This window comes from Fulvivirga ulvae (assembly GCF_021389975.1).
Classification (GTDB): Bacteria; Bacteroidota; Bacteroidia; order Cytophagales; family Cyclobacteriaceae; genus Fulvivirga; species Fulvivirga ulvae.
In genome coordinates this window covers 798,529-856,199 of record NZ_CP089981.1, presented here as the reverse complement: position 1 = coordinate 856,199, position 57,671 = coordinate 798,529, and the positions used below count along the sequence as shown (strand labels likewise).

Below are 57,671 nucleotides of genomic sequence, written 5' to 3'. Positions count from 1 at the left end.
CCGGCGAGCTCATGCTTCATATGGTATTTCCAGCGATAGCTGCCGGCCGTTCCCTCATTGACTACTGCCTGAAGCATGGTGTTCATGATCATCGCTGTTTCTTTGGTTATAATCCGCTCTCTTGAAAGGTCAGCCTTAAACATGTCGAGCATTTTACCAGAGTTATCAGCTACAGCAGTCAGGTATCTTGGCTTGACTACAAAACCACCATTGGCAAATACGCAATAAGCAGAAACCATTTCCATGAGGGAGATGTTTGCCGTACCTAATGCAATAGAAGGTACTTCGGGCAACTCTGAGTCTATACCCGCTTTTTGTGCAAGGGATATGGTAGCAGGGATACCTACATCTTCCAGCACTCGTATTGTTACGGTATTTACCGACTTTGCCAGGGCACCTTTAAAGGTGTATTTCATATCATATTCTTCTTCATCGGCATTGCCCGGAGACCAGTCTGCCAGGTTGGTATAGGTAACTTTTTCGCCTGAAATATACCTGCAAGGGTTCATCCCTTTTTCGAGCGCCGCGGCATATACAAAAGGCTTAAAGGTAGACCCGACCTGACGTTTTGTATTTCTGTTTACGTGGTCGTATTTAAAATACTCGTAATCGATACCACCAACCCAGGCCTTAATATCTCCATTTTTAGGATCCATGGCCAGTACACCTGTTTGCAGAAAAGTGAGATAATGTTTGACCGAATCGACCGGAGACATTTTTACTTCCTGCTCGCCTTGCCACTGAAATATTTTCATAGGTACTGGCTCTTGTAATGCTTTCATTATCTCTTTTTCCGACAGGCCTTTGTCCTCCAGGTGTTTGTAGCGGGTGGAGTTTTTCAGTGCCTGCGAAATTAATTGTTGGTTATTGCCCCAGGGGTCAGCATTGGCCCAGTGCTTATTAAATACAGCCTGTAGATCGGCCATATGCTTTTTCATGGCCTCTTCAGCATATTTTTGTAGTCGGGAATCAATGGTAGTATATATTTTCAGGCCATCAGTGTAGAGGTTGTACTGGCTGCCATCTGGTTTGGAGTGGCTTTCGCACCACTTTTCCAGCTCTTTACGAAGATGCTCCCTGAAATAGGTGGCAATGCCGGTGTTGTGGGTTATTTTGGTGTAGTCGAGTTGCAGGGGCAGCTTGCTCAGAGAGTCATAGGCTACATCAGTTATGTAGCCATATTTTGCCATTTGGTTTAGCACCACATTGCGACGTGTATACGAATTTTCAGGGTAGAGTCGTGGGTTATAGCTGTAGTTAGCTTTTAGCATGCCTATAAGTACTGCGGCCTCTTGTATATTAAGGTCCTTGGTTTTCTTATTGAAGAAACGGCGTGCGGCCATTTCAATGCCATAGACATTGTCTCCAAACGGTACTGTATTAAGGTAAAGGGTCAATATCTCCTCCTTTGAATAGAGAGACTCCAGCCTATGGGCGATAATGGCTTCCTTAACCTTGCTTACAGGTATTGACAGCATGCCGTGGTCCTTCCTGGGGAAGAGGTTCTTGGCAAGCTGCTGACTGATAGTACTGCCGCCTCCGGATGATCTGTCGAGCATGAGAAATGTTTTGAAGAATACCCTGGCAAGGCTCCTGTAGTCGATGCCTTCATGTTCAAAAAAACGGGCATCTTCCGTTGCTACAAGTGCATTGACAACATATTTGGAAAGCTCATTGTATCTTGCCCGGGTCCTTTCCTGGATATAAAACTTTCCCAGAAGTACACTGTCAGCGCTGTAGATTTCTGTGGCAGTGTTGTTTTCTATTTTTTTTAACGTGGCAGTATCAGGTAGTTTGCCAAATGCACCAAACTTTACAGAGAAGTAAAAGATCAGAAATGAACCGGCCAGGGTTAGTACGGCCAGCATAGCTACCTTAAATAGCTTTTTTGAAAGTGTATTTTGTTTTTTATTGCCTTTTTTTTGACGCTTCGTCCTTTTCATCACCTAATAATATATCACATTGCAATCAGGGTTAGATTGCTTAAATTCTTCAACTCTTCTTGACGATATCCTGGTATTGTAGCATTTTAATACGCGCAAATCCAGGTGCATTACTTCGTCTAACCGCTTTACATTGGTATTGGAGCAGTCCAGCACATGGAGATTAACCAGGTTGTCTAATGCATTCAGCCGCTTGATCTGGGTACCTGAGCAGTTCAATTCCGTCAGATTTTCTAATCCTGAGATGGCGTCCAGATTGTTCACCGGTGTATTGGAAATATCCAGTGTAGTCAGCTTCGCAAAGTTAGCCAAAGCAGAGATATTATTGACAGGACTCTTACTGATCTGGAGTTTTTCCAATGATTTGAATTCCTTAAGTGGTGTAAGGTCAGAAACTGCCGTCCCCGAAAACATCAGTTCTATAATATTTAAAAAGTTTCTTAAAGGAGACAGGTCACTAACCGGAGCCTCGGCAAACTGTACTACTTCCAGTTCGATAAGTTTGTGTAGCTGTTGCCTTGTAGGAGTACTGTTCAGAGTGGTCTGTGTAGAGAAGATACTTCTCCAGGTTGGGTCAAGATCTTCCCACCAGGCTTTAAGGTATTCAGTTTTGAATATAACCAGGCATTCTGGGTGGTTGTTGATGAACTGCTGAACGTGTACCTCGTTGACCAGTGTATGGTCTGCCTCTACTTCCCTTAGCCTGCTCAGGTTGTTAAGGTCATCGAGATTTGGTAAGTCTGTTTTGTTGGCTTTGAAAGTATGTAGCCTGTTAAGCGAAGCCACCGGGGCAAAGTTGTTTACTTCGGTTCCTGAGACATCCAGATAGCTTACGTTGCGTAAGCCTTCTAACGGAGATAAGTCGAAAACGGCAGTGTTGCTAAGTATAATGGTTTGCAGCTTGCGAAGCTTTGTGAGCGGCTCTATACTTTGTATGTAAAGATTGTCTGATATATTTATGGAATCCAGTGCGGTAATCTTTGCCAGTTCCTCTTTGGTCGGTTTCTGATTTTGAATATTAACAAATGTCTCAAATATGGTTTTCCATGAAACCGGCAGGCTTGTCCACCAATTTTTCAAGTCTTCAGACTCAAATACGACCAGTACACCAGGGTTTTCTGCCATAAACTCACTGGCGGCTTCTTTGGTAATAGCAGTTCTGTCGCAGTAGATACGCTCCAGTTCAGGCAACTCACTTAGGGAAGACAGGTCAGATACGGTTGTATAGTTAACAGAGATAATCTTTAGTGATTTAAGGCTGCTAAGTGCTGCCAGTGAAGCTACCGGTGTACTGTCGGCTTTTATGATTTTCAGTTCTTTTAACTCTGCAGCCGGCGACAGTGTAGTTACATGGGTAGAGCTGATATTGAGCTCTTCAAGAGTTTTTACAGGTTTTAGCACGTCGATGCTCAACAGCGGAGTATATGCTAGTTGCAGGTTCTTTAAATCTGTAAGACCAGCAACGGGGCTAATGTCAGCTACTTCGGTCCCGTTAAGGTTTAACGACTGTAGTTTACCCAGTCTTTTTATTGTACTAATATCCCTGACAGGCGTATTTGTCAGCTCCAGGTATCTCAATGCCCCGGCATATTTAAGGGGCTCCAGGTTATCTACCCGTGTATTTGAGATGTTAAGCTCTTCCAGCTTAGTCAGATTTCTGATGGGTTTCAGGTCGCTGATGCCTGTACCTGAAATATCCAGCCGTGTGAGGTTAGATAGCTGCGAGAGTGGCTCGATGTTGGTGATGTATTGGTTGCCGGAAATGTCCAGCTCACTGATTTGGGATATATTTTTAATATCACTGATCGTAGCGCTGTCAATCAGCTCTACTTTCCTTTTAAAAATAGCCTTCCACTCATAGGACAGGTCTCTCCACCATCGGCTAAGGGCTTCTTTCTGGCTGAACTCATTAGTATAAATACTGGCAATTTTAAGGTCCTGGGATTCAGGTTTCAGATTAATCTCGATAAATCGTTTTTTGGTATTGTTTACGGAGTCTCCTTCGATGCCAATTCCTTTTAAATTCCGAGTTAGTGATACCCTGAAGAACAGCTCGCCTTTGTCATTTACATAATGGCTGATATCTTCAATATTAAAGTCAAACTTTACTCCTTTGAAGAAGAAATCGACATCCTTCAGATATGCCTGTACATTTTTATAGGTGATCACGTCACGCGCTTCGTCCAGATCATCCTCGATCTGCACTTTTTCGTCTCTGAATATTTTGGTATAGCTCTGGTTAACGATCACGTCCTTATCACGGGCAGATGTAGACCTGTTGCCCAGTGTGTTGAGCACATATTCCAGGAAAGCGACAATATCTTTTACTTTTGCCTCATGGTCGGCAATTTCTTCCTGCTGCAGATTGCTGCTTTGAGCGGCTACACTTGTTGAAAAGCCAATAGATACCAGGAAAAGGCATGCAATATACAGGGGTTTACTGATCTTCATAGTAAATATACTTTCTCAAAAGGTCCTTGTCCTTATCAGCAACTTTAATAAGGTCAGATATAAGCCAGCCCGTGTTGTAGCCGGCTCTGTTAAATTCTGATAATTCGAAATACCACCCGTTCACCTGGAAGAAGTGAAACTTCACGTTTTGTATGGTTTTAAATTTCAGGTTACCGTTTTTAATTTCGTAAAGAAACAAAGTAAGGTAATCAGGGCGGTAATCTTTAATGGTAAACTGAGTCGCTGTGGAGGCGTCATCCAGTGCTTTGCGTAAGTTCATGAAATCGAGCTCGTGACTTAAAGGGTGCAAAAACTTACCCAGGGAAGTGTCTTTTTTCATGTAATCGCGAAAAACATCGGAATAGACTTTATAGATCACCCATTTATAACCCAGCTTCTCCTGCTCCAGCTTCATAAAAAGTATAAATGTTCTGTCCCGTCCTTTGTAATTAAATGTAGTAGTTACCTGCGAAAACCAATTATCGCCATGAAAATCCAGTGTGATGGGGTTGGTTTTGTTAGTAACATGCTCAGTAAACTGGGACTTGAGCTCATCCTTAATATTTCGGTTAGAGGCGTCAAATAAAATGCTAATATACTTTTTACGGAGCTTTGGGTCGCGGTATTCTTTATCACGGGCATAGTATCTCTCACCTTTTTCATCCTCTTCTCCGTTGAAACGCCTGAAAAACTGATTAACCTGTTTGGTTTCTGCGTATAAACGGCTTTCATCATCCATATCACCCACAATCTGTGCCTGAGCATAGAGGGTAGGGAATACAATAGTTAAGCATAATACTAAAAAAGAGCGGTTCAGTAATTTCATGTGTGTGTTTTAGTATTGAGATATTGGTACTGAGTATTGAGGCTAAACATAAATACTATACATCGTACTTATCATTTTAGCTCAATACTCACTTGTTAACGACGAGTGCGCTGACTTTACCACATAAAACCAGTTATGAACTTAATACTTTGGCCTGATAAAGCTCATAAAAATTCTATGTAGTAGTTTCAGTTACTCTAATGTCGCCCAATAATACATCCCAAAATTCAATTGTTCTACCTTGAATCTGGGTTTTCTTTCTTTCGACGTAAATTGTGATGTCCTTTTTAGTAGTGTCTTTATAGCTCATGCCATCATCGGAAGTACCTTCAAAGCGCTGGTATATGGTTACAACTCCTACGTAACGGCCATCTGGCTGACGCTCAAGGTCACTGATATAGTGGATGTTATACCACTTAATGTTTACTCTGTCGTAGTTAAGAGCCATGAGTCTTTCAAAGTATTGGCGCACTTTATAGTAGTTTATCTCTTTGCTGTTTAGGGAAGAAACTCCCATCTCACTGCCTTCAGCAAATAACTCCTCTGCCCGGTCCATTACGCGGTTGGCCTCCGAGAAAGGTGTTTGCTTATTACCTATAATACTAATGTATTTGCTAAGGTCCCTTACTTTTTCCAGGGCCAGTGAATCGATAGCCTGTTTTCTTTCGGGGCTGATATTATCCTGGGCGGACACACCACCAATGATAAACAGACAGAAACAGGCTGCTATAATGAATTTTGATTTATGCATAGTTGACATTGATTTTTTCGTTATATCCGTATTATTTTCTCTTAATTAGCTCCAACTCCGTGATCCTGCCTGATGAATCGTATTGAAGATCTCCGATGTCATTGATATTTTTCTTCTGGTCTTTCAGGTAGTTGAGGTACTCCTTTATAGTAACAGGCCTGTCATAATCTTTCTGGCCATCTTCTTCGCTTATTACTATCAGCACCGGTACCTGGGGTGATGCGAATAATGTCAAAGCCTCATTGATAGTCTGGTTTGCAGATGTGGTGCTGCTTGCATTGGCAATAGCACTGAAATATGTTGAGAGCTTATTGGCAGGAGCTTCTGCTTTCTCACGGGCTTTTTCCCGTGCAAGCCTCTCTTCTTCAGCCCTCCGTCTTTCTTCCTCGGCGCGCTGCTTCTCTCTTTCCAATGCCTCCTGCTCCATTTTAGCCTTTTCTGCTGCAGTGTCAGTTACATCGCCTGCCTTCTTTTTACTTTTACAGCCGATTCCACCAATCATCATTATTGCCACAAAGGCAAATAAAAAAACTCGTGATGAGCGGTATATTGTGTTTGAAAATATTAGTGCCATAAGTGTTTCTCTGATTTTGATATGTCTTATTATTAATAAATAATATGCCAACAGGTCAGCATATGTTTATACGTAACAACTGCTGTTTTATTGGATCGATTGTGTATTATAAAAACGAATATCGTAGAAATTTATCTACAAATAAAACTTATAAATGAGGCTGTCTTTAAAAGTTATTGATTTTGGGAGTAAATGCCTCTGCGCCAGGGAAAAGACCAGAGCTCACAAACTCTTGTTTATAACTTTTAAGACAGCCTCGGGATATAGTCAGGGTCAAATATTAGTTAACCACAACTACCAGGTATTTGGATGAATTCCAGAATTTGTCAGGATCAAGAATTACCAGTTTTTCAATTTCTTCTTTGTCATTTACTGATAACTCGTAAGAACCTTCAGGGTGATTGGTAACTAACTCTACCTTTTTAGCGAATACAGGTATGCTATTCACCTTGGTTTTGTCAATTTTACTAAATGCCTTATCATTAAAATCACTTTTTAGCTTTTCGGTACGTCCAATGCCTAAAAGTCCTCCCTCTTTGGTAACCACTTTTTCATCTTCAAGATCTTTAAAAGTACCTATGGCTACGTAAGCGGTGTTAAGGGCCTCAGTCTGGTTTTCAATTTTTTCAGTCTGCGTGGCTATCCTTTCAGATTGCTCACTTTTAATGGTTGAAAGCGTATCTACTGTATAAGTCAGGTTTTCAACATTTTTGGCGAGCTGCTCTTTTTCGATATTCAGGTTTTCCAGATCTTCCTTCAAGGCCACAAGCTCCTCATCTTTTTCTTTTATTCTTCTGTTAAGGTTAGCCACCAGTCTTTTAAACTCAGCGCTATTTGTATTCAGCTTGCTTTGAAGTTCATCCATTTTTTTTCTGTTTTCGGCCATTAGCGTGTTGATCGCCTGAATGTCGTTAACAACGGCAGCTTTAGAGTCACCTTCTTTGTATTCCACATTATCAGAAGTGCTCATATTGATGTTTTCTTCCCTTTCCTTAATTTCTTTAAGATTAGCTTCGATGTCGTTGAATGTTTTCATGTACGCTTCAAGCTCGGTACTCAACTCCTGCTTTTGAGTTGATAACTCCTGGTTTTCAGCCGTGAGTTCGTCTACTTTTTTCTGATTACAAGCCACAAACACTGGGGCTAATAATAATACTGCTATATAGTTTTTCATCTTTTTCATTGTTTTTACATTTAGTTGTTAATTTTCAAAATGATACCTTTTAAGGTGGTATCGGGCCTTTAAAAACGGTTATATATAGTGGTCTAAAATTTTATCTCTGATTGCGCGCCTTAAGGTTGATGACAAACGAATTAGCGCATCCTCGTCCTTTTCAATGTATTCATAGATACCTATTTGGAACAGTTCTATGGCTACATCCTGATCCTTTTGTCCGGATACAATGATCACCTTGCAGTCATTACAAAACCCGTTTATAATTTTCAACAGCTCCTGTCCGCTGTAATGTAAATTGCCAGGATTACTCTCAAGGTTATAATCAAGAATAATGATATCAATGTTTTTTTCTAAACCATTCAGGCATCCTTGTGCCGAAGTGTAATGTTTGATATCAAAAGTCAGGTTAGATTCTGCTTTGACGAGGTGGTGTTGTATGTGTGCTTTCAACGACTCAGCGTAGTACTGATCGTCTTCAACTATAACTATCTTTATATTACTTATTAAGTTCATTCGTTATTATTTAGCATTCCCACTTTCGTTGGTTTGCATAATGCCAAATCCTGTTCCAAATAATGGCAAGATTGTAATTCACTGATTTTCAGATATTTAAAATATTGTTGTTTAAGAAAAACCTTTTCATTTTGACAATTTTTGTAAAATTGAAAAGTAATTTGTGTAGTAATTTCCTCAGATGGCCTCAGGAAAATGCGGAGAGGAATGATAGATTTGATTATACTTTTAAAAGGAAATTATGGGCATGAGTAAAATTCAAAAAGTTGATTTCAAAAATATTGATGATTTCCTGGACTATCTGCCCCGGGAAGAATTAGTTATTGTGGAGCAACTGAGGACTTTGATTATAGAAACGGTGCCGGAAGTGAAGGAGAAGCTGGCGTATAATGTGCCATTTTATTACCGGCATTACCGACTCTTATATATCTGGCCCGCGGGAGTTCCCTGGGGAGGCCTGAAATCTGGTGTTTCGCTTGGGTTTTGCTATGGAGCACAAATTAATGACGGAGGATACCTTAACAAGCAGGATAAAAAGCAAACAGCGAGTAAAAATTTTAAAAGTGTCCATGAGATCGACACTTTTATGCTACGAGATCTGATCTGTCAATCAGTAGAAATTGATAATGAACTTTTCAGTAAGAAACGAGATAAAAACAAATGATCAGTTAGTTTGATAATCATCAAGACGCTCAGGGTTCTGCCTGTAGTGGCTTAAGACCTCTTTTGCTTCCTCGGTGGAAAGTACTTTTAATTTGGCATTCTGAAGGGTTTCTTCGTCGGACATCATAGATCGAAGAAGAATCAGCTTGTAAGCTTCTTTTTTTGCACTAAGCTGGGGCTCATTCGGCTGATTGATTATATAATTTTCATACGCATTGGCCATGTGTGTCCATACAATTATTTCACCATCTACATTAGCTTCTCCTCTGAAATTTTTCATGGTTTCATCCAGTGTGAAATCATATACTTCGGCAAAAGTGGTATGAAACTTCTTTATTTTTTCTATTTGGATCTCTGTTAAGGTATTCCCAACTACAATGGGAGCCTCTGCAGTTTTTTCATTTTCAGAAGATCCGGTTCCTTGTTCTTTGGAGCCACATGCATTGCACAAAGTGATTGTAAGAATGGTGGCTAAAAAGAGTGTATTTTTCATAATGAATTTGATTATTGTCCTTGGTTGAGGCGTGCAAGGTAATGAATACCTTATGAACTTTGTCATTTTGACAAACCTTTATTCATCGTCATCAACTTTCTCATTTCGAAGAACGCGGTAGATGGTAGAATAACCAATATCCAGCTCCTTTGCAGCCTCTTTAATATTGTTTTCGTGCTTTTTAAGGTACAATTTAATGATTCTTGTAGTGTGCTCTTTCAGTGTCATGCCTGAAATCGGGGGGTCATAGAGCTCTTCGTTATTACTGAAGTTAATGTCATCTTCTGTAATCTCATTGTTGTTTGACATAACAGTGGCCAGCTCCACCACAGATTTTAGCTCGCGTACATTGCCGGGGAAGCTATAGTTAAGCAGTTTTTTTTGTGCTTTGTTAGTTAGTACAGGTATCTCCTGTTTGTTTTCTTTGCAAAAGGCCTGTATAAAGTATTTTGCCAGAATTATAATGTCCTTGTCGCGTATGCGCAGTGGAGGCATTTCAATGGTAAGGCCAAATATCCGGTAATAAAGATCTTCACGGAACCTGCCCTCTTTCACCTCCTTCAGTAAATTTTTATGTGTTGCTACTATAATGCGACAGTCGGTTTTTACTACTTTGTTACTCCCGATACGTGTTACTTCCTTTTCCTGTAAAGCCCTTAACAGCTTTGCCTGAAGCGTCAGATCCATTTCGCCAATCTCATCCAGGAACAGAGTGCCTTTATCAGCCTCTTCAAATTTACCTATGCGGCGAAAATTTGCTCCGGTGAAGGCACCTTTTTCATGCCCGAAAAGTTCGCTTTCTATCAATTCTTTGGGTATGGCAGCTACGTTTACTGCTACAAAAGGGAAGTTTTTTCTCGGGGAGTTATAATGAATGGCCTTGGCTGCAAGCTCTTTTCCCGTACCCGTTTCCCCGGTAATTGTAACACTAATATTGTTGCCAATAGCTTTTTCAATAAGAGTGAATACTTTCTTGATACTGTCACTGCTGCCTATGATACTATTGGCAAAACTGTATTTTTTCTGCACCTCTTTTTGAAGTATGGCAACTTTGGCCTGCAGGTGAGATTGCTTCCTGATGTTGTTTACAGTGTTGAGCAGTTTGTCTCTTATATCGCGCGATTTGACGATATAATCATAGGCACCGAGGTTTAGCAGGTTAACCGCTGTTTCTATTTTCTCCTGCTCGGAGATGATAATTACTTCTATGGCAGGGTTGTAGTCTTTTATCCTTTTCAGTACTTCTTCACCTTCCATATCAGGCAGGCGGTAGTCCAGCGTAACTACATCAGGGTTCTTACCCAGCTCTTCCAGGAAAGTTTTGGCGGCATCAAATTTACGGATTTCATAATCCGGGTTAAGGGAAAGGTTATGAGAAAGTAATTCCCGATACCACTCATCGTCTTCAACTACATAGATAGAAAATTTCGCCATACTCGTTTTTAGATCAACAAACGGCTAAAAATAAACCATTTATTGATTGTTAAAAACTTTATTGCTCTGATAGACCGGTTTAATTTTTCAAATGGAAATATGAATGCCGGTTCCGGGTTATTGCAGATCAATATCGCTTTGGCGCATCATCTCTTTCAGATTGTTATAAAGGTCATCATCTTTTTTAAGAAAATCAGAGGCTCCAAACCTCCTGAATTCCTCTTTGAAATTTTCCCATTCATGCATCTGCGAGATCACGATTACTTTTATATCAGGATTGTATTTTTTGATTTTTTCCAGCACATCATATCCTGTTAGCGTAATGTCATTATTTTCATCCAGGTAAAAATCCAGAATGACATAATCCGGGTCTTTTTTTATTTCTTTAAGGCAGTCTGAGCCATTAAGAAAGCCACTGGCTTCCATAGGTTGGTTAATTTCCTTGCCTATTTTACTTACATATGATTGTAGTATATTATTGAAGTACTCATCGTCATCGACAATAAATACTTTCAATGGAGAATTCTTTTTAACTGTATCCAACTTTTCGACTTCTTCTTGTTGTTTAATAATTTCCATAATCTATGCTGCTGATTCGGGGATGCTCTTCTGAATATTGGTAATCTCAGCTTCTATCACCGGTTTTATTTTTCCGTAGTTGTCGCTGACACTCCTTACCAGCTTATCTACTTTATTAAGGTCCTGACCTTCCTGGCTTTCATTTTCGATCTCCTTAAGGTCAGTCATCAAAGTGTTAAACCCAAGGTGGCGGCAAGGTGGAATCATTTTATGCGATTTGCCCCTTAGCTTATTCCAGTCCTTGATTTCTAAGGCGTTTTGAAGATCAACTAAGTCTACGTCAAAATTCTTGATGAAGATATTAAGCATGTTTACCACAAAAGCAGGGTTTCCATTAGATAACTCGTTAAGATCCTCCAGGTTTATAACATCTGCGGGGTTGCCTGCAGGGCTTTCTTCCAGGGGAGCTTCCTCGGTATCGATCCCGAGAGTTTCGGTTATTTTAAGAAAGAGGTTGTTTTGTGTGAAAGGCTTCAGCAAGTAACCGTTCATGCCGTGCCGGATGCAATTTTCTGCTTCTTCTTTGGATGCTGCGGCTGTTAGTGCAACTATGGGGGTGTGCTTGTTGTGTTTGCTTTCAAATTTTCTAATCTGTTTTGTCACCTCCAGACCACTCATTTCAGGCATTTGTACATCCATAAATATCATGTCATAGTCGTGCTCTTTGATATTGGCAATAGCCTGCTTTCCTGAATTTAGCAGGGTACTGTCTATTTTCCATTTGTCAAATATGACTTTTATGAGTTCCAGGTTAAATTCCTGATCATCAATAACCAGTATTTTTCTACCTTCCAGTGGAGTGTAGCATGCCGGCGCACGTTTTTGAGTTTCCTGAAGATTTTCCTTTTTACCCACTTTATACATCAGTTCTACTGTAAAGGATGTTCCTTTATTTTCTTCGCTGTCTACAGTAACTGTTCCGTTATGCAGGTTGGCTATTTTCTTTACAATAGATAAGCCAAGGCCCGTGCCGCCGTATTTTCTGGTAGTACTGGAATCGGCCTGTGCAAAATTCTTGAATATAGAATTGAGCTTGCCTTTAGGGATCCCTATGCCTGTATCGGAAACCACCAGCCGGAGTCTTACTTGTTCATCCACCATTTGCTCTTGACTAACCGTTACGGTAATTTGCCCTGACGGGGTAAACTTTATTGCATTACTTATAAGATTAATCAATATTTGCCTGAACCTAACAGGGTCTCCAAGTAATATCTCGGGGACATCCTCGTCTATCTTGTAGTTGAGTTCGAGATTTTTCTGCACTATCTGGTTACGAAAGGTATCAGCTACATCGCTGATGTTTTGCTCTACTGCGAAACAAATTTCTTCAAGAGAGAGCTGGCCGGATTCTAGCTTGGCATAGTCAAGAATATCGTTAATGATGGTAAGCAGATGGTCACCGGAGTGATGAATGCTCTTGAGATACTTTCTTTGCTCAGGGTTTAGAGCGGTATATTCAAGTTGTTCTGTATAACCTATAATTGAGTTGAGCGGTGTGCGTATCTCATGGCTCATGTTTGATAAAAACTCTTCCTTGACCCTTGCCAGCTTTTCGGCACGTTCTTTCGCTTTTTTCAGACGCTCCTTATTTCTTTGATTTCTGGAAATATCATTGATGATAATAAAAAGCAGTATGGCAAAAATAATGAGGGCAATGATCCAAGTCAGGCTCATGATATAAATGGCTTTATCGGTAGCTTTTTGGGCAGCCTCAGCCCGGTTAACAGATATAGTTTTTTCCCGGTCCTCAATTTTATTGGCCATCTTTCTTATCTCTTTCATAAGATTATTGTCACGTTGGGTGAGCGCCAGCTCCTGTTCCCTTACCGCTTTGATGTTCTCGCTCCGTTCCTGGCCAATCTTTGAAATGATCTGGCCAATGTCGCTGGAGTTCAGATCGTTAGGAGAGTTTGGGAGTGTGTACGGTTTTGACCTGCTTTGTTGAGTTGTGGTATCTGAAATGTCACTGGTTTCGGTCGCTTCTTCTGTCAGAAGTTCCTCCTGCGGCTCTTCCTGTACTTCCTGCGATTCTTCATTGCTGCCAAATATTCTTTGAAATATAGAGACCTTTTTCTCTTCTTGTTTGGGTTCAGGAATCTCTACTTTTTTAATACGGTCATAATTTTCGTCAGGGTCAAAGCTATTGCTTTTAACTATAGGTCGGGGGATCGAATCTTTTTCTCTGAGCCGGGCAATATTTTCAAGTACCCGTTCAAGCACCTCCTCGGCATCCTGATCTTTTTTGATATCAATGAGCTGCTTAAGTATACTGTACTTTTTCTCTATCAGCAGCTGCAGAGAATCTACCATTTTCAGCTGTTCCTTATTTTTGGTTAGTTCATAAAGGCTGTTGATCTTATTGTCTATCGTCGAGATGGACTCATAGAATGGTGTCAGGTTTTCAGATTCCCTGGTAATTGTGTAGGTCCGCACGCTATTTTCTGCATCGGAGAGATCGCTCAGAATCTCTTTAAGCGAGATAAGTTTGGGGTTGGGTTGCGACTCTTTTTTTATGGATACAATAAGCTGTGTAAGTGTGTCCTGACCTACAAATCCTATTACTGTAAGCGCCAAAAGTGCAAGGGCAAAGGTTAAAATGATTTTACCTTTCATAAAAATAGTTTGCTGAGATTGATAACCAAATGTGTAAACCTACCACAATATGCATTCCATCTTAAGGTAAACGCATTTTTTTTAATTTGAGGTCTTTAAAGTCTATTATTTAATTTTCAAATTGACAACGTTTTCTAATTTGAAAATCGTTGTAAGCATCCTGAATTTACGATTTTCAAGAAACTTGTAGCATCTTTTGCTCTTTTAGAACAATACAGGAAAGGAAAGGTTTCAAAGGACACGCAAAGGATATGATGCCCTTTAAAACACTTGAAATAGTATATGAGTAGTTTAAAATGGGTTATACATGCAGCCCACATTCAGTTTTGGCCATATCCGCCCATCGCCCGTTTCTTCCGGCTCCTTTTTTAGTACAGTGAAAGCAGCCGATAGAGCTATATCCCTGGCCGGTCAATGGCTGAATCGGGAGTTCGTGGATAAGCTGATAAAGAGCTACTTCAGATGGAGTCATATCAATTAAAGGGTGGAACTTAATAAGTTTATCTTTAGGTTGAAATATCTGTATGTTTTTACGATTTGCATTTTGATAAGCCATTAAACCTGAAATCCAGAATTTGTAAGATTTTTTTATCTGGTCAAGCGGCTCTACCTTATTGATATAGCAGCACAGATCGGGGTTATATTTCCAGGTTTTGTTATCGTGGGTAAATTTATTCTTGTTGCTTCTGGCTTTGACGTTTATAACATTCAGGTTTAGCTGCCGGATCATTCTGTCCTTAAAATCCAGTGTTTCGTCAAAGTGGAATGTGGTATCAATGAAATAGATGGGATGGCCGGGCTTTATCTTATTGATCATGTGCAATAAAACAGAGGAAGTACTTCCAAAGGAGGAAGTAACCAGGATATCCGAGGGAGGATGGTTCTCAAATAACTTTTTTAACCGTTCTTCCGGAGACATCGACTCATACTCTTCATTAGTTTCTTGTATATTCATCATTGTCATTACTTTGAGACTAACTCTTTGGTTTTATCATTCAATATTCTCACTTTCTCTGAAAAGGAAACTTTGAGGCTGTTTCTTATCTTATTCAGGTTGTTAACCAATTCATTGGTTTCATCAGGGAGTATATCTTCCAGTACTTCCCTGAAACGCTTGGCAAAAGTCGGGGACTGTCCGTTAGTGGAAATCCCAATTTTTAAATTACCTTTTGTCACAGTAGATCCCAGGTAGAAATCACACAGGTCCGGTGTATCAGCTACATTAGTCAATATGCCTTTGGCTCTTGCCATACCGTAAATCACAGCGTTAAGGTCTCTGTTATTTGTAGCCAGTATCAGCATCTGAATGCCGCTGTGAAGATCGCTGGGTAAAAAGGCTCTCTGATGTAGTGATATAGTATCGATTCCATTTACCCGGGCTCTTATCTCTCCACTGATCTCACGCCCAATAAGTACGATGTTTGCTCCCGGGTCATTTTTAAGCAGCGCGTTGAGCTTTTCAAGTGCTACATTTCCACCACCTACAATAAGGGTCTTGATCTGCCTTATCTTTAGGAAAATAGGAAACAGATTGTTTTCAGTATTCATCCTTTCTGGTCTTTACAGGTGCATAAACATTAAGATATTCATTGACAGATTCGCCAATTACGATCAATGCAGGGGCAGGAATGCCGGCGCTCTGCTTTATAATTGAGCTTATTGTGCCTGTAACTACTTGAGCAGTGGGTAGTGAACCCTGCGATATGATGGCAACAGGAGTGTCATGCTTCTCCAGCGACTGATAGATGGAAACGATCTCCGGTAGCTTGCCCAAGCCCATAAAATAAACAACTGTAGCAGAAGACTGGGCGGCAAGTCTTGCATCGGTTGACAGCTTTCCGTGTTTATTAGTAGCAGTTACTACCCAAAAGCTCTCATTTATTCCCCTTGTAGTAAGCGGAATACCATAATAGCCGGGCAAATTCAGACTCGAGATGCCTATAACCACATCAGTATGTATACCAAAAGCCTTTGCATAGTCGATCTCTTCTTTACCCCTGGCAAAAATAAGCGGATCGCCACCCTTAAGACGTACTACATGTTTACCTTGCAGCGCGTGCTCAACTATGAGCTGGTTGATCTCATCTTGAGTTGAGCTATGGCTTCCGGCCCTTTTGCCAACGTAAATCTTCTCGCAGGTGCTTACTGCATATTTTAGCAACTGTTTGTTAATTAATGCATCATATAGCAATACTTCGGCAGATGCTATAGCTTTTACACCTTTTATAGAGATGAGGTCCGGGTCTCCCGGCCCGGCCCCCACTAAAGTTAATTGTCCAGTTTTACTCATGCTTTGTAATAGTTAGAAATTACCTCTTTATCTTTTCCATTCTCTTCATCTTCTTTTCTGAGGGCTACTACCTTTTGAAAGAAGTTCTTTGCCTGTTCGTGATATTCTTTTGCGAATACAGGTTCAGGTATACGCTGGTTGATCTGAAGAACAGTAGCTTCAAAGTCAACTTGCAGCGCAACAGCCTCAAAGTGCTCCGCAAAATCTTTGATTATGCCTATATGCGTGTTGCAATGCACATCTTTGCTCAATAAAAGTGCTTTGGCGGCAATTACGAATGTGCTGTAGCTATGGTAAATAGAGTCCGAATAGTACCCGTCTTCCAGTGCTTCGCCGGAATAGTGCAATCTTTCGCCTGCATCATTAAGTATGGTACTCACTACATCATAGCTTACGCCGGCACACTCGCCGGTTCCTATTTCAGGTACAAAAGCTTCAGTTTCTCCCCAATCCAGGTAGTCATCTTTGCTAAGTGCCTGAACATCCGCAAGAGACTTTAGCAGATTGTAGAAATACATTTTGCCCTGTCTCAGGTAATAGTAGTTGAAATATTCCCCTTCCTCAGAGTTTGCATCATAGTCATTCAATAACCTTCTTACGGCTTCAGGAATTTTTTTTGTAGGTAGTTTGATAACCTTATCCGCAATAAAGCCACGACCATACTCATCAATACCACCACCTAATACTACCTGTAGAGCAGGAATGACTGATGCTCCGTTTTTAATAGAGCTACCATGAAAACCTATGTTGGCAATCATGTGCTGGCCGCATGAGTTCATGCAACCACTTATTTTTATATGAATATCCGCATCAGCGATCAGCGAGTGGTATTCATTGTAGATCAACTTTTCAAGCTCAGCTGCCACACCTGTACTGTTGGTTACGCCAAGGTTACAAGTGTCAGTTCCAGGGCAGGCGGTTACATCTATGATAGTATCAGCGCCAGGTGCAGCAAGGCCCAGGTGATCCAGCACATAGTGCAGGTATGGCAGGTATTCTTTTCGGGCAAACTTAAGCAACAGTCCCTGGCCGACAGTCACCCTGATGTCATCAGCAATATACCCTTTGGTTAGTCTCACAAGCTCCCGGGCTTTTTCAGCATGGATATTGCCCAATGGCAAGCGTACTTTAATGGCGTAGAATCCTTTTTGTTTTTGTTCAAAAACATTGGTGCTAAGCCACTCCTGATACTGTGCCTCATTGGTAATGCTAACCTCCGGGGTTTCCTGTTTTTCAGGTATTTCTACCGGTATGGCTTCCGTTTCCACCGGGTAGGACTGAAAAGCATTTGCCGTTTGCTCCTGCTTCACAAGTTCCAAAAACTTCTCCAGACCTAGACCTCTTTTAGGTTCGATCAGGAATTTCAGCCTTGCTTTATGTCGTTTTTCGCGTTCGCCATAGCGGTCAAAAACTCTCAGGCCGGCTTCCATAAAAGGTATGATCTTGTCTGCCGGCAGAAACTCGAATGCAGTTTCGGCAATGAAAGTCTGTGCACCCAGGCCTCCACCAACCACTACTTTAAATCCCTTTACGCCATCTTTGATCCTGGGTATAAAACCAAAATCATGGATATAAGTAAAGGCCGAATCTTTATCGCTGGAAGAAAAGGCAATCTTTATTTTTCTCCCCATATCCTGGCATATCGGATTTCTCAGGAAGAACTCAAAGGCCGCATGAGCGTAGACTGCCACATCGAAGGGCTCATCAGGATCAATACCAGCCATAGGGGAAGCGGTTATAGTCCTTACCGTGTTGCCACAGGCCTCTTTGGTAGTCACTCCTTTTTCCTCCAGCTTTGCCCACATCTCAGGCGTATCCTCCAGATGCACATAGTGCAGTTGAATATTCTGCCGGGTGGTGGTATGCAAATTCCCGTTGGTGTACTCTTCTGAAAGGTCCGCAATACGGATCAGTTGATCTCCGGTAAGCTTGCCATAGGGCAACTTGAGCCGGAACATCTGCACGCCAAGCTGGCGCTGGCCATACACGCCACGAGCGAGCCGGAAAGCTTTGAAGCGCTCTTCCTGGATCTCACCTTTTTTAAATTGTGATATCTTCTGTTGCAGTTCATGAATGTCTTTTTGAGCTGCTTTGGAGATCTTTTGGTCTAGTACTATGCTCATATCACTACTTGTTTTAATGTTTTTAATTTCTTTAATAAAAAAGGCCTCTTCTGCGTATCCGGAAGAGGCCTTTTTGGTGTTTTTTATTCCTGACCGGATACAATTATTCCTTCACATGCTTACAACATAGGCAGCACATACAGAAAATGACGTTATTAATTAGTTGCCTCATTTTGATGCTCTTAGTGCGTTTTCAATGTCTTCAAGTATATCATTTACATTTTCCAGACCTACGGATATCCGTACCAGTCCGGGTAGTATACCTACTTCGGCTCTTTCCTCATCTGTAAGTTTTGAATGAGTGGTAGAAGCAGGGTGAGTGGCTATGGTTCTCGAATCTCCCAGGTTAGCTGTAAGCGACAGCATTTTAAGACTGTTCAAAAATTTGCGGCCACGATCAATTCCTCCCTTAACTACAAAAGTCACTAGTCCGCCACCCATCTTCATTTGCTTTTTTGCGAGCTGGCTTTGCGGATGAGATCCAAGGAACGGATACTTTACCAATTCCAGTTCGTCATGTCCTTCAAGGTACTCGGCAATTCTAATGGCGCTGTCGCAGTGGCGGTCCATACGTACGGCCAAAGTTTCAAGGCTCTTGCTCAACAGCCACCCATTGAAAGGTGATAATGAAGGGCCGGTATGCCGGGTGAAAAACCTGATTTCATTGATCAATTCTTTTGTGCCCAATATAGCTCCGGCAATAGTTCTGCCTTGCCCGTCAATAAATTTAGTGGCAGAGTGTGTTACCAGGTGCGCTCCATATTTGGCTGGTTGCTGTAAATACGGTGTTGCGAAGCAATTATCAACATTTAAAATTAGATTGTGCCTCTTAGCCAATTGCCCCAGCCACTCCAGATCGATGATATCCAGTGCAGGGTTTGAAGGAGTCTCCACAAAGATCATTTTAGTGTTGGGTTTGATCTTCTTTTCCCAATCGTCCTGATTATTGATATCTGCATATGAATGCTCGATGCCCCATTTTGGAAACACCTGAGTGAATAGCTGATGAGTAGAGCCAAAAACAGATCTTGAAGCCAATATATGATCGCCATTTTTTAGAAGAGCTGCCATGCTGGAAAACATAGCCGCCATTCCGGAGGCAGTAGCTATCCCGTCTTCCGTACCCTCCATAGCACAAAGTTTGTCGATAAACTCGGTGTTGTTAGGGTTTGAAAATCGGGTATAAATATTACCATCTACCTCATCTGCAAATAACGCACGTGCCTGTTCGGCATCTTCAAAAGTAAAACTTGAGGTAATGTAAAGAGGCACTGAGTGCTCCCTAAACCCGGAGCGCTCGCTCTGGTTACGTATGGCTTTGGTTTCAAAATGTTTGTATTCCGGCATATTCAATCTTCTCTGTTTATTTTATGAGGCATGTAGCCACTGTTGTTTTTCTGATAACTCCTCCTCTGTTTCTTCATAATCGGGGTCAGGTACACAGCAGTCTACCGGACAAACGGCAGCACATTGCGGCTCTTCATGGAAGCCTACGCATTCTGTACATTTACCTGAAACGATATAGAAAAAGCTGTCTGAAATGGGGGTTTGCTGTTCGTCTCCCGGTGTAACTGAGCCATCCTCAAGCTCCACCTCAGAGAGATCCGTACCCTCACTCCATGACCACTCTTCGCCACCTTCGTAGATAGCGGTATTGGGGCATTCTGGCTCGCAGGCCCCGCAGTTAATGCATTCTTCTGTTATTAGTAGTGCCATTGCTAGTGTTAGGTTTTAGGTATTTTAGATGTTAAAAATTTGACTTGGATTTGGGAAAATGACATATGTATTTCCCGTGCGCTTGAAGGGTATTAACGCACCTGTTGCTCTAGGGCCAAAGGTATGATTGACCTTAGCCTAGCAGGTACAACAACAACAGCAACAACAAATACTCATGTTGCTGAATTGTGAAATAATCATAGGAGATACCTGACCCTGCCGGCGTTTCTGTGATTCTAAGTAAGATGATGTTAACTTATTCATTTTTCAGTTAATTTATATTCTCCCATTTCGCCACCTGACGAACATTCGGGATCAGGATTTGGCACCTATATCACTTTTGATTGATGGTTGCCAGAGGGTCTTAGAGCCTGTCTCTCACCTCATTCTTTATAAATCAACTACTACAGAGTAGGTAATTGATGCTACAAATATAAAATTGTAAAAGTTACAACTGCAAACTTTTTTGAAAGTTTATTTTCATTTAAGAAGAAATGTCGGCTGGCCAACATTTAAAATCAATGCATTAGCACACTATTTTCATGAAAGGGTATTAAAAAATAACAGAATTATTCCACATATTATAAAGGGATTTCTTCCTTTTTAGGTAATATTGGATAAGCCGAATTTTAAAGTTAAGAACTGACTAAACTAATTAAAGTAGCTATGGGAATAGATGTTAAACTGCTAAAAAAGATATGTGAAGCACCCGGTGTACCCGGGTATGAAAGTAGAATTAGGAATCTGGTGTTGGAAGAGATAGAACCATTGGTGGATGCTGTTGAAGTGGATAATATGGGCAATGTAATTGCTTTTAAGAAGGGAGCATCCAGCGAAAAAAGAGCAATGGTTGCAGCGCATATGGATGAAATAGGATTTATAGTTACTCATATAGATGATCAGGGGTTTGTTCGTTTTACCACACTGGGCGGGTTCGATCCAAAAACACTGACTGCTCAGCGGGTAATTATTCATGGCAAAAGTGATGTTATGGGTGTGATGGGCACCAAACCTGTACATGTGATGAGCGCTGAGGAAAAAACAAAAATGCCTAAGATACAGGATTTCTATATCGATCTTGGTATGTCGAAAAGTGAAGTGGAGAAAGTGATTAGTGTGGGTAATCCTATCACAAGAGAACGGGAACTGATAGAAATGGGTGAGTGCGTCAATTGCAAATCAATAGATAACAGGGTATCGGTATTTGTATTAATCGAAACATTAAGGTCGATAAAGAAGTTACCTTATGATACATATGGTGTGTTCACCGTGCAAGAGGAGGTGGGTATAAGGGGAGCCAATGTAGCAGCGCATACCCTTGATCCCGATTTCGGCTTTGGTTTGGATACTACTATTGCCTATGATCTGCCAGGAGCCCAGGCTCATGAAAAGGTGACCTCATTGGGCCATGGTGCAGCCATTAAAATAATGGATGCCATGACTATATGCGACTACAGAATGGTAGACTATATGAAGGATATTGCAGAAAAGTTTATGATCAAATGGCAGCCTGAACTTCTTACAGCGGGAGGAACCGATACTGCAGGAATACAGCGTATGGGGAAACGCGGCGCAATTTCCGGTGCAGTTTCTATACCCACAAGACACCTGCATCAGGTGATCGAAATGGCGCATAAGGAGGATATTGAAGGCAGTATCAAACTGCTGAAGGCGTGCCTGGAGTCGCTGGATCAATACGATTGGGCACACCGGTAATGGTAAGTAAAACTAAACTATAGGATATGAAAAGGTATTACCCGGGGTTGTTGCTTATACTGGCTTTGTTAGCAGGATTCTCCTCTTACGGACAAAATAAAATGCCTAAATCCGTACGTGTTAGCGGAGTAGTGCTTGATGCCGATGATCGTAAGGAGATCCCTTATGTAAGCATTAGAATTGTCAGTACCATGTATGGAACGGCTGCTGATAATAATGGATACTTTTCCTTGTTCATCAATCCGGGTGATACCCTGCTGTTTACCTCTATTGGTTACCGTGATGCGGCTTTTATTATGCCTTACGATCTCAATGCCGAGCAATACTCGCTGGTACAACTGATGCGCAAAGAAACAGTAATGCTCAGCGAGGTAGTAGTTTTTCCATGGCCGGATATTAAAACTTTTGAAAATGCTTTTTTGGATGTGAAACCTAAACGGAGCATGGATGACCTAGTGTTCGAGGTACAGCGAGACATGAACAAAACCGTTAATGATAATGAACAGTATGAGTACTATTACGATCAGATGCGCTATAACCGGTTATATGAGCTTCATGGCACTATACCTCCCAATAACTTTTTGAACCCGGTAAGGTGGGCAGATTTTATACGTGATGTGCGACAAGGAAAGTTTAAAGAAAATAAAAAGGATAATTAGCGATTGAAGGCTGACCGCTAATAAACGGTCAGCTTTACTAGTAATAACTAAAGTACCGTTTTCCCAATCCAGTGTCCGGCAAAAACGGCCAGAAGACCTAAGATCAGGCTGATTAAAATGTATATCAGTGCTGTAGATACCAGCTTTTGATTGATGAAAAAAAGATTTTCATAAGCAAACGTGGAAAAAGTGGTAAAACTGCCACAGAATCCTACGGCCAGCAAAAGTTTTAAGGAATCGTTGGTCGTGTTGGTTTTTAATAAGAAACCTGTAATAATCCCCAGGATAAAACTTCCGATAATATTAACGCTCAATGTGCTTACAGGGTACAAAGACGGAAACCGCTTGTCAATAAGCACATAAGCCAGATAACGAGCTATACTGCCGACAAAACCACCAAGCCCAACAATAAGTACATTTTTAAGCATGGTTTAAGATCGCATTTTTTTTGCACATTTTTTTTTCAGGTACTGGATCACTTTCGGATAATCCGTGTGCTCCTGAAAGGAAAGCGACAGCTGCTTTTTGTCGTCAAACTGAATTTCAACCTCTTTGTAAGTACCTGTAGCTGTCTTTACCTGGGTTTCTTTCCAGTAATCTATATCTTTTATTTTATAGCTTTCCCTTTTGAAGCGAGTAGGGAAGGTGATATCAAGTTTTTCTTTGCCTATGGATATTATTTTGTATCCGAATACAACTTTGACTGCCAGGCCCAGCGATAAGGGAAACAAAATGATCACAATTGCATATTGATACCATGCAATAGAATTGCTGGCCAGCATCAGGAATGCTGTGTATATGGCCACACTAAGGCTGATTGCAATAAACAGTCCCAGGGAAAAAAGTGTGCCTACTTTAGGTTTGGCTACTATCATAAGGCTGAAAATTTGCTGCAAAGAAACAAAAAGGAGTAAAAAAGGCATCTTTTTGTGGAACAAATTGCGCGCATGCACTTGCTAAAACCCTAATATTTCAATAAAAACAGACTGATCTGTACGGCATTTCTTTTGTAGATTCTTTTCTGAAAGTTAAAAATGAAGAGAGAATTTTATTAACAAGAACAAACTATTTTATAGCTAGATATATAAACAATAAAGAGATGAAAGAGGAAGAAATAATATATACAGACGGACATGGCGTAAAGATCACAAGCGATAAATTTTACGCTGACAAAGATGAGTACAATCTTGACGGGATCACTAAAATTGACCTTCAAAGGATACCTGCCAGTAATGCGCCTGGCATAATTCTATTCATACTTGGTTTTCTTTCCATTGTTGCGGGCTCTCTGGACATATTTGCAGATATCAGATATAGTACTGAAGAAGCTGTTTACGTTATGAACCTGAACATGGTAGCCATCGGTTTAGGGGTGGCATTGATCATAGGTGGTATCATATGGATGATTGCCGCAAAGGACAAGTATGCAGTGGAGATTAGAACAGCGGAAGGAGAAAAGCAGCCCATTGTAAGCAGAAGTCGGGAGTACGCCGCATTAATCGTTACATCACTCAAAAAAGCCTACTTCAGATATGTTAAAGACTATGACTATGGTAGAAGAAGGAAAGACCGGGTGGTGGTAAGCTAGGCACATAACTTATATCTATAAGGAACTTTAGGGTTTGCATGCAGTGCTGCGGAGAAAGTTCCTTATTTTTTTATTATGGGAAATGGTAAGAGGGTTTTTGTTCCAACACGGCATCCAGGCTCTTTTTAAGGATTTCACCCATAGAGTTACATCCTAAAAAGTCTCTGTTCTTATAGTGTCTGGCGAGTTCTTGTCTTAATGTGTACACATTTCCGATGGGTGATACCTGGTCTTCACTCATTGCTTTTAGCAACTCATCTATTTTTATTTTACTTGCCTTTAGCCTGGTGGCGATAAGAGATCGTTCTTCTTTCTGATATTGTTTTACAGTTTCAGGTGTCATACATTTTATCCCTATTTCTATCAAGGGGTTATTTTGCTTGAAATACTGAGGGAGATAAATGGATTTCCGCCCTTCATAGGATTGTTGGTCAAAGTCGATAGCCCGGATTCTGTAGTCCACTTCTTCGAAGTCAGGGGTAATGTCAATTACAAAGTTGCTTGAGTGCATATCTCCCAATAGTCGTACAAAACACCTTTCGTTAAATTTTACAAATTCCTTGGCTAATCTGATTCTGTTAAGATTTTTGTCATTGAGGTGGTATTTCATAAACTGGTCGCCGGGAATGCCAATAATATGCTCTTCGATAAGGGTATCTCCATCAACGAAATAACTCATCCGGTTTGGCGAAAGCAGATGCTCCAGCTCAAGACCGTATATACGAGAGGCATCTGCATTTTTAATGTAGAAATAATCAAAGTTATCATTAATTCGATTGACGATCCTGATCCTGAATGGTTGAGTATTGCCATATATGCAAAGATCAATGCGATCCACGAAGAGATGTTCCATAACCGACAGATCCCCGTCGGCTTTTAAGATCGCATATATTTTTTTAAGACTATAGTGTATATGTTTCATATCGTCCTGAGGATAGAAAACGGATTCCCATAGGGTGTCTTTACTGTTTTTGTCTAGCAAAGGAATGGAATTATCATACCTTAAAAGGTCACTATATTTAATAGGTAACTTTATCTCTCTGTCGTTCTCAATAAGATAAGTTCGCAGAGCTTTACTGATCTTATAAATACTCTTCTTTTTGTCTATTATGGCCATCTGCTCCTAGTTCATTTTGTTGGTGAATATAACGTTTATTGCCTTTTATAGAAAATGACGATATACCCGTATGTATGGCTCTTCTGTCTCTTTTCGGGATTATATTCCCAAATATGGCTGAAGTTACATTTCGGATTATTATTAAGGAGCTGATTTTCAGATAGAAATGGATGATGTGCCAATTGGTACGTATGTTGAATAAGTGTGAATATAAATAAATGAGACACTCATAAGAAGTACGGGCCTGGAGCCCAACTTACTTAAAAATATAAATGTTGGCGCATTAATGTCTAAATAGTTGGTTTTTTTAGGCGGGTCCGGCTGCAAAGCAGTCGGGCCTTTTTTATTTTGTGCTAAAAAGTTTTTTAACTTCCTGTAACCTTTTAATCGAAGCCCGGTATCCAACCCTGAAAATCCGAAAGTGTTATAACCCATAAAACAGATGACAGACGAAATGCTCATGATGGCAGTGAAGAACGGGGACCTTGAAAAAGCCTCTGAGCTTTTTGACCGCTATCATAAGCCACTGTATAACTTCTTTGTTAAAATCACTTTTGATCGCGACCTGGGGCATGACCTTACGCAGAATGTGTTTTTAAGAATGATCAAATACAGAGCCTCCTTCCATCAGGATAAACAGTTCAGGCCATGGATTTATCAAATGGCCAGAAATATATATGCTGACTATTTCAGGAGAAATAAGATGCTGTTTTCTGATTATGCACAGGTAGAAGACCTTAAAAATAAGATAGCTGCCGTGGATGAGGTGATGGTGGAAGATGAGAGGCAGAAGCTCCTCTACATTTCGCTGTTCAAACTACAGCCCGAGCAGCGGGAGATACTGATCCTCACGAGGTTTCAGCAGATGAAATACGAGGAGGTAGCGCAGGTGCTGGATTGCTCGGTGGCTAATGTGAAAGTGAAAGTACACAGGGCAATAAAGCAGTTGAGGGAAAAATATTTGGAACTGGAAAAGATTTAATGTCATGGATGAAAAGAAAATGAATGCCCTGCTGATAGACTATATTGACGGCAACCTCACAGGTGAACTCAGGGAGTTTGTGACGAAATATATTGAAAAGAGCCCTGAGAACAAACAAAAGTATGAAGAGTTGAAAGTGACCATGGCGCTTTTGGGGCATGACAGGCATTTGGAGCCTGACAGTAACCTTAAAGCCGGTTTTGAGGCCGCCCTGGCGGCTGAAATTGAGGCTGAAAACAATAAAAAAGTAAAGCCGCTTGATCACAACGGCTGGAAATTCTCCCCGCTTAAGATAGCTGCCTCTTTTGCCCTGATCTTATCAGGTGTGTTCATAGGTATGTGGCTGATGAAAAATGATCAAAATGATCAGGAAATTGCCGAGATCAAAAAAGAGATGGAAGCTACAAAACGCCTGGTGATGCAATCCCTTACCGATAATTCTTCGGCCAGCAGAAGGTTGCAGGGGGTCAATGCCTCGTACGCTATGAGCAGTGCAGATGATGAAATAGTGAACGCACTGATCAGGACCATGAATAATGACGAAAATACCAATGTGCGACTGGCCGCTGTTGAGGCATTGTCAAAATTTACAAATGAACCTGAAGTGATGGATGCGCTGATCAAATCTATGGAATCACAAACCGATCCACTGATTCAGATCACATTGATCAACCTGATGGTTCAGCTTAAAGAGAAAAGGGCATTGGACGAGTTACAAAACATTATAGAAGATAAAAAGACCATGGAGACGGTCAAAGATGAGGCCCACATGGCAGTTTTTAAATTATCATGATCACGAAGTGCGAATGTGCACTAAGTGATCAGGACTCAAAATAAATAGGATAACAAAACAGAGAACAAATGAAAACTCAAGTAAAAAGCGTATTAGGGATATTAGTATTTACTTTATTAGCATTGCCGGTCTTGGGCCAGCATAAAATAGCCATAACCTCCGGTGTACTGGAGCTGAAAGAGCTAACCAATGTGGCTGTTGAGGGCTATTCGGGCAACGAAGTGATTATTGAAACGGCAGGTTCATACAAGATCCCGGAACGAGCCAAAGGGCTTAGGCCGGTCAACGGCATGGGTTTGTCTGATAACACTGGTATCGGCCTGGCCGTGAAAGATGAAGGCAAAGACCGAAAAGTAGTGCATCAGGTGGCGCGAAATGACGATGCCAAATATGTGGTGAAAGTGCCCAAAGGCGTCAAAGTAAAGTATGTTAATTCCAGTATTCATGGAGATGATTTTCATGCGCAGAATATCACCGGTGAAATAGAAGTGCAGACCCTTGGCGGAGATATCAAAATGATCGATGTGACGGGCCCGATGACAGTAAACTCTGTCCATGGAAATGTAGACGTGATCTTTACTGGCGTATTTCAGGGTTTACCCAGCAGTATTGCCACTGTGCATGGGGATGTGGATGTAACTATACCCGCTTCCACCAATGCCAACCTGAATGTATCCACCAACTGGGGAGAGGTATATTCTGATCTGGATATTAAAGTGGAAAACACAGATGGTATGAAGGTCTATGGCTCCAAGAAAATCAATGGCAAGCTGGGAAGCGGCGGCGTCAATCTGTCGCTGTCCGCAACGCATGGCAATGTTTACCTGAGAGGCAAATAAACCCTGGTCCGGTTCAGCTTCTCATTTCCGATAACAACAAACACCAAAGATATCCGGGATTTCTGCTCTTCTCATCCTACGGAAGGGCAGGAAACCTGAACCTTCAAACAATTCAAACAAAGGTCTAAATTCAAACACAATGAAAAATCTAATCATATCAGCGCTGCTGATGCTACCTGGAATGCTATATAGCCAGACCCAGGTCAACCAATCTTTTGATGCGTCAGCAGTCCGTTCAATTTCACTGAATTTCAAGTATCCCGAGCTGGTTCAGGTCAGGTCGTGGGATAAAAACCAATTGCAGATCAAGGGCACTGTGACCATCAATAACGGTGAAAATAACGATGCCTTTAAGCTAACCTCGCTTATGGAAGGCGACAAGCTCGTTATCAACTCTGTAATTGAAAACCTTGATGACCTTCCAAAGAAGATCACTGTCAGAAAAGACGGAGAAACCTACGTTTTTAATACCGACAGTTGGAACGATCCGGAATTGAAGCAATTTTTTAGAGAGAATGGCAACGACCATGAATATGTTTCGCAGGGCGTTCATAAAGAAATAAAACTGGAGGTATTTGTTCCAGCCAACATAGAACTGCAGGTCAACGCCAAGTATGGTATAGTAGAAGTTCTTGATTATAAAGCCCCGCTGGAGGTCAATGCCAAATACGGAGGAGTAGATGTTAAAATTCCAGAGTCTTCTAAGCGGGACATTCAGGCCAGAACCAAATATGGAGAGATATTTACCGATCTGGAGGTGGATTTTGACCGTACCGGTAGCGATATACTCGACTATGATAAATGGACGGTAGTATCTAAAAAGCTCAATGGTGGAGGAGCAAAGTGCTTTCTCGAATCCAAGTATGGTAATGTTTACATGAGGAAATAGCTGATTATTTCAATACGAACCGGTGTTTTGCAAAACCCCCTCTCCGCTGACTTTACCCTCAAAGGATTAAGTCTTATGCAATTAACAGTATTCGACAGATTTATAAAACATGAGGCTGCACAACAAACTTCGCCCATCCTAAAAACCTGATTTTGAATATACAAACTAACGGGAGAAGTTTATATGCAGCCTCCTTTGTGTGGAATCCGTCATTGCTGACTAGTGAGCCTTTAATTGGTCAGCCCTTCTTTGTCTTTCGTCTAATGAAAATTTGCCCGATCCGGTAATAAATACCAGGATAAGCAATGCCAATATGATAATTGCCATTGGTAACTCCATATAGTTGTCAGATGTAAGCATCATTTTATAATTGAAAATGACAGCTCCGGCGAGTATGGGAATATTTAAGAAGCTCATAAGCCGGGTGTAAGCTCCAAGAATAAGAATGATACCACATACCAGGTGAACGAAAATAATAACCTGCCCGAGGTGTGCCGCAATAAAAATCCAGCCTACAGAGGCTATGTTTTCCGTAAAACTCTCAAAATTAATGGTGAAAATTGCTCCCTTGTAAACGATAAACAATCCTACCGCAATTCTAAGGAAATCTACCCATATCGGAGGGTGGATAGAATCCAGCCAATGGTTAAGCTTATTGACCATACATGATTCTATTTAGTTAACTATAATTTAGACATTATTGCTGACAAAAGCAATGGCTAAACAGAATCCGGCCGGGTCACAAGCTGTTATGGCTTTTGAAGTGCTTAACGATTATTCTATACTCTGTAGTTGATGTCTTGCGTTTTTCATGGCACTCAGCATCATTTTTCTTACCTTTTCTATTTCAGCTTTTTGGGTAGTGTAGTAGTTCATTACCTGTTCATGGTCCTCCACGTTATCCTGACCCTCAAAATCACGCATCCATTGCATCATGGCTTCATCGGCCTCTTCCAGTTTTTTTATACCTGCTTCCAGTGCCCGAAGTGTTTCTTCTGTAGCTTCTTCTTTTTCCCTGGCCATATCAAGCTTTACCTGCAGCTCGCCTTTTAGCTTCATCATATTGTCCATTTGCGGCATTACATCATCGTGTATAGCCATTACTTCATCATATAAGGCCTTCTCCGCCCTTTCTTCTGCCGGTAGCTCCTTGTCCTCGATGGTTATCTCTTCGGTTTCCTTTTTCTTGCTGTCGCCGCAAGATATGGTTATAGTTCCGATGGTTGCATATACGAACACTATGTATATTAATTTTTTCATGATATTGGTTTTGATCCAAACAAAAGTATTGATTACAAAAATTTCATACAAGCAGCAATATAATTAGCTCTATTATAAAATTATTTTCCGATATTGTTGGCCTCAAAATATACAAGCATATAACTACTATGACTGAAGTCAAAAGAATTAACAAAAACAAGTATTTCATTGGAGCGGCCGTCGGCATTGTCGTCGTGTTGCTCGCGGTTTTTTATTTTAATCGTACAGGGAAAGCAGGTGATATAGGAGAAACAAAAATAAATCCGGCCTTCTCAGCATATATATCTTCCTACACGGCAGGAGTGGTTTCATCCAAGTCCTATGTCCGCATCCGACTGGCAATGGATGTTGCCGATTCAACACAGATAGGGCAGGAGGTAGATAAAAAGGTCTTTAGTTTTGATCCGGGCATTGATGGCAAAGCAGTATGGATCGATGCAAGAACTGTGGAATTCCAGCCATCAGAGAGGATGAAGTCGGGTCAGGTTTATCAGGCCAGATTTCACCTGGGAAAAGTTACGAAAGTGTCGGAAGACTTGGGAGAGTTTGAGTATCAGTTCCAGATAGTTGAGCAAAATTTTGATATAGAAATTGAAAACATCGAAACAGTTGATAAAACTGCTTTAAAAGAACAGCGGATCATAGGTGTGGTTTATACTGCCGATGCAGCGGATGATAAGGACGTTGAAAAATCAGCGCAGGCAGTTCAAGATGGTTCAACGTTGCCTATGGCCTGGACACACACCCAGAATGAGCACCGTTTTATCATTGGAGATGTTAAACGCAAAGACCAGAAAAGCACCGTAAAGATCAGTCTTGATGGTTCGCCTTTGGATATTGATAAGAAATTAAATGAAGAAGTTGTAATCCCCGCCCTGGGCGACTTTACACTGGTGGACGTGAAAGTGGTTCAGAGTCCCAATCAGTACCTTGTACTCCAATTTTCGGACCCCATAAAGCCAAAGCAGAACCTTGAAGGTCTCATAACCATTCAGGGGCTGTACTCGCTGGATTTTGATATTAAAGGCAATCAGGTTTTTGTATACCCGCCGGTAAGACAAACCGGAGATAAGACCGTTACAGTCTCTCCTGGGATTAGGAATATTCTTGATTATAAAATGAACAAGGGAGACTCCAGAAGTGTAACCTTCGCCCAGATCAGCCCGGCAGTGAGGCTCGTAGGACAAGGCAATATTTTACCAAGTTCCAACGGACTGATCTTCCCGTTTGAGGCCGTAAGCCTGAAAGCTGTAGATGTTGAGATTATCAAGATTTATGAGAGTAATGTTATCCAGTTTTTACAGACCAATGACCTTGACGGCAACCAGCAACTCAGAAGAGTGGGTAAGCCGGTGCTTCGTAAAACCGTTCCGTTAAACACTTCCGGTATCATTGACCTTGGCAAATGGAACCGTTTCACATTGGATATATCCGAATTGATAAAAACCGAACCTGGTGCCATCTATCAGGTGCGCATAGGCTTCCGTAAACACCACTCTTCATATTACTGTGGAGAAACTGAGGCTGAGGAGAATATGGTGCCCCTGGAAGAGCAGGATTGGGAAGATGACGACGACGAGTTTAGTGCTTATGACTCATATGAATCCTACCACTATGACCCTGACTACCGCTGGGACGAGCGCGATAACCCATGCCACGTCTCCTACTATAGCAGCTACGGCGGCGACAAAAGTGTAAAAAGAAATGTGCTGGCCTCAGACCTGGGTATGATTGCCAAAAGAGGCAACAGCGGAGAACTGATGGTGGCGGTAACCGACCTAAAAACTACTGAGCCTATTACCGGTGTAAGGGTGGATGTTTACGATTTTCAGCAGCAGGTATTGGCCTCCGCTATTACTGATGCTGATGGCTTTGCTGTTATGGCTCTTAGTAAAAATCCTTTTGTGGTTGTAGCAAGCAGAAATAATGAAAAAGGATACCTGAAAGTAAATGATGGAGCTTCCTTATCACTAAGTAACTTCGATGTTTCCGGCTCAAGGATAGAGGAAGGCTTGAAAGGCTATATTTATGGAGAGCGCGGAGTATGGCGTCCCGGAGATACATTGCACCTGACTTTTGTGTTAGAAGATAAGCTTAAAAAACTACCTGAAACTCACCCCGTAATATTTGAGTTGTACAATCCTTCTTACCAGTTGGATAAGAAGATAGTTCGCTCTACCGGGGAGAATGGCTTCTATAATTTCAGCATACCAACCAGCCCGGAAGCACCTACAGGAAACTGGTCTGCCAAAGTAAAAGTAGGTGGAGCTGAATTTTCCGAGAGAATAAAAATTGAAACCGTAAAACCCAACAGGTTAAAGATCAACCTCGATTTCGGAAAAGACAAAATTACCTCTGCGGACAGTTATGTCAAAGGTGACCTTGAAGTGAAATGGCTGCACGGAGCGCCTGCCAGAAACTTGAAAGCAGAGTTTGAAGTACTGTTAGTTCCATCAAAAACCAAATTTGATAAGTTCCTGGCCTATAATTTTGATGATCCGGCGAGGGATTTTCAGAGCGAAAGCCAAAGAGTTTTTGAAGGCTATGTGAATGAGGAAGGCAAGGCCACGGTAAATGCGAGCCTGTCCACTGAAACAGCAGCACCGGGTATGTTGAAAGCTTTCTTTAAAGGGAAAGTGTTTGAAGAAGGTGGCAATTTCAGTATTGACAACTTTAGTATGCCTTACTATCCCTACAATTCATTCGTGGGTATGAAGCTGCCCGAATCAAAATCGTGGAGCAGGTTATACTATAACAAACCTAATCAGATAGACATTGCGACAGTAAATGCCGAAGGGCAGCCCATATCAAGAAACAACCTTGAGGTAGAGGTTTACAGGCTTGGCTGGCGTTGGTGGTGGAACCAGGATGGTGAATCTGTTGCCAATTATATCAGCCGTAGCAGCATGGATCCTAAAGTAAAAGGAAAAGCCAATACAACCAATGGAAAGGGTACTTTCAAGTTTGAGCTGGACGATTGGGGCCGTTACTACGTAAGGGTATGTGATCCTGTAAGCGGCCACTGCACCGGTGAAGTACACTACACCTCCTGGGGAGGAGATAGTGGAAGCGTACCTGGCGGAGCCACCATGTTAAATTTCACTTCTGACAAGCAAAAGTATCAGGTAGGTGAAAAAGTGACAGTTACCATACCAAGTAGTAATCAGGGCAGAGCACTGGTAAGTATAGAAACCGGTAGCAGGGTTCTTGAAACACATTGGGTGCAGACACAAAAAGGAGAAACTACCTTCACCTTTGAAGCTTCGAGTGAAATGGCACCTAATATTTATGTATTCGTTACCTTGCTTCAAAAGCATGAGCAGACTGTAAATGACCTGCCCATCCGTATGTATGGAGTGATCCCGATTGCCGTGGAAGATCCTAAAACCATACTCAAGCCGGTGATCCAGATGTCAGATGTACTTGTTCCAGGAGAGGAGGTAACCATTAAAGTGTCAGAGGAGACCCAGAAGAAAATGACCTACACCGTAGCTGTAGTGGACGAAGGCTTGCTTGACCTTACCAAATTCAAAACACCTAACCCATGGCATACTTTCTATGCCAGGGAGGCGCTTGGAGTAAAAACCTGGGATCTTTATGAGTATGTACTCGGAGCTTTCGGGGGCAAGCTGGAAAGGCTGCTCGCCATAGGTGGTGACGATGAAGGAGAGGAAAAACCGAACTCCAAAGCCAACCGCTTTGAGCCGGTAGTTAAATACTTGGGGCCATTTACACTGGAAAAAGGAAAAACCAATACCCATAAGTTTATAATGCCTCAATATATCGGTTCCGTAAGAACGATGGTAGTGGCAGGGTATGAAGGAGCTTATGGTAATGCCGAAAAGGCAACCCCGGTACGTCAGTCGCTGATGGTGTTAGGTACACTGCCAAGGGTATTAGGGCCAGAGGAAACCGTGAAGTTGCCGGTAACCGTATTTGCTCAGGAAAAGGGAGTTGAAAACGTAAAAGTAAAGATCGAAACTAATGACCTGATTGAAATCGTAGGACCTGCCACCAAATCGGTAACCTTCAATGAAATAGGGGACAAGGTAATATACTTTGACCTGAAAGTTAAGCCTCAGTTAGGTATAGGTAATGTTGATATTGTGGCAACTTCGGGAGGTAAGAAAGCTAATCATCACATTGAACTTGATGTGAGGAACCCCAACCCGCCAGTGGTAAAAGTAATGGATGCATTACTGGAGGCAGGGCAATCGTGGAGTACTAACTTCGATCTTGTAGGTATGGCAGGCACAAATACCGCCACGCTGGAGATATCCAATATTCCGCCTATCAACCTTGAAAAGAGATTGAGATACCTTATTCAGTATCCTCACGGTTGTATTGAGCAAACTACTTCTTCGGTTTTCCCTCAGCTATACCTTGCAGAAATTACACAGTTAAGTGATGTTGAAAAGGCAAGAATTGAGAAGAACATCAAAGCGGGTATAGAGCGTCTGAAAACATTTCAGAAAAGTGATGGAGGCTTCTCCTACTGGCCGGGTGGTGATGATTCCAATAGTTGGGGCTCAACCTATGCTGGCCATTTTCTGGTTGAGGCTGAAAAGAGAGGCTATAATGTACCAGGAAATGTACTCAGACAATGGAAGCGATACCAGAAGAGAAAAGCAGCGGAATGGAGAGAAACCAATGATTACTATAGCTCTGAGTTAATGCAGGCATATCGCCTTTACACACTGGCGCTTTCCGGAGATGCAGAAACAGGAGCCATGAACCGTTTAAGAGAAAAAGGGAACCTGTCATCAGCGGCAGCGTGGAGGTTGGCAGCAGCCTATGTAAAGGCAGGGCAGAAAGAAGCTGCTGAGAAACTGGTAGAAAACCTGGAGACTGTGGTGAAAGATTACCGGGAATTGAGCTATACCTACGGATCATCAACAAGAGATGAAGCCATGATCCTGGAGACATTAAGTATGCTTGACCAGAGGAAAAAGGCCGTACCTGTGCTTCAGCGATTATCCGCAGCACTTGGAGATAACAGCCGTTGGATGAGTACCCAGACTACTGCCTATAGCCTTATTGCCATAGGGCAGTTTGCAGGAGGAGAAAACCGTACCAAGGAAATAACCTTTAGCTACAAACTCAACGGAGCAGGCGCTGTAAAGGCTGCAACCCAATTACCGGTGGCGCAGGCAGACCTTAATGTTAAGAAAGTAAGTGGTAATAGTATTGAGGTGAATAACCCGACATCAGGCATTCTCTATGCAAGACTGATCCTTGAAGGCACGCCTACAAGAGGTCAGGAGCAATCATCAGAAAGCAACCTGAAAATGACGGTTTCATATACCAATACCGATGGTGAATACATTAATCCTGAAACCCTGGAGCAGGGAATGGACTTTGTAGCGGAAGTTACCCTTACGAACCCGGGCATCAGAGGTACCTATGAAAATATGGCCCTTACACAGATCTTCCCGTCAGGCTGGGAAATACACAATGCCCGCCTGAATGATACTGAGGACTATACTGCTAAGGACAAACCAGATTATCAGGACATCCGCGATGACAGGGTTTACACCTATTTTGACCTGAGGCCAAATGAAAGAAAAACTTTCAGAATATTACTGAACTCAAGCTATCAGGGAGACTACTATATGCCTGCCATCAGTTGCGAAGCTATGTACGACAATACTATCAGTGCCGTAATAGCCGGTAGAGAAGTAAAAGTAATTAAGGCAGGTAGCGATACCCCTTAATTTTAAAGAATAAAAAATAAACAAAAGACTTCCGGAGATCAAAATTCGGAAGTCTTTTTTTTTGTCTGAGTAGTAGGAGGTAAAGCTAATGCATCCCGGCTGCTATCATTACTTTAGCTTATCGTCATCGCGACGACGGTAGGAGGAAGCGATCCCCCTGTTCCGAAGAGTGAACTGTTCCGCAAATGGGATTGAGCTTACCCTCCATCACAAGGAGATTGCTTTTTCGTTCGTACCTCACTCATCGCAATGACGATAAATTTTTAATGTTCTGCCGACTACTAATAATTATTAATCGATCAAGCCGCTTTCCGCTGCTTTCTCAATATAACCTGCGCCTTTTCACTGATAACATCGGCTACCGGTCGTTTTTGTATCTTACACTCCAGCCAGGCAATAATGTCAAAATAGATGAATGCCCTTTTTTCATACGGGTTGCTTTGTAATGGAAGAAGCTGTTTGCGGAGCTTTTTGAATTCCGGGATCAGCTTGTCTTCCGTAAACCTATAGCTCAGTTTTTTCAGAAACTTCAGAATATATTTCTGAAAATCATGCATATCATCCTTTTTAAGAAGAAATCGATAGGTAGACCTGATATAATAGTCAATCACATCCACATTGCCCAGTTCATAGTGGCTGATCAGGTTGAGTATTCTGGCAAAAGAGTGGATGTCTTCCCTGATGTCTACTTTGTCCGAATTAATAATCCGGTTCAGCCACGAGATGGCGTCACTATAATTTGAATTACCAAAATACAAGCAAGCGATTTTGTAATACATGATCATGGTGGAGTGGTTATCCAGTTGAGTAATAAACTGCTCAAGTCCCGGCTTGATTTTAGTGAGTAAAGAAACCCCCAGCTCAAAATCTCCCAGCATAAAAAAGCGGTTGAATTCATGTACATAAGTATACTTCAATAGCTTTAACCGGATATTCTCATTGATCACATTTTTAGGGAAATGCCTGATCTGGCGCAATTGCCTGCTGGTTTCCACAAACTCATAGTACTTATAATTTTTATATTGCGCGATCATCAGGTTATTGATGGCGCGCAGATACATATCCGCTTTTGAGATCCTGATCTCCTTATGTTTATCAAAAAGTGCTACCCATTTTTTAGCAAAGTCATATCCCGTCTTGAAATCCTGGATAAAGAAATAGTAATTAACAAAAAGGCTGTAAAGATTAAGTTTCTCATTTAACGATAGCTCTTCCTCATTGAAGTTGGGCATGCTGATGTTGAACATATTCACAATCTTCTCATAGTCCGATTTGTTTCGGATAAACCCGATTTTATAGTACAGCGAGTTCAGCTTTACCGAAAGGTTTGTGAAGGAATTGATATTGTTGATCCTGTTATTCGTGTCCTGTACTTCCTCAATGATCCTGTTCACCCTGTTTTGATTGCCCGGTCCAACAGTTTGGGTAAGTACATTCTTCTCCCACTTCAATATCTCAAGCTGTAACTCAAGGTTATCAATTTTATGAGCCTGTTTTTTGGCTTTTTTTAGCACTGTCGCACATTGATCATACAAACTTCTGTTAAACAGGATCTGGGCATGATCTATCATTTCCCTAATCTGAATATCCAAAACCGTAGATTGGTTGTATTGCCTGATACTCTGTAATATCTTTTTGTAAAGATGGGCCTTAAGGTTTGAAAGCTGTTTGGGGTTGATGGACGTGTCTTTTCTTATCAGGACTTCTTCGTCAAAGTAATCCTGGGCATCAATCAGGTCAAAGAGCCTGATATACTTTCTCTCGCTATTGCCATCTTCAACGCTTACAAAGAGCCTGAAGTAGCGCTTCTCACTTTTCTTTAATGACTTTATCAGGTTGAATAAGGCGTCAGATTTCTCTTTTGACATCGTAATTATCAAGTAAAATTTATAGTTCTAATTTAGTTAAAAATACTATTTAATGCCAAATATGTGTCTTTAGAAACTGTAATTAATCGATTTTTAGGTATTTACTAGGGCTGTTATTCCACCTACATTTGATCTCATAAAAGCTGATTAAAAAGAGAAGAAATAGCCTATGAGTAACCGCATTCATATTTTCGATACTACCCTAAGAGACGGAGAGCAAGTGCCAGGGTGTGGATTGTCTAAAAAAGAAAAGATAATTATAGCCAAAGCACTGGAAGAGCTTGGAGTAGATATCATTGAAGCCGGTTTCCCTATTTCCAGCCCAGGAGATTTCGAAGCTGTAAAAGCGGTGTCAAGAGAGGTTGGAGATGTCACGATATGTGCTTTATCACGGGCAGTGGAGAAAGATATAGAGTGTGCGGCAGAGGCACTTAAATATGCCAAAAGGCCAAGAATACATACAGGGATCGGTACTTCAGACCAACATGTATTTACCAAAATAAGGACAACAAGAGAAGATATACTGGAGAGAGCCAAGGCATGTGTACGTTATGCAAGAAAATTCGTTGGTGATGTGGAATTTTACGCTGAGGATGCAGGCCGTACCGATAATGAGTTTTTGGCTCAGGTCATAGAAGCAGTAATTAAAGAAGGAGCAACGGTGGTCAACATTCCTGATACCACTGGCTACTGTTTGCCTGAAGAATATGGCAAGAAGATTAAATACCTTGTCGATAATGTAAAAGGAATTGAAAAAGCAATCATATCGACCCATTGCCATAACGATCTCGGTCTTTCAACTGCCAACAGTATTGAAGCTATAAAAAACGGAGCGCGCCAGGTAGAATGTACCATCAACGGGATAGGCGAAAGAGCAGGTAATACCTCTCTGGAAGAAGTAGTCATGATCCTCAAAAAACACCACTGGCTCAATTTTGAAACAGGTATCAACACACGACAGATATACCCTATAAGTCAATTAGTGTCCACCACTATGAACATGCCGATTCAGCCTAACAAGGCAATTGTTGGCAGTAATGCATTTGCTCATTCCTCAGGCATCCACCAGGATGGAGTGATCAAGAACAGGGATAACTATGAAATCATAGACCCTGAAGAAGTCGGGGTAAATGAGTCTTCTATCATATTGACCGCAAGAAGTGGCAGAGCAGCATTAAACTTCCGTATAGGTAAACTGGGTGTGCAGTTGAGCAAAGATGAACTGGAGCATGTCTATCAGAGATTCCTGCAAGTGGCGGACAGAATCACCATTGTCAATGATGCAGAGCTGAAAAATCTCGTCAGCAAATACCTTATCACTAACGTTAATTTTTAAAGGGGAGATCTTATGGCGGGTAAAACATTATTCGATAAGATATGGGATAAGCATGTGGTTCATGAAGTAGAAAACGGACCACAGGCTTTGTATATAGATCGTCACTTTATTCATGAGGTGACAAGTCCGCAAGCGTTTAACGGGCTAAGGCAGAGAGGTATTGGTGTATTCAGGCCTGAAAAAACAGTCGCTACTGCAGACCATAACGTACCTACGGAAAATCAACATTTACCAATCAAGGATCAGCTTTCAAGGCATCAGGTAAATACACTGATCGAAAACTGCAAGGAATTTGGCGTTGAGCTGTATGGTTTGGGACATCCTTACCAGGGTATTGTGCACGTAATCGGCCCCGAGCTGGGCATTACTCAGCCCGGAATGACTATCGTCTGTGGCGATAGTCACACCTCTACACACGGCGCTTTTGGAAACATAGCCTTTGGTATAGGTACCAGCGAAGTTGAGCAGGTATTTGCCACACAATGTATCCTTCAGAAAAAACCGATGAGGATGAAAATCCAGGTCGATGGAGAACTTAAGAAAGGAGTTGTATCCAAGGATATTATCCTGCACATTATTTCAAGACTTACAACAAGTGGTTGTACCGGCTATTTTGTGGAGTTTACGGGTAGTACCATTCAGGGACTTTCTATGGAAGCCCGCATGACCATCTGTAATATGAGTATCGAAATGGGAGCAAGAGGAGGTATGATAGCCCCAGATGAAACTACATTCAGTTACATGAAGGGCCGGGAGTTCGCTCCTAAAGGGGAGGCCTGGGAGAAAAGCCTTGCATACTGGGAAACCCTAAAAACAGATGACGATGCTGTTTTTGATAAGGAATTTTATTTCAATGCTGAAGAAATAGATCCGATGATAACTTACGGCACCAACCCTGCCATGGGCATTGGTATTACAAGCAGTATACCTGCTACCTCTAATGGAAGCACCGACCCAGGCCTGAAGAAAGCACTACAGTATATGGACTTGCAGGGTGGAGCTCAGCTGCTGGGCAAGAAAATAGACTATGTATTTATAGGTAGCTGTACAAATTCGAGAATAGAAGATCTGAGACTGGTTGCCGAACTCGTAAAAGGCAAGAAAAAGGCTGAGCATGTGTACGCAATGATTATACCAGGTTCTCGTCAGGTAGAATTACAAGCCCGTGCTGAAGGACTGGACAAGATACTGGAAAGTGCAGGCTTTGAATTAAGACAACCGGGCTGTTCTGCATGCCTGGGAATGAATGAGGATAAAGTACCTAAAGGCAAGTACTGTGTTTCTACCTCCAACCGAAACTTTGAGGGGAGACAAGGGCCTGGGGCACGTACTATGTTGGCCAGTCCGTTAACAGCGGCAGCAGCAGCCATCAATGGCTATATAACAGATGTAAGAGAGATGATTGATCAATAAAAGCATGGAAAAATTTACAACACTGACATCAACTTGTGTGCCTATACCATTTCAGGATGTGGATACCGACCAGATCATTCCTGCGAGGTTTTTAAAAGCCACTACCCGGGAAGGCTTTGGTGATAACCTTTTCTGCGACTGGAGATATAAGGAAGATGGGCAGCCTAATAAAGATTTTGTGCTGAATGATGAAAAGTATACTGGAGAGATTTTAGTAGCCGGTAAGAACTTCGGTTGTGGCTCCAGTCGCGAACACGCAGCCTGGGCCATTTATGATTATGGTTTTAAGGTAGTTGTTTCAAGCTTTTTTGCCGATATCTTTAAAAACAACGCCTTAAACAATGGACTGCTGCCTGTACAGGTTACTGATGTTTTTTTAGATCAGATATTCTCAACAATTGAAGATGATCCGGAGGCACAGATTAAAGTTAGCCTTGTGGATCAAGAGATAAGTATTATCGGGTCGAACCTGGTTGAAAGTTTCGATATCAACCCATACAAGAAACTTTGCCTTCAAAAGGGCTATGATGACATAGACTTCCTTTTGAGCAAAATTGACGAAATCGAAAAATACGAGTTGGCAGAGGAGGATTAATGAAAGCAGAAACAGTCCTGGGAGAAATTTGGTTTAGGTTTGATCTTTCGGGACTATTTCTCTAACCAAAAACGATAAATGAAAAAGAATATAGCAGTATTATCCGGTGATGGAATAGGCCCCGAAGTAACCGCTCAGGCGCTAAAGGTACTCAAGGTTGTTAGCGAGGTGTACGGACATGAGTTCTCCTACAAAGAAGCTTTGGTAGGTGCCTGCGCCATAGATGCCACTGGGAATCCATTTCCCGAAGAAACCGAAAAAGTATGTCAGCAGGCTGATGCCATACTGTTCGGAGCCATTGGTCACCCAAAGTATGATAATGACCCGAAGGCTAAAGTAAGGCCAGAGCAGGGGCTGTTAGCCATGAGAAAGAACTTAGGACTGTTTGCCAATGTGCGTCCAGTTAAAAGCTATAAAGCACTACTACCCATTTCTCCACTTAAAGAGGAGATCATCGATGGTACCGACTTCGTGGTCTTTCGTGAGCTGACAGGCGGTATTTATTTCGGGCAACCCAGAGGGCGTTCTGAAGATGGTAAAAATGCCTTTGATACATGCACTTATTCTACTGATGAGATTATAAGAGTATCAAAACTGGCATTCGAAGCTGCTCAAAACAGGAGAAAGAAAGTTACTCTGGTGGATAAAGCCAATGTACTGGCTACTTCCAGATTGTGGCGGGAAACTGTTAAAGAACTGGCCGCCGAATACCCTGATGTAGAGCTGGATTTCATGTTTGTTGATAATGCCGCCATGAAGATCATCCAGAACCCTCGCGATTTTGATGTGGTGCTTACCGAAAATATGTTCGGTGACATTATTACAGATGAGGCCTCCGTTATCTCAGGGTCTCTTGGCATGCTACCGTCTGCTTCTGTTGGTCTGAACCAGAGCTTATATGAACCTATACATGGATCTTATCCGCAGGCGGCAGATAAAAATATTGCAAATCCATTTGGTGCTATACTTTCTGCTGCCATGCTTCTGGAGTATTCATTCGGAATGATAGACGAAAGCAAGGCGGTTAACGATGCAGTGATGCAAGCCATGAATGAGGGCTTTGTAACAGAAGATATCAATAAGAAGCAAGCCAAAGGAACCAACGAAGTAGGAGATAAGGTAGCGGAATATATAAAGCAGCTGACTGCAGTTTAACCATAGAGCTATGAAAAAAAATAATGAAAGCCGTTGCACTTTTAAGAATTTTTTATCTAGCTTTATTTCAAGAAATAAAAATGAAGAATCAGAATACCATTATATCACTAGTCATTATTAGCGTCATTATTATGATAGCGAAAGGGGACTGGTGAATCTAGGTATATCTAAAAATATATAAAGCGCCATCCCCACGGATGGCGCTTTTTTTATGTCCAATTTTTAATGAACACAACTTTTAAAGCCATGTATTACAACGACGACACCATAGTTTTCCATGACGGAAAATGGCTAAAAGCCGGAGAGGCCAAAGCAAGTTTGTATGACCAGACCTTACACTACGGCAACGGAGTGTTTGAGGGAATTCGCTCATACAAAAATGTAAACGGATGTAACATCTTCAAAGCGAAGGAGCACTACGACAGGCTACAGTACTCTGCTGAAAAAATGCACGTCAACCTGCCTTACTCTACCGAAGAGCTGATCAACATCACCTATCAGCTTCTCGATAAAAATAACCTTCGTGATGCCTATATCCGGCCAGTGGTCTATTCAGGACCATACATGGGACTTACTCCCGCAGAAGAAACGCATGTTTTTATCGCGGCATGGGAATGGGCAAAATACCTGGGTACTAATCCGCTGCACGTCATGGTGTCTTCGTATCAGCGGCCTAACCCGAAATCCTGCCACGTCGAGGCTAAAGTTGTCGGACATTATACTAATTCAATTCTTGCCACTACCGAAGCCAAGCGCCTGGGGTATGACGAAGGCTTGCTGCTCGATATGCATGGCAATGTAGCAGAAGGTCCCGGAGCCAACTTCTTTTTTGAGAAAGACGGTACACTTTATACGCCGCCTGCCGGTAATATTTTACCAGGTATAACCCGCTCCACGGTTATCGAACTTGCCCGTGAGCTGGATATTAGAGTGGTGGAGAAGCACTTCACTGTGGAAGAAATTTATGGAGCAGATAATGCCTTCTTCACCGGTACAGCCGTGGAAGTAGCGCCAATAGCATCACTTAACGGAGAAGAATTTAAGGGCAATTGGGAAGATTCTGCCGGACACAACATTTACCTGATGTACAGACAGAAGGTACAGTTTAATGAATATCAGGGATTGACAATCGTTTAAGGAATGCAAAAAATATTAAATAAATATAGCCAACAAGTAACTCAGGATCCTACACAGCCGGCCGCACAGGCAATGCTTCATGCCATCGGCCTTTCTGATGAGGACCTTAAAAAACCTCAGGTAGGTATTGTTAGTACCGGTTTCGAAGGGAACCCTTGTAACATGCACCTGAACGATTTGGCAAAGGTAGTGAAGAAAGGAACTATCAGTAATGAGTTGGTAGGACTGATCTTCAACACTATTGGAGTTAGCGATGGTATTTCTATGGGCACACCTGGCATGCGTTACAGCTTGCCATCAAGAGATATTATTGCTGACTCCATTGAAACTGTGGTCAATGCCCAGTCATATGACGGATTGGTAGCGGTAGTTGGATGTGATAAGAATATGCCTGGAGCAATGATGGCGATGGGGCGCCTTAACCGTCCTGCGGTATTGATCTATGGAGGCACTATTGCCCCGGGATGTTACCGCGATCAAAAGCTTGATGTGGTTTCTGCATTTGAAGCTTTGGGACAGAAAATGGCAGGCTCAATTTCGCAGGAAGACTTTCAGGGTATTGTTTCCCATGCCTGTCCGGGACCGGGAGCATGCGGTGGTATGTACACGGCCAATACCATGGCTTCTGCCATAGAGGCTCTCGGTCTTAGCCTTCCTTTCAGCTCATCTAACCCTGCGCAAAGTCCTGAAAAGGAAAATGAATGCATACGGGCAGGAGAGGCAATCAAGTACCTGATTTACAACGACATCAAACCCAGGGATATCGTAACTGCGAAATCTTTTGAGAATGCCGTGGCACTGATAACCGTACTTGGTGGTTCGACCAATGCGGTACTGCATCTGCTGGCCATTGCAAAGGCCTTTGAAGTGCCGCTTACCCTCACTGATTTTCAAAAAGTGAGTGAAAAGACCCCTTTGTTGGCAGACCTTAAACCCAGCGGTAAATACCTCATGGAAGATCTGCACAAAGAAGGAGGCGTTCCTGCGGTAATGAAAATGATGCTGGAAGAAGGCCTGCTGCATGGAGATTGTCTCACCATTACCGGCAAAACTATTAAGGAAAACCTTGCTTTGGTAAATGGACTGGGAGAGAGCCAGCCGATTATTAAACCATTGAACAATCCCATAAAAGCTACCGGACATATCAGAATACTGAAAGGTAACCTGGCTCCGGAAGGAGCAGTGGCAAAGATAACCGGTAAGGAGGGAGAAGTATTTGAAGGCCCTGCCAGGGTATTTGAAGGCGAGTTTGATGCCAACGACGGTCTGGCAGCCGGTCAGGTCAAGTCTGGAGAAGTAGTAGTGATCAGGTATGAAGGCCCCAAAGGTGGCCCGGGTATGCCTGAAATGCTTAAGCCTACCTCTTCAATTATGGGTGCAGGTTTGGGTAAGGAAGTGGCATTGATCACTGACGGCCGGTTTTCGGGAGGCACACATGGTTTTGTAGTGGGGCATATAACTCCTGAAGCGCAGGAGGGAGGCCCGTTGGCCGTAGTAAAAAATGGCGATATAATTCGTATTGATGCCAAAAATGACACCATAGATATACTCATTGACGAAGCTGAATTACAAAACAGGCTAAGTAAATGGGTAGCACCACCACTCAAAAAGACAAGTGGAGTACTTTATAAATATGCCAAAAATGTTTCATCCGCATCGTTGGGATGCATAACTGATCAATAAATTATGGAGACACTGACCAAAACAGTTGGAGCTGAATCAAAAATGACACAGACGATGACAGGCGCTGAGGCCGTCATCCAATCGCTTCTTGCAGAAGATGTCGATACTGTCTTTGGTTATCCCGGTGGGGCTATCATGCCTATTTATGATGCGCTATTCGATTATCAGCATTTTATCAATCACGTATTGGTGCGTCATGAGCAGGGAGCGACACATGCTGCCCAGGGATTCGCCCGGGTGAGCGGTAAGGTTGGCGTTTGCTTTGCCACTTCCGGCCCCGGAGCTACCAACCTCATTACAGGTTTGGCAGACGCCATGATAGATTCCAATCCGTTGGTATGTATAACCGGTCAGGTAGCATCACACCTTTTGGGTACCGATGCTTTTCAGGAAACGGATGTGCTTGGCGTATCTATGGCAGTTACCAAGTGGAACTGCCAGGTAACGAAAGCAGAGGACATTCCCGGGGCTATAGCCAAAGCTTTTTATATCGCCCGTTCTGGCAGGCCGGGACCGGTGTTGATAGACATCACAAAAGATGCGCAGTTTGGACAGCTCGAATTTAGCTACGAACCCTGCGAAATGATAAGAAGCTATGTTCCACGCCAAAAGCTGGACATGGAACGTGCCAAAGAAGCTGCAGAGCTGATCAATAGCGCCAAAAAGCCTTTCCTGCTCGTAGGACAGGGTGTAATACTTGCCCAGGCTGAGCAGGAAGTACTTAACCTGGTGGAAAAAGCCGATATACCCTTTGCATGGACACTGATGGGGCTTTCTGCAATGCCTACCGACCATGAATTGAACATGGGCATGCTCGGTATGCATGGTAACTATGCGCCCAACCTCAAGACCAATGAGTGTGATGTGTTGATCGCCGTGGGTATGAGGTTTGATGATCGCGTTACCGGTGATGTTTCCAAATATGCCAAACAGGCCAAAGTAATTCACATCGAAATTGATCCGGCAGAAATAGACAAGATCATTCCTGCTGATGTGCCCCTGGTGGCCGATGCAAAAGAAGCAGTGTGTGCTTTGAATGAACTGGTTCTGCCTAATAAACATACTGACTGGATCAATAGCTTTAGGGAAACTGCCGCTATTGAGGTGGAGAAAGTAATAACCCAGGACCTGTTTCCTCAAAAAGAGGGAATGACTATGGGCGAAGTAGTGAGAAATGTTAGCCAGAAACTCAATGGAGACGGTGTGCTTGTAACAGACGTAGGCCAGCATCAGATGGCTGCATCACGATACTTTCAGTTCAATAAAACGCGCAGTAATGTAACCTCAGGAGGTCTGGGTACCATGGGCTTTGCCCTGCCGGCAGCTTTGGGGGCTAAACTGGGGTGTCCGGAGAGGGAAGTTGTTGCCGTAATAGGTGACGGTGGATTTCAAATGACGTTACAGGAGCTGGCTACTATTTTTCAAACCAATGCTGCTGTTAAAATCCTGATCCTCAATAACAATTTCCTTGGCATGGTGAGGCAGTGGCAGCAATTGTTTTTTGAGAAGAGGTACTCCTTTACAGAAATGGTCAATCCTGATTTTGTTAAGATCAGTGAAGCATACCGTATACCTGCACTGAAAGTAGAGCGTAGGGAAAACCTTGATGAGGGGATCAACGCCATGCTTGAGTCAGAAGGACCTTTCCTTCTTGAAGTAATTGTAGAGAAAGAAGATAATGTATTTCCGATGGTTCCCACAGGAGCTTCAGTTTCAGATATAAGATTAGAGTAACATGATACGAAAATATACCATAAGCATATTTACCGAGAATTTTTTCGGCCTTCTCAACAGGATAACGATCATTTTTACAAGAAGAAGGATCAATATAGAGAGCCTGACAGTCTCTGAATCAGAGGTCAAGGGTGTGCATCGCTATACGCTGGTGATAAAGTCTGAAGAGGAGAAAGTAAAGAAACTGGTTAAGCAGATTGAGAAGCTTGTAGACGTGCTTAAAGCCTTCTATTATATCAATGAGGAGACGGTTTTCCAGGAGATAGCCCTTTATAAAGTTTCTACCCATGCATTGAAGGAAGGCAGAAATTTTGAGCGGCTAATTAGAGACCACCATGCGCGGATGCTGACTGTTGAGTCTGAATTCGTGGTGATAGAGAAAACCGGACATAAGGAAGAAACGCAGGAGTTGCTGAGAGCAACTACAGCCTTTTGGGGTGCTTGAGTTTGCCAGGTCCGGCAGGGTGGCAGTTTCAAAACCCATGAAAAAGCTTTCATCTTACCTCAGGGAAATGGAAGAAGAACAACTGGTGACTGCATAAGGCACCATAATTTTAAAAAAGAATAATTAACAATAATAATACTATTAAGCTATGGCTAAAATTAATTTCGGCGGAGTAATCGAAGAAGTAGTTACCAGAAGTGAATTTCCTTTAGAAAAAGCGCGTGAAGTGCTAAAAGATGAGACCGTGGCCGTGATCGGCTATGGCGTACAAGGTCCCGGGCAAGCACTGAACCTAAGAGATAATGGCATTAACGTAATTGTTGGCCAGAGAAAAGACTCTAAGACCTGGGATAAGGCTGTTGCCGATGGCTGGGAGCCGGGAAAAACACTTTTTGAAATAGAAGAAGCATGTGAGAGGGGTACTGTTATCCAATACCTGCTTTCTGACGCAGGCCAGATTACACTATGGCCAACTGTAAAGAAATACCTTACACCGGGCAAAGCCCTCTATTTCTCTCACGGTTTTGGCATTACTTATAAAGAAAGAACCGGTATAGTACCTCCTGAAGATGTGGACGTAATTCTTATTGCTCCTAAAGGTTCAGGTACTTCCCTGAGAAGAATGTTCCTGGAAGGTCGTGGACTTAATTCCAGCTATGCGATATTTCAGGATGCTACAGGCAGGGCAAAAGAGCGCGTGGTAGCACTAGGTATAGGTGTAGGTTCAGGTTACCTGTTCGAAACTACATTCAAAAGAGAGGTTTACAGTGATCTTACCGGGGAAAGAGGCTCATTGATGGGTGCTATTCAGGGTATTTTCGCTGCTCAGTATGAAGTGTTGAGAGCCAACGGCCATACGCCATCTGAGGCTTTTAATGAAACGGTTGAAGAATTAACGCAATCCCTTATGCCGCTGGTAGCAGAAAATGGTATGGACTGGATGTATGCCAACTGCTCTACTACAGCCCAGAGAGGTGCACTGGATTGGTGGAAAAAATTCAGGGATGCATCAAAGCCTGTATTTGAAGAGCTTTATTCTGAAGTAGCTAAAGGCAATGAAGCGCAAAAATCAATAGACAGCAACAGTAAATCTGATTACCGTGAAAAGCTTGAAGAAGAACTGAAAGAACTGAGAGAATCAGAGATCTGGCAAGCAGGAGCGGAGGTAAGAAAACTACGCCCTGAAAGCGCGTAAGTATTCCTGACTAATATAAGCTATATCAGAAGCCTTGCAGAAGCAGGGGTCTGATATAGCTTAACTCAATTCCGGAGCATAGAAAAGTGAGAGAGATAAATCCTAATGTAATGCCTCAAACAAAAGTCAACAGAATATCCATAGACAACATACTTACGGCGGCGGAGAACCTTAAAGGTGTGGCCATAAGGACCCCCTTAATGCCCAACCACCATTTGTCGGAACGCTATGGAGCCAATATTCAGCTTAAAAGAGAAGATCTGCAGGTGGTGCGGTCATACAAAATCCGTGGGGCATATAACATGATCCAGGGTCTGAATGAGGAGCAGTTAAAAAATGGTGTGGCATGTGCCAGCGCCGGGAACCACGCTCAGGGCGTTGCGCTGGCTTGCAGCTTAAAAAAGATCAAAGGTACTATATTCATGCCCTCGCCTACGCCAAGCCAGAAGGTCAACCAGGTCAAAATGTTTGGTAAAGAGTACATTGAAGTAGTGCTTACCGGAGATACTTTTGACGATGCTTTTCATGAAGCGACAGCATTTTGTGAAAGAATGAAGTTGCCTTTATCCCTCCGTTTGATGATGAAAAGATCATTGAAGGACAAGCAACAGTCGGCAAAGAAATACTGGAAGACAGCAACGAGCCTGTCGACTATCTCATTTTGCCCATTGGGGGTGGTGGGCTGGCAGCAGGTCTTGCCAGTTATTTTAAAGTACTCTCACCATCGACCAGGATCATCGGTGTAGAGCCTGCCGGCGCTTCTGCTATGAAAACCTCCATAGAAAAAGGTGAAATAGTAACCCTCGACAACATAGACAAGTTTGTGGATGGTGCAGCGGTAAAAAGGGTTGGTGATATCACCTTTGAAATTTGCAGAGAGCTGCTTGATGATGTTATAACTGTGCCCGAAGGTCAGGTATGTGGGGAAATATTGAGGCTATACAACGAACAGGCCATTGTGGTAGAGCCTGCCGGAGCCCTTTCCATTACTGCATTAAATGCTCTGAAAGATGAGATCAAAGGCAAAAATGTAGTATGTGTGGTCAGCGGTAGTAACAATGACATTACACGAACCATGGAGATCAAAGAGCGTTCATTGTTATATGACGGACTGAAACATTATTTTATAGTAAACTTTCCGCAGAGGGCAGGAGCATTGAGAGAGTTTCTCACCGAGGTATTGGGGAAAAATGATGACATTACTCATTTCGAATACTCCAAAAAGAATAGCCGTGAAAGAGGACCTGCACTGATAGGTATAGAACTGCAAAACAGGGAAGATCTCGAGCCTTTAATGTCACGAATGGAAGTGAAAAGATTTAAGTACGAATATATCAATGATCAACCTCAGTTGTTTCATTATTTAATTTAATCTCAGAGTTGAACAATCCCTAAAGAAAAGGCTTCCGGCATAGTGCCAGAAGCCTTTTTGTTTAAGCATGCCCGTTTCCTAATGATGCATGCGATAGGTAGGTGATTTAGTTAATTAACAGAAATTAAGGGCATTGCTCACCCGGTCTGAGAGGCCTTGAGCTTTGAGATACTGATATGGTCTTGGTGCCGGCTGCACCGCCGTCAATGGTCACAGTACCCCTTCTTATAGGTTCACATGGCATGTTGTATGGAGAAACACTTATCGTGAACGTACCACTGTTTGAACCGCTTGCAGGAGAAACAGAAATCCATCCGGCATTGTCAGTTACTGTCCAGTTTACATTAGCCGAAACTGTGATAGTGCGGCTGCCCGATGTGTACCCAAAACCTACAGAGGTAGGGGAAACTGTCAAAGTAGGATCGCCTGGAGGGTTGGTAGAGCCTGGATACAAAGTGGTTAAGGCAGTAGCATCATAGTTGCTGAATTCTCCATTTTCAGAACCATTGAAGCAAGCAAGCATGATAGAGTTCATATCAACATTTGTAGTTGCCGGTGTCCCGGGGATATGAATTGCACCAACTCCCGCACCTCCTTCATTACCTCCTGAGCCGCAGGAAATAGACCTGTTGAAATAATCAGTATGACGTAAGCCTACACAATGACCGATTTCATGGGTCATAACATGTTCAACTACATCTGTACCGTAATTGACGGTTCCTGCCTGTATTTCCACCCATTTATAAGGATTTCCTCCTGTAGGGAAACCAGCTCTTCCTCCTCCACTACCCGAAACCCGCGTAACAACAATATCATAGCTGCCGGAATTTGTGCCAAAGGCCAATGTGAAATCCAGGCCGAGGTTCAGGTTGTTGTAATTGTCTACAGCCATTTGTAAGGCGGATCTCATAGTGGCATCCAGGTATGAACTGTTGCTGCCACTGCCATAGTAGCCGAGAACTTTGATGGTTTTAGGAGAGCTAACCAGGTTCGTAGTTCGGTATTGCTCTGTAGTAGGCCCGTCATGGGTATCAGGTAACATGGCTGCCAGTTGCTTTGGCGAAATCTTGATGTCATTTTCAAGAACATAAACCTGCTCGGACTCTCCGGTTACTGGGTTATTAAAGGTAACAAACCTGATGTCGCTGACATCAAATCCAAGTTCAGTAAACTGGGCCAGGGTTTCTTCACTAATTTGTGGTTCCTGAACGGGGTCAACTGCGGGCTCTTCCGTACAGGAGAACACCACAAAAGCCAGGAGCGCTACCAGTCCCAGCAATGAAATTCTGATCTTTTTCATTTTTGTTGGTTTTAGTTAATAAATGGTTTATTTGGTTATTCATTATAAAGATATGCGGAATGAGTTTCGTTGGAAATCCCTGTTTTCGGTTATAATTTTTTATACCTGAAATGTGCTATAACCTCTGGTAAAAGACTAGGGGTCATTTATTTTTTATAGAGAAGTGGATTTACGATTTTTGCATCGTGTTGAGATATTTTCAAAATAAAAAGAGACGATGTAGACTACTGGTCTTAGCGGTTTTAATCACCGGATATTATTTTTTACTACCGGATACCCTGTTTGATGATCCCTATTCCACTTCGCTCGAGAGCAGGGAGGGACAGTTACTGGGCGCGGCTATTGCGCCAGATGGACAGTGGCGATTTGCGGAAATGGACTCTGTTCCTGAGAAGTTTGAAGAGGCGATCATACACTTCGAGGATGAAGGATTTTACTACCATCCCGGAGTCAATCCCTTTGCCCTGCTGCGTGCCACCTGGCAAAACCTGAGCTCCGGCAAAGTAGTTAGCGGAGGTAGTACCCTTACCATGCAACTCGTGCGGCTTAGCAGGCGCGATAAGCCACGAACTCTATGGCAGAAGCTCATTGAGATCGTAATGGCCACCCGGGTTGAGTTTTCCTACTCCAAGGAAGAAATCCTTGCTATGTATGCATCTCACGCCCCATTTGGAGGCAATGTAGTCGGTCTCAACACAGCAACATGGAGATACTTCAACAGAGGGCCGGGGGACATCTCATGGGGAGAGGCTGCATTGCTGGCAGTGTTACCCAACAGCCCGGGCCTGATTCATCCTGGTAGAAACAGAAATGAACTGCGGGTTAAAAGAAACCGGTTACTGGATAAGCTACTCTCAGAAAGTATTATTGATTCCTTGACGAACCAGCTTGCAAAATCAGAGCCCATTCCTGATGAACCTTTACCATTGCCTCAGCTGGCTCCTCATCTGCTCACCAGGGCCATTCAGGATGGCAAACAACAGCAAAATATTGCAAGCACAATAGATATATCTCTTCAGAGAAGAATAACAAGAATAATTGAAAATCATCACCGTACTTTAAAGGGTAATGAAGTATATAATGCTGCAGCGATTGTTGCCAATGTTCAGTCGGGCGAGGTATTGGCTTATGTGGGCAACGTGTGGCAAGCCGGGAGCCAGCATGACAATTATGTGGATATAATTACTGCGCCAAGAAGTACAGGAAGTATTTTGAAGCCCTTTCTATACGCAGCCATGCTTGACGAGGGCCAGATATTGCCGTCATCACTCATTCCTGATGTACCTGTCTTTATCAATGGATTTGCCCCTAAAAATTTCTCAAGAACGTATGACGGGGCTGTATCCGCTAACCGTGCTTTGTCCCGGTCATTGAATGTACCCGCGGTGCAGATGCTTAGGGAATATCGCTATGAAAAATTTCATTCTCTTCTCAATGAGCTAGGAATGACCACGCTTACACAATCGCCGGATCACTATGGTTTATCCCTGATACTCGGAGGTGCAGAGGGTACACTTTGGGATATCAGTGGGATGTATGCAGGACTTGCCCGTACGTTGAACCATTATAACTCACATACTGATAATTACCGATATAGCGAGTCAGGATTCCGCCCGCTTCATTATACAGAGCAGCCTTCTTCTGAGCCGGAGACAAGATCCGGAATGGGTATACTGAGCGCAGCATCTGTTTATCATACAATGGAGGCGCTTCTCGAGGTTTACAGGCCTACTGAAGAGTCGTCATGGGAAATGTTCGATTCCTCTCAAAAAATAGCATGGAAAACAGGTACCAGTTTTGGCTACAGAGATGCCTGGGCAGTAGGAGTCACTTCAACGTATGTGGTAGGAGTATGGGTAGGAAATGCTGATGGTGAGGGGCGTCCCGGCCTTACCGGAATACAGGCTGCCGCACCATTAATGTTTGATGTTTTTGATGTTTTGCAAAAGTCAGCCTGGTTTGATCAGCCCATAGCGGAAATGTTACCCATGAGCGTATGCCGGGAAAGTGGTTATAGAGCCACGGAGCTATGTACGCTGGTAGATACCCTGCAAATAATTAAATCAGGTAGCAGAACCAAAAACTGCCCTTTTCATAAAGCAGTGCACCTTGATGTCAACGGATATCGTGTTCATGCGGATTGCGAACCTGTTGATAAAATAGTACACACTTCATGGTTCGTATTGCCGCCGGTTCAGGAGTATTACTATAGGTCTAAAAATCCGTCGTACCGAAAGCTTCCTCCTTTTCGTAAAGACTGTATTTCAGACCAGATGAACATCGCCACGATGGACGTTATATATCCTAAAAAAAATTCAATTATTTACATTCCTAAGGAGCTTGACGGGACACTTGGGAGTGCTGTTTTTGAGGTTGCACATCGCAGGCCTGAAACTACTATTTTTTGGCATCTCAATGATCAATTCATAGGGACGACCACAAGGATTCATCAGCTTTCCGTGAGTCCTCCGGCCGGAAACTACGAGTTGACACTTGTAGATGATGAGGGAGAATATATCACTCAACAATTCGAAATTATTTCAGAATCAGATAAATAGGTGTCACTTTCGTTGGTAAAAAATGGTGAGTTAGTTATATTATTTTAATTTTTACTATCTTTAGACATTGAATTTTTTAAACTTAAGATATGGTAAGCCAAATAATTTCCAGGAGGCTCAGGTTCTTGCCTCTATTTTTTATCGTTTTGCTAGGTTTTCCGAATGCAGGGTATACCTCGGAAGATAACACAGAGCCAAATTCCGCGCAGACTAGCTATGTAGTGATTGGTGCATTCGCTTATCAAAATAATGCAATACGCTTTACGGCATATGCCAGGGAGCAATCCCTTGATGCGAACTATGCACTCAACCCTGACCGCAACTTATATTACGTATATGTGTTTTCTTCACCAAATGTAACCGAGGCTATTCAAGAAGTCCGACGTGTAAGAGCAATTGCAGGCTTTGGAGATGCCTGGGTATACCAGGGTTCTTTGGGAGAATCGACCATCTCCACCCCAACAGTTAAGACCTATCAGGAAGAGGATATTGAGCAGATTGATGAAGCATATGAGCCGGAAGAGACCGGGGCTGAACCCTCTGAGGAAGAAGAGTTCCTTGAACAGGAGGAAGAGCTGGTAATGGAAGAGAGCGAACCTGAGATAGCTGAAGAAGTATCTGAGAACAGAATAGATAAAAGAGAAGGATATTACTATTTATACTTTAATGCCATTAATAAAAAAACGCTAAAGGAAGTAAAAGGTAATATTAAGATTCTGGATCTTGAGCGAATAAAGGAAATAGGACAGGGGAAAACACATGAAATTGTGGAGTTGAGGGATCCAAACAACGGTACACGCAGAATTAAACTCATAAGTGATATATTCGGTTTCAGAGAGATTCAGCATGAAGTAGATCTGGATGATCCTGTCAACGATACCACAAAGGCGTATACTTCGGTAGTTGGAGACTCAATAATTGTAGATTTTGAACTTCAGAGATTCAAAAAAGGTGACGTGATTGTGATGTACAATGTCTATTTTTTCATTGATGCAGCCATTATGAAGCCTGAGTCAGTTTATGAGCTCAACAGCTTCCTTGATATGCTTACGGAAAATCAAAACCTTAAGGTGATGATCCATGGACATACCAATGGTAACTCGCATGGTAAGATAATTCACCTTAACCCTGATGATAAAAACTTTTTTAATATCAATGCCAACCATCAGGAGACTGTTGGAAGTGCAAAGAAATTGTCATTGTTCAGAGCTGAGGCCATTAAGGAATGGATGCTACAGCAGGGCATTAGCGAAGATCGAATTGAAGTAAAAGGGTGGGGAGGTAAAAGAATGCTATATGATAAGTTCGACCCCCTGGCCCATAAAAATGTCCGTGTGGAAGTAGAGATACTTGCAGATTAGCATATTCCAGATCTAATTTTACAGGTACCTCAGCATATTATTTATTATATTGAACCTTAAACCTAACCTCATTGCCTTTATGTTTTTTGACATTTGCCCCATTACTAAAAAAACTCTGGCCTTATGTATAAGCATTCTTGTGGCCATGCCGTTGCTCACCTTTGCCCAAAAACAAAGACCCTCGGAAATGGTCGCGGGTTATTATGTTGTGGTTGGGGCTTATTCGGCTAACAAAGAGCATTATGCCAGGCGCTATGTCGATGAAATTAGCAAAGCCGGCAAAGAGGTGGATTATGGTTTTAATAGTAAAAAGAACCTGTTTTTTGTATACCTGGACTACTCTCAGAATTATAAGGCGGCGATTAGTGAAATGCGACGCACCAGAGAAAATGAGCAGTTTGGTGACGCCTGGGTTTTTGTTTGTTCAGGTGGTTCTGGTTTAGTAATGACTGAGGAGGAAAAGCAACGGGCCGAAAAAACCACTGAAGCACTAAATAAAGAGGTAGGTAAGCTTGATGACCTTTACGCCGAGAAATTTGATAAAGAAGAAAAGAACAAAGGTGAAAATGCCGGAGATAAAGGAGAACCTGCTACTGAGGATGAGGTAGGGGAAGGTCAGGAAGAGATAGCCGAGGGGGGCAATAACATAACAAAGGCTAAAACCGGTACCTTAAGTGACTATCAGCTACTGTTTATACTGGAAAATGCCCGCAACAGTAAAGAGGTGAAGGGCGATGTACAGATCATAGATGCAGAAAGGGCCAAGCTGCTGACCGTGGTACCTGGAGATGAACAGGTAGAACTATCGGATCCGAATAACGGTACCGGAGAGCTTACCCTCATTTGCGATGTTTTTGGATTCAGGAAAAGTCAAAAAAGCCTAAATTATTATCACCCTTTTAAAGATACTATCTCAACCGAAATCAATGTACTTCCTGACGTTTATGTAGTAAACTTTGATCTGGTACGCTATCATGTGGGTGATATCGTAGTTATGTACAATGTCTATTATTACAATGATGCTGCTGTTATGAGACCTGATTCAAAGTATGAAGTCAACAGTCTGCTGGAAATGATGAAGGAAAACCCTAACTATAAGATCAGGATACACGGACATACTAATGGAAAAAGCCCTGGAAAGATCATAACCATGGGCGATTCGGACAAATACTTTGCTCTGGCAGACAGCAATAAACAGGGGTTTGGTTCTGCAAAGCAGCTTTCAAAAGAAAGGGCTGAAATCATTAAATCCTACCTGGTTGATGAAGGCATAGCGGCCGATCGAATGGAAATTAAAGCCTGGGGAGGAAGAAGAATGTTGTACGACAAATTCAGCCCTCAGGCCAAGCATAACGTGAGAGTAGAAATTGAGATTTTGGAAGAATAATTTTAAAATTTAAATAAACCGGATGTATTAAGCGATTATGAAAACTTATTTCATCAAACTTGTTGATTTTATAGAATTGGTCTGATGCTGCCGTTCCTGTCAGCTTGTTGGTAGGCTGTCTTATTCCTTATCTGAAGTGCTGGTCTCCGGCAAATTCTCTTACAGGTTCCCATTATATATTTACAGCACTTTTCGGAGTCTCAGATGCTATTGATGACCCGTTGGCAATCATTGCTCTGTTTGAATCAGGGGGGCTGGAGGACTATTTTATGTGAGAAATAAGCATACAGGTAGTGAAGTTTGCACCCGTGAAGAAACCACTATGCACAATGCCTTTTCCACCACCACTGAAATACGATTAGAGCCCAAACCTGCGCATGCACGTCTCCCGGATTTGATGAGAAAAGTTTGCGCTTTAACTTTCTAATCTCTGCCACATTAAAAATACCCTGCTGCTCAACGAAATCATCCCTTAACAAATCATCATTGATCATTGATCTCATTTCATTTCTAAACCATTTGAGAAGCGGAACTTCAAACCCCTTTTTCGGTCTATTGTATAACTCAGGAGGAAGAATGTCTCTAAAACTGTCCTGAACTATTCTTTTTCTGATCTGTCCGTTTATTTTTGAGGACGCAGGCAGCGAAAAAGCAAATTCAACAACTTCGTGATCGAGGAATGGTACGCGCACCTCAAGGCTGTTTGCCATGGACATTCGGTCAACTTTGGTGAGCATGTCATCAGGCAGTACGAGATTTACATCGGTATATAGAATGTCATTGATGTCCTCTTTAAGAGGTATTTCACTGAGAATATTATTCTTAAAATCGAGATAGTTCTGGCGGTCCAGTGCCAACAGGCTGTCAGGTGTTAAAAGTTTGTCTATATAGGATTCGGTAGCAAAGCCGGCCCACTGCCAGTAGCGTTCCTTGCTGGTGAGTTTCATTCCTTTGCCGAAGCGGTGCAGCTGTCTGAATTTGTTTGTTAAAGGATTACTCCTCGATTTGGGAAGCAGCCCCCAAAGCGGAGTAAGCGCCGCTACAGCTTTGGCAGCCGAATTTCCCGAAATCATTTTTAGAAATGCCGAGTGCTTATTGTAACCAGAAAATAATTCGTCCGCTCCATCACCGGAAAGTGCTACAGTAGAGTGTTTGCGTGTTTCTTTTGACAGAATATAAACGGCTATTGCAGATGAGTCTGCAAAAGGCTCATCTATATAGTTCAGGATGTCATTTACATGCTCATAAAGATCCCTATTGGTCAGGGAGAATACAGTATGGTCCGATCCGATTTTCCTGGCTACCATACGTGCATATTCAGTTTCATCAAAAAACTTCTCGTCCTTATAACCAATGGAGAAAGTATGGAGATCAGGCTTGTGACGATGTGCCAGCGTAGCTATTACAGATGAGTCTATACCTCCGCTTA

Annotated in this window: 46 protein-coding genes, 1 pseudogene and 1 riboswitch (2 of these 48 only partly in view); of the genes and pseudogenes, 22 read left to right on the top strand and 25 right to left on the bottom strand. The window is 42.3% G+C overall.

Annotated elements, in window-relative coordinates:
* From LVD17_RS03645 to LVD17_RS03615, 7 genes are all read right to left on the bottom strand, one after another.
* Positions 1-1,943 carry the 5' portion of a penicillin-binding protein 1A gene (locus LVD17_RS03645; protein WP_233764818.1) on the bottom strand. 424 nt of this gene lie to the left of the window's left edge, so 1,943 of the gene's 2,367 nt are visible here — the first part of the coding sequence; its start codon is at positions 1,941-1,943; the stop codon falls past the left edge of the window.
* A gap of 3 nt (positions 1,944-1,946) precedes the next feature.
* Complete coding sequence (locus LVD17_RS03640) at positions 1,947-4,394, bottom strand: leucine-rich repeat domain-containing protein (RefSeq protein ID WP_233764817.1); 2,448 nt, start codon at positions 4,392-4,394, stop codon at positions 1,947-1,949.
* Complete coding sequence (locus tag LVD17_RS03635; RefSeq protein ID WP_233764815.1) at positions 4,381-5,220, bottom strand: hypothetical protein; 840 nt, start codon at positions 5,218-5,220, stop codon at positions 4,381-4,383. The genes LVD17_RS03640 and LVD17_RS03635 overlap by 14 nt, the downstream gene beginning before the upstream one ends.
* A 175-nt stretch (positions 5,221-5,395) precedes the next feature.
* Entirely contained in the window at positions 5,396-5,971 is a 576-nt protein-coding gene (locus tag LVD17_RS03630; protein ID WP_233764814.1) for a hypothetical protein, read from the bottom strand.
* Between the two features lie 31 nt (positions 5,972-6,002).
* Positions 6,003-6,545 carry a nucleoid-structuring protein H-NS gene (locus tag LVD17_RS03625; protein ID WP_233764813.1) on the bottom strand — a complete coding sequence of 181 codons (543 nt, stop codon included), beginning with the start codon at positions 6,543-6,545 and terminating at the stop codon, positions 6,003-6,005.
* A gap of 280 nt (positions 6,546-6,825) precedes the next feature.
* Positions 6,826-7,728 carry a Cbp1 family collagen-binding glycoprotein adhesin gene (locus tag LVD17_RS03620; protein WP_233764812.1) on the bottom strand — a complete coding sequence of 301 codons (903 nt, stop codon included), beginning with the start codon at positions 7,726-7,728 and terminating at the stop codon, positions 6,826-6,828.
* Positions 7,729-7,797: 69 nt separating this feature from the next.
* Positions 7,798-8,235 carry a response regulator gene (locus LVD17_RS03615; protein WP_233764811.1) on the bottom strand — a complete coding sequence of 146 codons (438 nt, stop codon included), beginning with the start codon at positions 8,233-8,235 and terminating at the stop codon, positions 7,798-7,800.
* A 247-nt stretch (positions 8,236-8,482) separates the two neighbouring features.
* On the opposite strand from LVD17_RS03615, the gene LVD17_RS03610 reads away from it, so the two are divergent.
* The gene (locus tag LVD17_RS03610) at positions 8,483-8,899 is read left to right on the top strand and encodes a DUF1801 domain-containing protein (RefSeq protein ID WP_233764810.1); all 417 of its coding nucleotides are present in this window, start codon (positions 8,483-8,485) and stop codon (positions 8,897-8,899) included.
* On the opposite strand, the gene LVD17_RS03605 is transcribed toward LVD17_RS03610, so the two are convergent.
* The 10 genes from LVD17_RS03605 to LVD17_RS03560 form a co-directional block, all read right to left on the bottom strand.
* Positions 8,900-9,391: a hypothetical protein gene (locus LVD17_RS03605; RefSeq protein WP_233764809.1), complete on the bottom strand. Its 492-nt coding sequence runs from the start codon at positions 9,389-9,391 to the stop codon at positions 8,900-8,902. It lies immediately after the preceding gene.
* 78 nt (positions 9,392-9,469) lie between these two features.
* Entirely contained in the window at positions 9,470-10,825 is a 1,356-nt protein-coding gene (locus tag LVD17_RS03600; RefSeq protein WP_233764808.1) for a sigma-54-dependent transcriptional regulator, read from the bottom strand.
* A gap of 117 nt (positions 10,826-10,942) precedes the next feature.
* Complete coding sequence (locus tag LVD17_RS03595; protein WP_233764807.1) at positions 10,943-11,404, bottom strand: response regulator; 462 nt, start codon at positions 11,402-11,404, stop codon at positions 10,943-10,945.
* Between the two features lie 3 nt (positions 11,405-11,407).
* Positions 11,408-14,017 (bottom strand): ATP-binding protein, encoded by a 2,610-nt coding sequence (locus LVD17_RS03590; protein ID WP_233764806.1) that lies wholly within the window; start codon positions 14,015-14,017, stop codon positions 11,408-11,410.
* Positions 14,018-14,318: 301 nt separating this feature from the next.
* Entirely contained in the window at positions 14,319-14,975 is a 657-nt protein-coding gene (locus LVD17_RS03585; protein WP_233764805.1) for a phosphoadenylyl-sulfate reductase, read from the bottom strand.
* A gap of 5 nt (positions 14,976-14,980) precedes the next feature.
* The gene (locus LVD17_RS03580) at positions 14,981-15,565 is read right to left on the bottom strand and encodes a precorrin-2 dehydrogenase/sirohydrochlorin ferrochelatase family protein (RefSeq protein WP_233764804.1); all 585 of its coding nucleotides are present in this window, start codon (positions 15,563-15,565) and stop codon (positions 14,981-14,983) included.
* A complete protein-coding gene (gene cobA, locus LVD17_RS03575) occupies positions 15,555-16,307 on the bottom strand; it encodes a uroporphyrinogen-III C-methyltransferase (RefSeq protein WP_233764803.1) in 753 nt (250 codons plus the stop codon). The genes LVD17_RS03580 and cobA overlap by 11 nt, the downstream gene beginning before the upstream one ends.
* Positions 16,304-18,430, bottom strand: coding sequence for a ferredoxin-like domain-containing protein (locus tag LVD17_RS03570; protein WP_233764801.1), 2,127 nt, complete (start codon positions 18,428-18,430; stop codon positions 16,304-16,306). Before LVD17_RS03570 ends, cobA begins: the two co-directional genes overlap by 4 nt.
* 168 nt (positions 18,431-18,598) lie before the next feature.
* The gene (locus tag LVD17_RS03565; RefSeq protein WP_233764799.1) at positions 18,599-19,777 is read right to left on the bottom strand and encodes a trans-sulfuration enzyme family protein; all 1,179 of its coding nucleotides are present in this window, start codon (positions 19,775-19,777) and stop codon (positions 18,599-18,601) included.
* A 21-nt stretch (positions 19,778-19,798) separates the two neighbouring features.
* Positions 19,799-20,146 carry a 4Fe-4S binding protein gene (locus LVD17_RS03560; protein WP_233764798.1) on the bottom strand — a complete coding sequence of 116 codons (348 nt, stop codon included), beginning with the start codon at positions 20,144-20,146 and terminating at the stop codon, positions 19,799-19,801.
* 273 nt (positions 20,147-20,419) lie between these two features.
* Positions 20,420-20,545, bottom strand: a riboswitch (SAM riboswitch).
* A gap of 267 nt (positions 20,546-20,812) precedes the next feature.
* Here LVD17_RS03560 and LVD17_RS03555 point away from each other — a divergent pair.
* On the top strand, positions 20,813-21,862 hold the full coding sequence (locus LVD17_RS03555; RefSeq protein WP_233764797.1) for a M42 family metallopeptidase: 1,050 nt from the start codon (positions 20,813-20,815) through the stop codon (positions 21,860-21,862).
* A 26-nt stretch (positions 21,863-21,888) separates the two neighbouring features.
* Entirely contained in the window at positions 21,889-22,521 is a 633-nt protein-coding gene (locus tag LVD17_RS03550; protein WP_233764796.1) for a carboxypeptidase-like regulatory domain-containing protein, read from the top strand.
* A 47-nt stretch (positions 22,522-22,568) separates the two neighbouring features.
* Here LVD17_RS03550 and crcB read toward each other — a convergent pair whose 3' ends face one another.
* Together crcB and LVD17_RS03540 are read right to left on the bottom strand one after the other, a co-directional pair.
* Entirely contained in the window at positions 22,569-22,949 is a 381-nt protein-coding gene (gene crcB, locus LVD17_RS03545) for a fluoride efflux transporter CrcB (RefSeq protein ID WP_233764795.1), read from the bottom strand.
* 3 nt (positions 22,950-22,952) lie between these two features.
* Complete coding sequence (locus LVD17_RS03540) at positions 22,953-23,396, bottom strand: hypothetical protein (RefSeq protein WP_233764794.1); 444 nt, start codon at positions 23,394-23,396, stop codon at positions 22,953-22,955.
* 224 nt (positions 23,397-23,620) lie between these two features.
* On the opposite strand from LVD17_RS03540, the gene LVD17_RS03535 reads away from it, so the two are divergent.
* Entirely contained in the window at positions 23,621-24,109 is a 489-nt protein-coding gene (locus LVD17_RS03535; protein ID WP_233764792.1) for a DUF6232 family protein, read from the top strand.
* A gap of 73 nt (positions 24,110-24,182) precedes the next feature.
* On the opposite strand, the gene LVD17_RS03530 is transcribed toward LVD17_RS03535, so the two are convergent.
* Positions 24,183-25,226, bottom strand: a complete 1,044-nt coding sequence (locus LVD17_RS03530) for a hypothetical protein (RefSeq protein WP_233764791.1) — start codon at positions 25,224-25,226, stop codon at positions 24,183-24,185.
* A gap of 442 nt (positions 25,227-25,668) precedes the next feature.
* On the opposite strand from LVD17_RS03530, the gene LVD17_RS03525 reads away from it, so the two are divergent.
* The 4 genes from LVD17_RS03525 (at position 25,669) to LVD17_RS03510 (ending at position 28,729) form a co-directional block, all read left to right on the top strand.
* The gene (locus LVD17_RS03525; RefSeq protein WP_233764790.1) at positions 25,669-26,208 is read left to right on the top strand and encodes an RNA polymerase sigma factor; all 540 of its coding nucleotides are present in this window, start codon (positions 25,669-25,671) and stop codon (positions 26,206-26,208) included.
* Positions 26,209-26,212: 4 nt separating this feature from the next.
* Complete coding sequence (locus LVD17_RS03520; RefSeq protein ID WP_233764789.1) at positions 26,213-27,001, top strand: HEAT repeat domain-containing protein; 789 nt, start codon at positions 26,213-26,215, stop codon at positions 26,999-27,001.
* A gap of 68 nt (positions 27,002-27,069) precedes the next feature.
* Positions 27,070-27,840, top strand: a complete 771-nt coding sequence (locus LVD17_RS03515; protein WP_233764788.1) for a DUF4097 family beta strand repeat-containing protein — start codon at positions 27,070-27,072, stop codon at positions 27,838-27,840.
* A gap of 139 nt (positions 27,841-27,979) precedes the next feature.
* The gene (locus LVD17_RS03510) at positions 27,980-28,729 is read left to right on the top strand and encodes a hypothetical protein (protein ID WP_233764787.1); all 750 of its coding nucleotides are present in this window, start codon (positions 27,980-27,982) and stop codon (positions 28,727-28,729) included.
* A 219-nt stretch (positions 28,730-28,948) separates the two neighbouring features.
* Here LVD17_RS03510 and LVD17_RS03505 read toward each other — a convergent pair whose 3' ends face one another.
* A complete protein-coding gene (locus LVD17_RS03505) occupies positions 28,949-29,392 on the bottom strand; it encodes a DoxX family protein (protein WP_233764785.1) in 444 nt (147 codons plus the stop codon).
* A gap of 111 nt (positions 29,393-29,503) precedes the next feature.
* Positions 29,504-29,989: a hypothetical protein gene (locus LVD17_RS03500; protein WP_233764784.1), complete on the bottom strand. Its 486-nt coding sequence runs from the start codon at positions 29,987-29,989 to the stop codon at positions 29,504-29,506.
* Between the two features lie 128 nt (positions 29,990-30,117).
* Here LVD17_RS03500 and LVD17_RS03495 point away from each other — a divergent pair, with 128 nt between their 5' ends.
* The gene (locus tag LVD17_RS03495; RefSeq protein ID WP_233764783.1) at positions 30,118-35,703 is read left to right on the top strand and encodes an alpha-2-macroglobulin family protein; all 5,586 of its coding nucleotides are present in this window, start codon (positions 30,118-30,120) and stop codon (positions 35,701-35,703) included.
* Positions 35,704-36,002: 299 nt separating this feature from the next.
* Here the strand turns inward: LVD17_RS03495 and LVD17_RS03490 are convergent, their stop codons facing one another.
* Positions 36,003-37,571 (bottom strand): hypothetical protein, encoded by a 1,569-nt coding sequence (locus LVD17_RS03490; protein ID WP_233764782.1) that lies wholly within the window; start codon positions 37,569-37,571, stop codon positions 36,003-36,005.
* 169 nt (positions 37,572-37,740) lie between these two features.
* On the opposite strand from LVD17_RS03490, the gene LVD17_RS03485 reads away from it, so the two are divergent.
* The 10 genes and pseudogenes from LVD17_RS03485 (at position 37,741) to ilvA (ending at position 49,636) form a co-directional block, all read left to right on the top strand.
* On the top strand, positions 37,741-38,907 hold the full coding sequence (locus tag LVD17_RS03485) for a 2-isopropylmalate synthase (RefSeq protein WP_233764781.1): 1,167 nt from the start codon (positions 37,741-37,743) through the stop codon (positions 38,905-38,907).
* Between the two features lie 12 nt (positions 38,908-38,919).
* A complete protein-coding gene (gene leuC / locus LVD17_RS03480) occupies positions 38,920-40,320 on the top strand; it encodes a 3-isopropylmalate dehydratase large subunit (RefSeq protein WP_233764780.1) in 1,401 nt (466 codons plus the stop codon).
* 4 nt (positions 40,321-40,324) lie between these two features.
* A complete protein-coding gene (gene leuD / locus LVD17_RS03475; RefSeq protein ID WP_233764778.1) occupies positions 40,325-40,915 on the top strand; it encodes a 3-isopropylmalate dehydratase small subunit in 591 nt (196 codons plus the stop codon).
* A gap of 78 nt (positions 40,916-40,993) precedes the next feature.
* Positions 40,994-42,070 carry a 3-isopropylmalate dehydrogenase gene (leuB, locus tag LVD17_RS03470; RefSeq protein WP_233764777.1) on the top strand — a complete coding sequence of 359 codons (1,077 nt, stop codon included), beginning with the start codon at positions 40,994-40,996 and terminating at the stop codon, positions 42,068-42,070.
* A 225-nt stretch (positions 42,071-42,295) separates the two neighbouring features.
* On the top strand, positions 42,296-43,207 hold the full coding sequence (locus tag LVD17_RS03465) for a branched-chain amino acid transaminase (RefSeq protein WP_233764776.1): 912 nt from the start codon (positions 42,296-42,298) through the stop codon (positions 43,205-43,207).
* A gap of 3 nt (positions 43,208-43,210) precedes the next feature.
* Complete coding sequence (gene ilvD / locus LVD17_RS03460; RefSeq protein ID WP_233764775.1) at positions 43,211-44,890, top strand: dihydroxy-acid dehydratase; 1,680 nt, start codon at positions 43,211-43,213, stop codon at positions 44,888-44,890.
* A 3-nt stretch (positions 44,891-44,893) separates the two neighbouring features.
* Positions 44,894-46,624: a biosynthetic-type acetolactate synthase large subunit gene (gene ilvB / locus LVD17_RS03455; protein ID WP_233764774.1), complete on the top strand. Its 1,731-nt coding sequence runs from the start codon at positions 44,894-44,896 to the stop codon at positions 46,622-46,624.
* 1 nt (position 46,625) lies between these two features.
* Entirely contained in the window at positions 46,626-47,069 is a 444-nt protein-coding gene (ilvN, locus tag LVD17_RS03450; protein ID WP_306415979.1) for an acetolactate synthase small subunit, read from the top strand.
* 148 nt (positions 47,070-47,217) lie between these two features.
* On the top strand, positions 47,218-48,264 hold the full coding sequence (ilvC, locus tag LVD17_RS03445; protein ID WP_233764773.1) for a ketol-acid reductoisomerase: 1,047 nt from the start codon (positions 47,218-47,220) through the stop codon (positions 48,262-48,264).
* 110 nt (positions 48,265-48,374) lie between these two features.
* Positions 48,375-49,636: pseudogene (gene ilvA, locus LVD17_RS03440) on the top strand (threonine ammonia-lyase IlvA).
* Positions 49,637-49,760: 124 nt separating this feature from the next.
* Here the strand turns inward: ilvA and LVD17_RS03435 are convergent.
* Positions 49,761-50,936, bottom strand: a complete 1,176-nt coding sequence (locus LVD17_RS03435; protein ID WP_233764772.1) for a M57 family metalloprotease — start codon at positions 50,934-50,936, stop codon at positions 49,761-49,763.
* Between the two features lie 185 nt (positions 50,937-51,121).
* Here LVD17_RS03435 and pbpC point away from each other — a divergent pair, with 185 nt between their 5' ends.
* The 3 genes from pbpC (at position 51,122) to LVD17_RS03420 (ending at position 56,242) form a co-directional block, all read left to right on the top strand.
* Positions 51,122-53,494 (top strand): penicillin-binding protein 1C, encoded by a 2,373-nt coding sequence (pbpC, locus tag LVD17_RS03430; RefSeq protein WP_233764771.1) that lies wholly within the window; start codon positions 51,122-51,124, stop codon positions 53,492-53,494.
* A gap of 89 nt (positions 53,495-53,583) precedes the next feature.
* Complete coding sequence (locus tag LVD17_RS03425) at positions 53,584-54,855, top strand: OmpA family protein (RefSeq protein WP_233764770.1); 1,272 nt, start codon at positions 53,584-53,586, stop codon at positions 54,853-54,855.
* Positions 54,856-54,934: 79 nt separating this feature from the next.
* Positions 54,935-56,242 carry an OmpA family protein gene (locus tag LVD17_RS03420; protein WP_233764769.1) on the top strand — a complete coding sequence of 436 codons (1,308 nt, stop codon included), beginning with the start codon at positions 54,935-54,937 and terminating at the stop codon, positions 56,240-56,242.
* 320 nt (positions 56,243-56,562) lie between these two features.
* Here the strand turns inward: LVD17_RS03420 and asnB are convergent, their stop codons facing one another.
* Positions 56,563-57,671 carry the 3' portion of an asparagine synthase (glutamine-hydrolyzing) gene (asnB, locus tag LVD17_RS03415; RefSeq protein WP_233764767.1) on the bottom strand. 790 nt of this gene lie beyond the right edge of the window, so only the last 1,109 of its 1,899 coding nucleotides appear in the window; its start codon lies beyond the right edge, outside the window; its stop codon occupies positions 56,563-56,565.

Bases quoted from the DNA above. Each gene is read 5' to 3' on its own strand.
- LVD17_RS03640 (WP_233764817.1), bottom strand. From the start codon at position 4,394: ATGAAGATCAGTAAACCCCTGTATATTGCATGCCTTTTCCTGGTATCT.
- LVD17_RS03635 (WP_233764815.1), bottom strand. From the start codon at position 5,220: ATGAAATTACTGAACCGCTCTTTTTTAGTATTATGCTTAACTATTGTA.
- LVD17_RS03630 (WP_233764814.1), bottom strand. From the start codon at position 5,971: ATGCATAAATCAAAATTCATTATAGCAGCCTGTTTCTGTCTGTTTATC.
- LVD17_RS03625 (WP_233764813.1), bottom strand. From the start codon at position 6,545: ATGGCACTAATATTTTCAAACACAATATACCGCTCATCACGAGTTTTT.
- LVD17_RS03620 (WP_233764812.1), bottom strand. From the start codon at position 7,728: ATGAAAAAGATGAAAAACTATATAGCAGTATTATTATTAGCCCCAGTG.
- LVD17_RS03615 (WP_233764811.1), bottom strand. From the start codon at position 8,235: ATGAACTTAATAAGTAATATAAAGATAGTTATAGTTGAAGACGATCAG.
- LVD17_RS03610 (WP_233764810.1), top strand. From the start codon at position 8,483: ATGAGTAAAATTCAAAAAGTTGATTTCAAAAATATTGATGATTTCCTG.
- LVD17_RS03605 (WP_233764809.1), bottom strand. From the start codon at position 9,391: ATGAAAAATACACTCTTTTTAGCCACCATTCTTACAATCACTTTGTGC.
- LVD17_RS03600 (WP_233764808.1), bottom strand. From the start codon at position 10,825: ATGGCGAAATTTTCTATCTATGTAGTTGAAGACGATGAGTGGTATCGG.
- LVD17_RS03595 (WP_233764807.1), bottom strand. From the start codon at position 11,404: ATGGAAATTATTAAACAACAAGAAGAAGTCGAAAAGTTGGATACAGTT.
- LVD17_RS03590 (WP_233764806.1), bottom strand. From the start codon at position 14,017: ATGAAAGGTAAAATCATTTTAACCTTTGCCCTTGCACTTTTGGCGCTT.
- LVD17_RS03585 (WP_233764805.1), bottom strand. From the start codon at position 14,975: ATGATGAATATACAAGAAACTAATGAAGAGTATGAGTCGATGTCTCCG.
- LVD17_RS03580 (WP_233764804.1), bottom strand. From the start codon at position 15,565: ATGAATACTGAAAACAATCTGTTTCCTATTTTCCTAAAGATAAGGCAG.
- cobA (WP_233764803.1), bottom strand. From the start codon at position 16,307: ATGAGTAAAACTGGACAATTAACTTTAGTGGGGGCCGGGCCGGGAGAC.
- LVD17_RS03570 (WP_233764801.1), bottom strand. From the start codon at position 18,430: ATGAGCATAGTACTAGACCAAAAGATCTCCAAAGCAGCTCAAAAAGAC.
- LVD17_RS03565 (WP_233764799.1), bottom strand. From the start codon at position 19,777: ATGCCGGAATACAAACATTTTGAAACCAAAGCCATACGTAACCAGAGC.
- LVD17_RS03560 (WP_233764798.1), bottom strand. From the start codon at position 20,146: ATGGCACTACTAATAACAGAAGAATGCATTAACTGCGGGGCCTGCGAG.
- LVD17_RS03555 (WP_233764797.1), top strand. From the start codon at position 20,813: ATGGGAATAGATGTTAAACTGCTAAAAAAGATATGTGAAGCACCCGGT.
- LVD17_RS03550 (WP_233764796.1), top strand. From the start codon at position 21,889: ATGAAAAGGTATTACCCGGGGTTGTTGCTTATACTGGCTTTGTTAGCA.
- crcB (WP_233764795.1), bottom strand. From the start codon at position 22,949: ATGCTTAAAAATGTACTTATTGTTGGGCTTGGTGGTTTTGTCGGCAGT.
- LVD17_RS03540 (WP_233764794.1), bottom strand. From the start codon at position 23,396: ATGATAGTAGCCAAACCTAAAGTAGGCACACTTTTTTCCCTGGGACTG.
- LVD17_RS03535 (WP_233764792.1), top strand. From the start codon at position 23,621: ATGAAAGAGGAAGAAATAATATATACAGACGGACATGGCGTAAAGATC.
- LVD17_RS03530 (WP_233764791.1), bottom strand. From the start codon at position 25,226: ATGGCCATAATAGACAAAAAGAAGAGTATTTATAAGATCAGTAAAGCT.
- LVD17_RS03525 (WP_233764790.1), top strand. From the start codon at position 25,669: ATGACAGACGAAATGCTCATGATGGCAGTGAAGAACGGGGACCTTGAA.
- LVD17_RS03520 (WP_233764789.1), top strand. From the start codon at position 26,213: ATGGATGAAAAGAAAATGAATGCCCTGCTGATAGACTATATTGACGGC.
- LVD17_RS03515 (WP_233764788.1), top strand. From the start codon at position 27,070: ATGAAAACTCAAGTAAAAAGCGTATTAGGGATATTAGTATTTACTTTA.
- LVD17_RS03510 (WP_233764787.1), top strand. From the start codon at position 27,980: ATGAAAAATCTAATCATATCAGCGCTGCTGATGCTACCTGGAATGCTA.
- LVD17_RS03505 (WP_233764785.1), bottom strand. From the start codon at position 29,392: ATGGTCAATAAGCTTAACCATTGGCTGGATTCTATCCACCCTCCGATA.
- LVD17_RS03500 (WP_233764784.1), bottom strand. From the start codon at position 29,989: ATGAAAAAATTAATATACATAGTGTTCGTATATGCAACCATCGGAACT.
- LVD17_RS03495 (WP_233764783.1), top strand. From the start codon at position 30,118: ATGACTGAAGTCAAAAGAATTAACAAAAACAAGTATTTCATTGGAGCG.
- LVD17_RS03490 (WP_233764782.1), bottom strand. From the start codon at position 37,571: ATGTCAAAAGAGAAATCTGACGCCTTATTCAACCTGATAAAGTCATTA.
- LVD17_RS03485 (WP_233764781.1), top strand. From the start codon at position 37,741: ATGAGTAACCGCATTCATATTTTCGATACTACCCTAAGAGACGGAGAG.
- leuC (WP_233764780.1), top strand. From the start codon at position 38,920: ATGGCGGGTAAAACATTATTCGATAAGATATGGGATAAGCATGTGGTT.
- leuD (WP_233764778.1), top strand. From the start codon at position 40,325: ATGGAAAAATTTACAACACTGACATCAACTTGTGTGCCTATACCATTT.
- leuB (WP_233764777.1), top strand. From the start codon at position 40,994: ATGAAAAAGAATATAGCAGTATTATCCGGTGATGGAATAGGCCCCGAA.
- LVD17_RS03465 (WP_233764776.1), top strand. From the start codon at position 42,296: ATGAACACAACTTTTAAAGCCATGTATTACAACGACGACACCATAGTT.
- ilvD (WP_233764775.1), top strand. From the start codon at position 43,211: ATGCAAAAAATATTAAATAAATATAGCCAACAAGTAACTCAGGATCCT.
- ilvB (WP_233764774.1), top strand. From the start codon at position 44,894: ATGGAGACACTGACCAAAACAGTTGGAGCTGAATCAAAAATGACACAG.
- ilvN (WP_306415979.1), top strand. From the start codon at position 46,626: ATGATACGAAAATATACCATAAGCATATTTACCGAGAATTTTTTCGGC.
- ilvC (WP_233764773.1), top strand. From the start codon at position 47,218: ATGGCTAAAATTAATTTCGGCGGAGTAATCGAAGAAGTAGTTACCAGA.
- LVD17_RS03435 (WP_233764772.1), bottom strand. From the start codon at position 50,936: ATGAAAAAGATCAGAATTTCATTGCTGGGACTGGTAGCGCTCCTGGCT.
- LVD17_RS03425 (WP_233764770.1), top strand. From the start codon at position 53,584: ATGGTAAGCCAAATAATTTCCAGGAGGCTCAGGTTCTTGCCTCTATTT.
- LVD17_RS03420 (WP_233764769.1), top strand. From the start codon at position 54,935: ATGTTTTTTGACATTTGCCCCATTACTAAAAAAACTCTGGCCTTATGT.